Raw genomic sequence first — 52,699 nt, forward strand, 5'->3', positions numbered from 1 at the left:
GTGACGATGACCGTCAAGCTGCTGGCCCCGATCGCCATGGAAGAAGGCCTGCGTTTCGCCATCCGTGAAGGCGGTCGCACCGTCGGCGCCGGCGTCGTCGCCAAGATCCTGAAGTAATCCGGATCACATAAGCAGCACCCAACCAGCGGGGGCGCAACGCCGCCCTCGTCTTTCGTTCTTTAGGAAACGCCATGAAAAACCAAAAGATCCGTATCCGCTTGAAAGCCTTCGATTACAAGCTGATCGATCAATCGGCCGCTGAAATCGTCGATACCGCCAAGCGTACCGGCGCCGTTGTCCGTGGCCCGGTGCCGCTGCCCACGCGTATCCGCCGCTACGACGTCCTGCGTTCGCCGCACGTGAACAAGACGTCGCGCGACCAGTTCGAAATCCGTACCCATCAGCGCCTGATGGACATCGTGGATCCCACCGACAAGACCGTTGACGCCCTGATGCGTCTGGACCTGCCGGCCGGCGTCGACGTCGAAATCGCGCTGCAGTAAGGCGTATATCGAGCCTGCTACCTTCGCCGGCAGGTTCGTGAAAAGATGGCCGCAATCCTTCGGGACTGCGGCCATTTTGTTTTTTCCGAGATCCGCTGCACCGGCCCACGGACGCCGAGGCGGGACGGGCCGCACAGGCGGCCCGGGAACAGCGCCGCCGCGGCTGTCCTGACAGTGGCTCCTATCTGCTTCGTTTATTGGTTCTTGCCGACCGCGCTCCGAGCCGGGACACTGCCTATCCCATAAACAACGACAAAAGGGAGACAAGGCGGAAATGCTTACGGACTATCGACCCGAGGCGCGGCCAACGGCAGTCGCTCTGCGTTCCTCGCAGATCCGCGAGGTGGCCAATGCCGGAATGGGCAAGCCCGGCCTGCTTCCTTTCTGGTTCGGAGAGCCGGACGAGGCCACTCCCCCCTACATCCGCCAGGCAGCCGTGCAGGCCATCCAGGAGGGAGACACGTTCTATGTCCAGACGCTGGGCATGCCCGTCTTGCGCGAGAGCCTCTCGGCCTATCTGACGGCATTGCATGGCGCCATCGGCCAGGACCGCATTGCCATCAGCAGCTCGGGCACCTCGGCATTGGCGGTGGCCATGCAAGCCCTGGTCGGCCCCGGCGACCGCGTCGTGGCCGTCACGCCGTTGTGGCCCAACCTCGTCGAAATGCCCAAGGTGCTGGGCGCGCAGGTGCATACCGTCGCCCTGGATTTCACGGCGCGGGGATGGGCGCTGGATCTACAGAAATTGCTGGATGCATTGACGCCGGACACGCGCGCCTTGCTGGTGAACGCACCGAACAACCCCACGGGCTGGTGCATGACGGCGTCAGAGCAGAAAGCCCTGCTGGAGCATTGCCGGGCTCGCGGGATCTGGATTGTCAGCGATGACGTCTATGAGCGTCTCTATTACCAAGATAATTGCGCGCCGTCGTTTCTCGATCTGACCGACGAACAGGATCGGCACGTTAGCTGCAACTCGTTTTCCAAGGCATGGCTGATGACGGGCTGGCGGCTGGGATGGGTGGTGGCGCCGCCTGCGCTATTGCCCGAAATCGGGAAACTGATTGAATTCAGCACGACCTGCGCGCCGCCGTTCGTCCAGCGCGCCGGGGTCGCCGCGCTCGCGCAGGGCGAGACGACCATCGCGCATACCGTGGCCAGATTACGGCGGGGCCGAGACCATCTGCGCGCGTCGCTGGCTTCGGTGCCGGGCGTTGAACAGGCCGCCGCGGCCCCAGGCGCGATGTACAACTTCTTCAGAATCGAAGGGGTCCGCGACAGCCTCGATTTCTGCAAGCGGCTGGTCGCCGAGACGGGCCTGGGCCTGGCGCCGGGGATTGCGTTCGGCCCCGAAGGGGAAGGCTATCTCCGCTGGTGCTACGCCAGCAGCCCGGAACGCATCGACGACGCAATTGTCCGCCTGGCCGGCTTCCTGGCCAACGCCCGCCTCCCTCATTGAGATCAGTATGGATATCGAGAACATCGCCGACGAACTGTGGAGCGCCGCAAGGCAAGGGCGCCATATGCCCGCGGAGTGGTCCGGGAAGTTTTCCCTGCGCCAAGGCTACGAAGTGCAATTGGCCATGCTGCGGCGCCAGCGCCTGGCCGGCGAACGGCAGTCGGGTTGGAAAGTCGGCCTCACGGCCGAGGCCATGCGGGTCCAGCAACAGGTCCATGAACCCTGTTTCGGATACTTGCTTCACAGCGGCGAACACGCCAGCGGCCAGCAATACCGATGCGCGGATCTGCTGCAGCCGGGCTTTGAAAATGAACTGTGCCTGACCCTGGGCAAGACCTTGCGTGGGCCGGGCGTTACGCTGGATGACGTCATGGCGGCGGTGAGCCATGCCGCGCCCGCCTTGGAGATCGTCGAAGTCAGAGGCCCGTTCGCGGGAAATCTGCCCCTTGCAATGGCCGACAACGCCCAGCAGAAAGCCTACGTCTGCGGCCAGGCGGTTGCGCTGACGCCGGCGAACCTGCGCCTGGCCGAGGCGGCGGTTCAGGTGATCGTGAACGGCGAGGTCCAGGAGCAGGCGACGGGGGCGGCCGTAATGGGCGCAGGCGGCCTGCTGTCCGTGCAGTGGCTGGCCAACAAGCTCGCGGAATTCGATTTACCCCTGGAAGCCGGCATGCGCGTCATGTCCGGTTCGTTTACGCGGCAATACCGTGCGGAGGCGGGCATGAAAGTCGTTTCCCGCTATACCCCATTCGGCGATGTAAGCGCGGAATTCATCTGATCGGGAGCAGCCATGGATCTGGAAATCAAAGGCAGGCATGCGCTGGTTTGCGCAGCCAGCAAAGGGCTTGGGCGGGCGTGCGCGATAGCGCTCGCCGAAGATGGCGTGCACCTGACCTTGGTGGCGCGCGGGCGCGAGGCCTTGGAGGACACGGCCCGCATGATCAGGAATCTTGCGGGCGTCATGGTGGAGGTGGTTGCCGCCGACGTAACGACCGACGAAGGGCGCGCCCGGATTCTTGCGGCGTGCTCCCAGCCTGACATCCTGATTACCAATGCGGGCGGGCCGAAGCCAGGCAATTTCCGCGAATGGTCGCGCGATGACTGGCTCGCCGCGCTGGACGCCAACATGCTGGCGCCGATTGCGCTCATCAAGGCAACCGTGGACGGCATGATGGAACGCGGATTCGGGCGGATCGTCAACATCACCTCCGCCGCCGTCAAGGCGCCGATAGACATTCTGGGCTTGTCCAATGGCGCGCGCAGCGGATTGACGGGGTTCGTGGCGGGCTTGGCGCGATCCACCGTCAGCCGCAATGTCACGATCAACAATCTGCTTCCCGGCCCCTTTACCACCGACAGGCTTGAAGCGACCTTGCGCGCGGATGCCGCGTTGTCGGGGCGCAGCTACGAAGAGGTCGTCGCGCAATGGAAGGCGAGGAATCCCGCCGGCCGCTTCGGCGTGCCCGAGGAATTCGGCCGCACCTGCGCATTCCTTTGCAGCGCCCACGCGGGCTACATCAACGGACAGAACCTGCTGCTGGATGGCGGGGCCTATCCAGGCACTTTCTGAGATGGCGCCCAGGCGATCAGAAACGCTTCGATCCGGAGACATGCAGTGAGTTCATACCGACACAGTTCCGCCGCGGATATCCTGGTCGCCGAAGGCATCCGTAAGCGCTTCGGTTCGATAGAAGTGCTGTCCGGCATCGACCTTCGCGCCCGTGAGCACGATGTCATCACGCTGATCGGGTCCAGCGGTTCCGGCAAAAGCACGTTCCTGCGCTGCCTGAATTTTCTTGAAGTGCCCGACGCCGGCTCGATCACGATAGGCGGCGAGCAGGTCGCGACGCGGCAGAACCGGCAAGGGGCCCTTGTTCCCCGCAGCGCCCGCCAGGTCTGCCGGCTGCGGGCAGGCATCGGCATGGTGTTCCAGAACTTCAATCTGTGGTCGCACATGACGGTGCTGGAAAACGTGATGGCGCCACCCGTGCACGTGCTGGGCATGAGCCGCAAGGAAGCCGCCGAGCGGGCGCAAGCGCTGTTGCACAAGGTGGGGCTGCAAGATCGCGTGCACCACTACCCGGGCCAGATTTCAGGAGGGCAACAGCAGCGCTGCGCTATTGCCCGCGCGTTGGCGATGGACCCGAAGATCCTCTTGTTTGACGAGCCGACCTCGGCATTGGATCCGGAGCTGGTAAGTGAAGTCCTGAAGGTCATCCGGCTGCTGGCGGAAGAAGGCCGGACGATGGTGATGGTCACGCATGAAATGGGATTCGCGCGCGAAGTGTCCACGGAGGTGCTCTTCCTGCATCAGGGGCAGGTCGAAGAGCGCGCGTCGCCGGCGGAGTTGTTCGGCAATCCGCGATCAGAGCGCTGCCGCAAATTCATCGCAAGCGTGTTGTAGCCAGTCCGGGGCTCGCTGGCGCGCTCATCGACAACTAACGGAACAAGGGGTGGCAATGAAAACATGGATCTCATGCGGTGTCGCGGCTATCGCGTTGAGCGCCGCGGCGGTGGCGACGGGCAATACGCTTTCCGAGCCGAGCGGCAACCGTTCCATCAGGGCAGGGGTGCAATGCACCTACCCGCCGTTCAGCTATCGCGACATGTCCGGGCAACTCAAGGGTTTCGAGATAGATGTCGTATCCGAAGTGGCTGACCGGATCCAGGCCAAGCTGCAATTCGTGTGCCTTGATTTCAATGGCCTCATTCCCGCGCTGCTGGCTCAGAAGATAGATGTGATCGCCGCCAGCCTGTCCATTACCGAAGTACGCAAGAACAGTATCGACTTCTCCATTCCCTATCGGGCATCCACCGCAAGGTTTCTGGGCGAACGCCGAGAGGGCATTAAGCCTTTCGACGCCGATGGCAAGCCTGACCCCGCTGCCTTGAAAGGGAAAATCGTCGGCGTGCAGCGCGCCACCACGAACGACACCTACCTCGCGGCGGTCTTCCCCGGCGTGCAGATTTCGCGCTATGACTCCGCCGAAAACCTGCTTCTGGACCTGACGGCGCGGCGCATAGATCTGGCCCTGGTGGGGCCGTTGAAAGTAGAGCGCGATTTCCTGAACCAGGACGCGGGCAAGAACTATCAGTTTGTCGGCCCGGAAATCGAATCCGTCCAGTATTTCGGCTCTGGCGTCGCCTTCGGATTGCGCAAGGACGCGCAGGCATTGCGCGAAGCCATCAATGCCGCGCTTCAAGGCATGTATGACGACGGCACTTTCAAGGCCATCAACCAGCGGTACTGGAGCTTCAGCGTCCTGCCATCCGTCTGGCACTGAGGGCGCACCGCCATTCACAGAAGCCGCTCCGGCGATGGCACGTCGGGGCGGAAACCGAAACCCGATTCATGGATAGTGGCGCTATGGATATCTTCGATGGCTGGGGACCGGCCCTTGCGCGGGGCGCCTTGTCCACGCTGGAAGTGGCCTTTGCTTCCGCGCTGTGCGGCACCTTGCTGGGCGCGGCGGCGGCGGCCGCCGCGCTCTCCCGGCACGCAATGGTCCGGAAGTTGATTCAAGGCTATGTCACTGCCATCCGCGGCATTCCTCCGCTCCTGCTGATTCTGCTGATTTACTTTGGCGGCACGGTGGCGCTCAGCCGCCTCTGGTCGTGGGTGAGCGCCACGCCGGCAACGATCGAGGTCGCGCCCTTGCCCGCGGGCGTGTTCGCGCTGTCGCTGGTTTTCGGCGGCTATGCGGCGGAGGTCTTCCGAGGCGCTTTCCTCGCGATTCCCAACGGGCAGATCGAGGCCGCCAAGGCGGCGGGCATGTCGGCATGGCGCATTTTCAGAGTGGTTACGTGCCCTCAGTTGTTGCGGTTCGCCTGGCCGGGACTCGGCAATATCTGGATCTCCACGCTGAAAGACACTTCCTTGATTTCCGTGATCGGATTGAGCGAATTGATGAATGTGTCCGCGCTGGCGACCAGCGACACGCGACGCGCCCTGTTTTTCTACCTGGCGGCGGGCGCGATCTACTTGAGCCTTACCCTGGTCAGTTCCTGGGGGCTGCATTGTCTGGAGCGGCATAGCGCTCGCGGCCAAAGGATGGTTCAGCCATGAATCTGGAGCTGATGGTAAGCAGTTTCCCCCTGTTGCTGGAGGGCGCGGTCGTCACGTTGGAGCTTTTCGCGCTGACGATGGTGCTTGCCACCTTGCTGGCCATTCCGTTGGCGATTGCCCGTGTGCAGCCCGCCTGGTGGCTGCGCTGGCCGGTCGAAGCGTTTTGCCAGGTGTTTCGCGGCACCCCCATGCTGGTACAGCTTTTTGTCGTGTACTACGGACTGGCGCAATTGGATGCCGTCCGGGAAAGCTGGGCCTGGCAGTATCTGCGTACCCCCTACTGGTGCGCGGTGGTCGCATTCACGCTCAATACCGCGGCCTACACGACGCATGTGTTGCGAGGCGCGATAGAGGCGGTGCCGCGAGGGGAGGTGGAAGCCGGCCGCGCGTTCGGGTTCTCCATCCGCGCCCTGTACCAGAACATCATCCTGCCCAGGGCAGTGCTGCTCGCGCTTCCCTCATACGGCAACGAAGTGATCAAGACCATCAAGCGCACGTCCCTGGCGAGCGCCATCACGATCTCGGATCTGACTGGCGTGGCCAATACGCTGGTGTCGCGCACGTTTTCCCCCTATGAGGTCTTCCTGACCGCCGCAGGCATTTATCTGGTGTTCGCCTATGCCGCCAACTACGTCTTGCGCGCACTGGAGTTTCGTCTGTCGCGGCACATGCATGCCGTGCATTGAAACGCATGGCCCATTTTTCACCACGTATTGCAACTGGAGTAGCCGTGCCCACGTCCGTCTCGCCCGCATTGATGACCGAGTTTCTGGCATTCGCGCATGAGCTGGCCAATGCCAGCGGCGCAATTCTGCGCGAAAACCTGCATAGCAGGCGCGGTTTCGACACCAAGGAGGACGACAGTCCGGTTACCGACGTCGATAAGAACATCGAGGAAACGCTGCGTACCTTGATTCAGCACCGGTATCCTGACCATGGCATCCTGGGCGAGGAATTCGACGGGAAGAATCTGCAGGCCGAGTTTGTCTGGGTCATAGACCCGATCGACGGCACCAAGGCATTCATCACGGGTATTCCCATCTACGGCACGCTCATTGCCTTGGCATGGCATGGCGCGCCTATCGTCGGGATCATCGATCATCCGGTGACGCACGACCGCTGGGCCGGCGCGCGCGGCATGCGTTCCACGTTCAATGACATGCCGATACAAAGCCGGGCATGCCCGGCGCTTGGCGAAGCGTTGATGTCCTGCAGCAATCCGGAGCCGTTCGGCCCCAAAGAGCGCGAGGCGTTCGATACCTTGCGCGCCTCGGCCAAATGGTGCGTGTATGGCTCCAGTTGCTATGCATACGGCTGCGTGGCCAGCGGTTCGATCGACATCGCCATCGACTGCGGCCGCCACCGCGAGGTGGACTACTGCGCGCTGGTTCCCGTGATCGAAGGGGCGGGAGGGGTGATCACCGATTGGGAAGGGCGCGCGCTGACCATCTACTCCGGCAATCGCCTGGTGGCGTCCGGCAGCCCGGAACGGCACCGGGAGGCGCTGCGGATACTGGAGACCGCGCTGGTGTAGCGGGGCTGCCGCCGTGCGCGACATTACAATGTGCACGGCGCGTAGAGGCGCGCTGTCCGGCGTTGGGGGCCGGCCTGCAAGGGGTGATTGATTTGACGCAGAAATTCAACTACCCGGTCTGGTGCGCGGTATCGATTGACCGGCAAGGCGCCTTGCCGTTGCACGTGCAGATATTCGACCAGCTACGTCAGCGCATCGTGGACGGAGATTTGAAAAAGGGTGCGCGCTTGCCGCCCAGCCGCAAGCTGGCGGCCGAACTCCATGTGTCGCGCAACACGATCATCCTGGTATACGACCGACTGCTCTCGGAGGGCTACGTCGAAGGAAAAATCGGCATCGGCACATTCATTGCCGCGGATCTGCCCGAAGACAGCCGCCCTCGGCGCGATACCAGCCCTTCGCCCGACGGCCAGCAGCACGCGCCTCCCCATGTTTCGCGCCGCGCGGGGGCGCTGCTTCGATTGCCGCTACCTTCGGAACGCAACGGCTCCTATAGCCTCAGTCCCACCGTGCCGGCCCTGGATCAATTGCCGTTCGACCAGTTCGCCAAGGTGTCGGCGCAGTATTGGCGCTCCGCTCCCACGACCGATCTGGGCTATGGCAGCCCGTTGGGCCTGCCCGATCTGCGCCGGGAGATTGCCCTGTATCTGCGCGAGGCCCATGGCCTGACCTGTTCCATGGAGCAGATCCTGGTGATCAGCGGAACGACGCAAGGATTTCTGCTGGCCGGCCATGTATTGGCCGACCCGGAAGACGAAGTCATCGTCGAAGATCCCGCGTACCTGACCCGGGTCGCGGCGCTGACCTGCGGCGGCCTGCGCCTGGTCCACGTTCCCATCGATCAGGAAGGCCTGGACTGCCAGCGGTTCGACGCGTATTCGCCCCATGCCAAATTGATCGTTGCGTCGCCGACCAACCAGTTTCCGTTCGGCAGCACGATGCCGTTGCACAAGCGCCTGAACCTGCTGGAATGGGCACGGGACAGGGATGCGTGGATCATCGAGTACGACTTCAACAACGCCTTTCATTTCAGCGGCCGTGCCTTGCCGCCGCTGGCCGCCCTGGATCGCGGAGGGCGGGTGGTCTACATCGGGAACTTCAATCGCTCCGTATCGCCGGCGCTGAATCTGGCCTACATGGTGGTGCCCGAAGCGTTGATCGAGGCCTTTTCGCGCGGCCATCACATCTTTTCCTTCCAGGCGGCGGTTCCAATGCAGGGGGTCATTGCCGACTTCATGGGCAGCGGTCAGCTCGCCGCCCACATCAGGCGCATGGGCAGCCGCTACCGCGAGCGCGCCAACCTGGTGGTGCAGTGCCTCAAGAGCCTGCCGGGCATCGAACTGGACATTTCCGCGACGGGCGCCGGGTTGCACCTGTCGGCGATACCGAAGGTCGCCGTGGACGATATGGCCGTCTCGAATGCCTTGCTGGCGCATCGCATCGACGTTCCGGCGATGTCCGGCTACTGCATGAACCAACCGGCCAGGACCGGCTTCGTCATCGGGTTCGGCAATACGCCGATCGAGCGTATTGCGCCCGCCATCCGGCGCTTCAGCGAGGAACTTCAGCGGGTGCGGGGGCACGGTTAGACCCGGGCCGCCGCGGCTGGCGGCGCGCAAGTTGTTGTTTCTCGGCAATAATTCCGCCGGCAAAGCGCGCAGTTAGTAGGCGCTTACTGCCGCATTGGCCCGTGACGGCAGCCGTTGCGGCCAATCAGGGGCGCGGATGCCGGCGGCGGCGCCGCCGCGACGGCCAAAGCGGGCTAAGTGCTTGTGTTGGCTGGAAAAAACATGCTAATATGCCAAGCTTGCCATTTTGTGGCATGACCAGCTATGGGAAGGCTGGCCTCTTTCGAGCGGCCTGATTCATTCCCTGGTTGAACATAGTCGTAGGGCAAAGGCCGTTACCTTTTGCCTGATTAGCCCCGACCAATCGCAGTCGGGAATGGAGAAAACGATGTCGAATTCGACACCCACGCCCGCCGCTCACCGGCTGGGGCTGGTGGGTCGCAAGGTCGGCATGACCCGCATTTTTACCGAGGAAGGTGAATCCATCCCGGTGACCGTGCTGGACGTGTCGAACAACCGCGTGACCCAAGTTAAGTCGCTGGAAACCGACGGCTACGCCGCGATCCAGGTGGCTTATGGCACTCGTCGTGCCTCGCGTGTGGCTCAGCCGCAAACGGGCCACTATGCCAAGGCCGGCGCTGAAGCCGGCAGCATCCTCAAAGAATTCCGCCTTGATCCCGCCCGCGCCGCCGAATTCGCGGCTGGTGCCGTGATCGCCGTGGAATCGGTGTTCGAAGCCGGCCAACAGGTCGACGTCACGGGCACCAGCATCGGTAAAGGCTTCGCCGGTACCATCAAGCGCCACAACTTCGGTTCGCAACGCGCGTCGCACGGTAACTCCCGTTCGCACCGCGTCCCGGGCTCGATTGGTCAAGCTCAAGATCCGGGCCGTATTTTCCCGGGTAAGCGCATGGCCGGTCACCTGGGTGATGTCACCCGCACCGTTCAAAACCTCGACGTCGTTCGCGTTGACGCTGAGCGCGGCCTGCTGCTGGTCAAGGGCGCCGTCCCCGGCCATGCTGGCGCCGACATCGTCGTGCGCCCGGCCATCAAGGCCCCGGCCAAGAAGGGAGCGTAAGTAAATGGATCTCAAGCTCCTGAACGACCAAGGTCAGGCCGCCGCGACTTTCAGCGCGCCCGACACGATCTTCGGCCGCGACTTCAACGAAGCGCTGATTCATCAGATCGTGGTGGCTTTCCAAGCCAATGCCCGTGCCGGCAACCGCGCTCAGAAGGATCGTGCCGAAGTCAAGCACTCGACCAAGAAGCCCTGGCGCCAGAAGGGTACCGGCCGCGCTCGCGCCGGTATGACTTCGTCGCCGCTGTGGCGTGGCGGTGGTCGGACTTTCCCGAACTCGCCCGAAGAGAACTTCAGCCAGAAGGTCAACAAGAAGATGTACCGCGCCGGGATCCGCTCGATCCTGTCGCAACTGGCTCGTGAAGACCGCATCGCCGTCGTCGAATCGTTCGATCTGGAATCGCCCAAGACCAAGGCTGCCGCTGCAAAGCTGAAGAGCCTGGGCCTGGACTCGGTCCTGATCATCACCGACAGCGTCGATGAGAATGTTTACCTCGCCACCCGCAACCTGCCGCACGTTGCCGTTGTCGAGCCCCGTTATGCCGATCCGTTGTCGCTGGTCCACTACAAGAAAGTGCTGATCACCAAGCCGGCCATCGCTCAACTCGAGGAGATGCTGGGATGAACGCTGAACGCTTGATGCAAGTCATTCTGGCCCCGATCGTGACCGAAAAGGCCACCTTCGTCGCCGAGAAGAATCAGCAAATCGCTTTCCGTGTCGTGGCTGACGCTACCAAGCCGGAAATCAAGGCTGCCGTCGAACTGCTCTTCAAGGTGCAGGTCGAGTCCGTGCAGGTCCTCAACCGTAAGGGCAAAGTCAAGCGCTTTGGCCGATTCGTTGGCCGTCGTCGCGATGAGCGCAAGGCTTACGTCTCGCTCAAGGACGGCCAGGAAATCGACTTTGCGGAGGTGAAGTAAATGGCCCTCGTAAAAGTTAAGCCGACTTCGGCTGGCCGTCGTGGCATGGTGAAGGTTGTCAGTCCCAACCTGCACAAGGGCGAGCCCTACGCGCCGCTGCTGGAAAAGAAGACCCGTGGTTCCGGCCGTAACAACAACGGTCACATCACGGTCCGTCATCGTGGCGGTGGCCACAAGCAGCACTACCGTGTCGTCGACTTCCGTCGCGACAAGGACGGCATCCCGGCAAAGGTCGAGCGTCTGGAATATGACCCCAACCGTACGGCGCACATCGCTCTGCTGTGCTACGCCGACGGCGAACGTCGCTACATCATCGCTCCGCGCGGTCTGGAAGTGGGCGCCACGCTGGTGTCGGGCATCGAAGCCCCGATCCGCGCCGGCAACACGCTGCCGATCCGCAACATCCCGGTGGGTACGACGATTCACTGCGTCGAAATGATCCCTGGCAAGGGTGCCCAGATGGTCCGCTCGGCCGGCGCTTCCGCCGTCCTGCTGGCCCGCGAAGGCGTCTACGCTCAGGTGCGTCTGCGCTCGGGTGAAGTCCGCCGTGTGCACATCGAATGCCGCGCCACCATCGGTGAAGTCGGTAACGAAGAACACAGCCTGCGCCAAATCGGCAAGGCCGGTGCAATGCGTTGGCGCGGTGTCCGCCCGACCGTTCGTGGCGTTGCCATGAACCCGGTGGATCACCCGCACGGTGGCGGTGAAGGCCGTACCGGTGAAGCACGCGAACCGGTCAGCCCGTGGGGCACTCCGGCGAAGGGTTTCAAGACCCGTCGCAACAAGCGGACGAACAATATGATCGTCCAACGGCGCAAGCGCAAGTAAGAGGCGAACACTATGTCACGTTCGATCAAGAAAGGCCCGTTTGTCGATGCTCACCTGATCAAAAAGGTGGACACGGCCGTCGCGGGCAAAGACAAGAAGCCGATCAAGACCTGGTCGCGTCGCTCGACGATCCTGCCCGAGTTCATCGGTCTGACGATCGCTGTGCACAACGGCAAGCAACATGTTCCCGTGTACATCAACGAGAACATGGTCGGTCACAAGCTGGGCGAGTTCGCGCTGACCCGTACGTTCAAGGGTCACGCCGCGGACAAGAAGGCGAAGAGGTAAGCGATGGAAACTACTGCCATTATCCGTGGGGTTCACATCTCCGCTCAAAAGACGCGTCTGGTTGCGGATCTGATCCGCGGCAAGTCGGTCTCGCAGGCGCTGAACATCCTCACCTTCTCGCCGAAGAAGGCCGCCGTCATCCTGAAGAAGGCTGTCGAGTCCGCCATCGCCAACGCCGAGCACAACGACGGCGCCGACATCGACGAACTGAAGGTCACCACGATTTTCGTGGACAAGGCCCAGTCGATGAAGCGCTTCTCCGCTCGCGCCAAGGGCCGCGGCAACCGTATCGAGAAGCAGACCTGCCACATCACGGTCAAGGTCGGAGCTTAAGGAGTCACGATGGGTCAGAAAATTCACCCCACTGGGTTCCGTCTCGCGGTCACCCGTAATTGGTCCTCGCGTTGGTTCGCCGACGACAAGGCCTTCGGCACGATGCTGGCCGAAGACATCCGCGTCCGCGAGTACCTGAAGAAGAAGCTCAAGAGCGCCTCCGTCGGTCGCGTGATCATCGAGCGTCCCGCCAAGAATGCCCGCATCACCGTCTACTCGGCTCGTCCGGGCGTGGTGATCGGCAAGCGCGGCGAAGACATCGAAAGCCTGAAGGCTGATCTGCAGCGCCTGATGGGCGTGCCCGTGCACGTCAACATCGAAGAAATCCGCAAGCCGGAAACCGATGCTCAACTGATCGCCGACTCGATCTCGCAACAGCTCGAGAAGCGCATCATGTTCCGCCGCGCCATGAAGCGCGCGATGCAGAACGCCATGCGTCTGGGTGCCCAAGGCATCAAGATCATGAGCTCGGGCCGTCTGAACGGTATCGAAATTGCCCGCACCGAGTGGTATCGCGAAGGCCGTGTGCCGCTGCACACCCTCAAGGCCAACATCGACTACGGCACCTCCGAGGCCCACACCACGTATGGCGTGATCGGCATCAAGGTCTGGGTCTACAAGGGCGACATGCTGGCCAACGGCGAATTGCCGCCGGAAACCGCCGCCCCGCGTGAAGAAGAACGTCGTCCGCGCCGCGCTCCGCGTGGTGATCGTCCGGACGGTGCTCGCACCGGTCGTCCGGGTGGTCGTGGCCGTGGTCCCCGCAAGGCGGACGCTGCTCCGGCGCCTGAAGGAGAATAACCATGCTGCAACCCTCTCGCAGAAAGTATCGCAAAGAGCAGAAGGGCCGCAACACCGGTCTGGCGACTCGCGGCACCCACGTGTCGTTCGGCGAATTCGGTCTGAAGGCCACCGGCCGTGGCCGTCTGACCGCCCGTCAGATCGAAGCCGCTCGTCGTGCCATCAATCGTCACATCAAGCGTGGCGGCCGTATCTGGATTCGCATTTTCCCGGATAAGCCCATCTCGCAGAAGCCTGCCGAAGTCCGTATGGGTAACGGTAAGGGCAACCCGGAGTACTGGGTCGCCGAAATTCAGCCCGGCAAGGTGCTCTACGAAATGGAAGGGGTTAGCGAAGAGCTCGCGCGTGAAGCTTTCCGCCTGGCCGCTGCCAAGCTGCCGATTTCGACCACGTTCGTCGCGCGTCATATCGGTGCTTAAGGAGTACTAAGATGAAAGCCAGCGAACTCCGTTCGAAAGACGCCGCCGAGCTCGGCAAAGAGCTCGAGAGCCTGCTGAAGGCACAATTCGGTCTGCGTATGCAGAAGGCCACGCAGCAGCTTGCCAATACCAGCCAGCTGCGCAACGTGCGTCGCGACATCGCGCGCGTGCGTACCTTGCTGACCGAGAAGGCAGGGAAATAAAGATGAGCGAAACTCAAAACACTCAAGTGGCCAAGCGCCAGCGTACGCTGGTCGGCAAGGTCGTCAGCAACAAGATGGACAAGACTGTCGTGGTTCTGGTTGAACGCCGCGTCAAGCACCCCATCTTCGGCAAGATCATCATGCGTTCCGCGAAGTACAAGGCGCACGACGAATCGAACCAGTACAACGAAGGCGATACGGTTGAAATCGCTGAAGGCCGTCCCATCTCGCGCTCGAAGTCGTGGCGCGTGGTGCGTCTGGTTGAAGCCGCACGTATCATCTAAGTAAAAGCAGGTCATCGGAACGGTTCGCCGTTCTGATATAAAACGGCAAGGGCTCATACCCTTGCCGTTTTTTTTGTGCATGGCATTCGCGCGCTTTACCCACACAGCGGACTTGGAGGTCGGATGCGGGATTCAAGAAAGGCATGGGCGCGCTCGTTCGCGCTCTGCCTGCTGGCCATGGCCGCGGCTCCGATCTGGGCGCAGTCCGAACGGGGAGACGGGGCGCCTGGCGCGCTGGAAGCGCCAACAGGCAGGAACGCCCTGACGGCAGGGCCGGAACCCAGGGTGCTTCCGGCCAATGGGTCGCGCGATCATGCCGCGATCTTCGGCACCGGCGACGAGGACGAACTCGCCCTGGCCGAACAGGAGCGCGCGCTCGAGGCGCAGCGCGAGCAACTCAAGCTGCTGGAGCGCTTCCTGGACAGCAAGCCGGCCTATGCCGATCCGAATCCGCCGGCCATGATTCCTCTGAATGCAGGATCGCCCAGCATGCCGCGGCTGGCGCCGGCGCCGGCCGGTTCGCGGCTGGACGGCGGCGGAACCGGAACGCGGCGCAGCCTGGACGAGATGCAGCGCCGGGTGGACGGCCTGCGGCGCGAAGCCGACGACCTGCGCCAGCGCGTCCGCTGAACGGGGCGCAGGGAGGCTAGCGCTTTTGCGCCAGTTCGCGCAGCCGACCGGCGATGCCGGTGGGGAAGTAGTACACGGACACGACGAACAGGATGCCCAGCCACAGCAGCCAGCGGTCCGGCTCGAACAGCAGGGCCAGGGGCGCGACGCCCGAAACCAGTTCATGGACGTGGTGCAGGCCGTCCTGCAGATAGCTCTGGGCGAACACGAACAGGCTGGCGCCCACCACCGCGCCGTACATGGTGCCCATGCCGCCGATCACGAGCATCAGCAGGATGTTGAGCATGATCTCGAACGACAGCGAGGTGTCCGGCCCGTTGTAGCGCAGCCAGAGCGCGTACATCGCGCCGGCCAGCGTGGCGAAGGCGGCGGCCAGGAGGTTGGACAGGCTGCGGTACAGCACCGTGCGGTAGCCGATGGCTTCGGCGCGGAAGGGGTTCTCGCGGATGGCCTGCAGCACGCGGCCGAACGGCGAATTCACGATGCGCAGCAACAGCAGGAACAGCACCAGGCAGACCGCGGCGATCAGATAGTACGTAATGATGCGGCCGTCGACCGTGACCCCGAAGACGGGCTCGGAGAAAGGCCGGAAGGCCGGCCGCAGTATCTGCGGCACCTTGAAGTTCAGGCCGTCTTCGCCGCCCGTCAGGTCGGATAGCTGGGATACCAGCGTCTGGAACGCGGCCGCGACGGCGAGCGTGATCATGGCGTAGAAAATGGCGCGCACGCGCAGGCTGGCCAGGCCGATCAGCAGCGCGAAGGCCAGCGACACCGCCAGGCCGGCGGACGTTCCCGCGAGAATGGCCGTCCAGCCCGGCTCCAGGCGCACGCTGGCGATCGCCACGCCGTAGGCGCCGATGCCGAAGAACATCGTATGCGCGAAACTGACGATGCCGGTGTAGCCGAGCAGCAGGTCGTAGCTGGCCACGAGGACCACGAAGACCAGGATCTTCGCCGCGACGGCCAGCGACTTCGGACCGGGAAAGAGGAAGGGCGCGGCGGCCAGGGCGGCCACGACCGCGATGAGCAACAGCGCCAGCACCGCGCTGCGCGGGGGATCGCCGGAGAGCAAGCGTACGGACATGTCGGCGGGCCCTAGCGGTTCGTGACCGGATAAACGCCCTGCGGACGCCACAACAGGATGGCGACCATCAGCGCGATGTTCGAGAACAGGGCGGCCTTGGGCAGCAGGAAGCCGGTGTAATTGGCCATCAGGCCCACGAGCAGCGCGCCGATCAGGCATCCCACGGTCGAGCCCAGGCCGCCGATCATGATGACGATGAAGATCAGCACGTTCACCTGCGCGCCCAACTGCGGGACGACCGATTGCTGGTACATGCCCCAGAGCACGCCGCCCAGCCCCGCCAGCATCGAGCCCGCGACGAAGACCCCCACGAAGAGATGCCGGATCCGGTAGCCCAGGCTTTCCACCATCTCGCGGTCTTCCACGCCCGCCCGGATCAGGAGGCCCAGCTTGGTGCGGTTGAGCAGCCACAGCATGGCGCCCAGCACGAGCAGGCCCGCCGCCAGCGCGACGATCCGGAATTTCTCGATCGCGGCGTCGCCAAGCACGAACGCGCCGCGCATCGCCTCGGGCAGCGGCAGCGCGATCGTCTGCGGCCCCCACAGCATCTTGATGATTTCCTCGCCGATGATCATGCCGCCCATGGTGATGAGGATCTGCTTGAGGTGCTGCCCGTAGACCGGCCGGACGATGACGCGCTCGAACGCCAGGCCGACGGCTCCCGCCACCAGCATGCCGACGATCATGGCCGGCAGCACGGCGCCCAGGTTCACCCACAGGCTGCCGGATTGCGTCCAGTCGGCCATGGAGCCCAGCACGGTGGCCGCCATGTACGCGCCGATCGCGATGAACAGGCCATGCCCGAAGTTCAGCACGTCCATCAGGCCGAAGACGAGCGTCATGCCGGAGGCCACGATGAAAATGATCATGCCCATGGCCAGGCCGGCCAGGGTCAGGGTCACCCAGGTGGAGAAGGACCCCACCAGCGGCAGCGCGATGGCCGCCAGGGCCAGCACCAGCAGGGCGGGGCGCAGGTCCGCGCGCACGCGCGGCAGCGGGGTATCGAGTTCCAGGGTGCTCATTGGTGGCTTCCCAGCGACAGGCCCAGCAGGCGCGTCTGTAGTTCATCGTCCGCCGCGAGCTGCGCCATGCTGCCGGCATGGACGACGCGGCCGTTGTCCATCACGGCGACGCGATCGCCCACGAGGCGGGCGAAGTTGAAATTCTGCTCGACCAGCAAAATGGTGGTGGAGGCCTGTTTCAGTTCGATGAAGGCGTCGATCATGTTCTGCACGATGGCGGGGGCGAGGCCCTTGCTGGGCTCGTCCACCAGCAGCAGCCGGCGCGGCTCGATGATGGCGCGCGCCACCGCCAGCATCTGCTTCTGCCCGCCCGACAGTTTGCCGGCGGGATGCAGCCAGAACTTCTTCAGCGCGGGGAAGAAGCCGAAGATCCATTCCAGCCGGGCCGTGTCCAGTTGATCGGCGTTCCTGGCCTGGCGCGCCGCAAGCAGGATGTTCTCCTTGACCGAGAGGTCGGCGAAGATGCCCATGTTCTCCGGCACGTAGGCCATGCCCATGCGCGCCATGTCGGGCGGCGACGTGCGCGTGCCCGGGCCGCCCACCGGCGCGCCGTCGAAGCTCACCTGGCCATGCGACGCGCGCCACAATCCCATGATCGTGCGCAGCGTGGTGGTCTTGCCCGCGCCGTTGCGTCCGAGCAGCATGGTCACGGCCGCAGGCGGCACGGCGAGGTCCACGCCATGCAGGATGTGGTACGCGCCGATGTGCGTGTGCACGTCCTTCAGTTCCAGCAAGGGGCGCGTCATGCCGCTTTCTCCGCCGGGCTGACGCCCAGGTAGGCCTGTTGCACGATGGGCGAGGCGATGACCGACGCGGGATCGCCATCGGCCATGAGCTGGCCGTTGTGCAGCACCACGATGCGGTCGGCCAGCTCGCGCACCACGTCCATCTTGTGCTCCACGAGCAGGATCGTCTTCGACGGGTCCGCCTTTATTTCGCGGATCAGCTCCAGCACGACGGGCACGTCGTCCACGCTCATGCCGGCCGTCGGCTCGTCGAACATGAACACCCGGGGTTCCAGCGCGACCAGCATCGCGATCTCCAGCTTGCGCTGGTCGCCATGGGGCAGGTCGGCGGCGGACTGGTCGCGGCGCGCGGACAGGCGGGTGCGCTCGAGCAGCATGTCGGCGCGCTCGATCAGGGCGCGGTCATCGTTCCACGTGCGCCAGAACCGGATCTGCCGCCAGCCGGCGCCCTGTTGGCGGGATTGCAGCGCCAGCCGCACGTTCTCGTGCACGCTCAGGCGCGGGAACAGTTGCGTGAGCTGGAATGCGCGCCCCAGGCCCGCGTGCATGCGCGCCGAGGCGCCAAGCGCGGTGAGATCGCGCCCGTTCAGGCGCACCGTTCCCGAGCTGGCGCGCAACTGGCCGGAAATGAGATTGAAGTACGTGGTCTTGCCCGCGCCGTTGGGGCCGACGATGGCGGTCAGGGAGCCAGGCGCATAGCTGCAGCTAACGTCGTTGACGGCCACGTGTCCGCCGAAACGGATGGTGAGCGATTGGGTTTCCAGCATGGACGAGGCGCGGGCTCAGCGTTTGTTCTGGATAGGCACCGACATCTGGTCCGGCGCGATTTCCTTGACCAGGTCCTGCACGGCCCACGGCACCGACGGATCGTTCTTGATGCGGAAGTGGTACATGGACTGCATGGCCTGGTGGTCTTCGGGCCGGAAGGTCATCTTGCCCTTGGGCGTATCGAAGCTCATCCCTTCCATGGCCTTGATCAGCGTGTCGGTGTCGGAATTGCCCGCGGTCTTGGCCAGCGCAGCCGCGATCGCGATGCCGGCGGACATGCCGCCCGCGGTGAAGAAGTCGGGCGGCTGTCCGTAGCGCTTCTGATGTTCCGCCACCAGCCAGTTGTTGACCGGGTTCTTCGGGATGCCGTAGTAGTAATAGGTGGCGCCTTCCATGCCGGCCAGCGATTTCAGCGGCGTCATGGCCGCCAGCGTGTTGCCACCCGTGGCGATCTCGATGCCGAAACGCTTCGGGTCCAGATCGGCGATCTTGAAGGGATTGCCGGCTCCGGCCCAGAGGATGAAGATGATCTTGCGGCCGGGCTTGTCCTTCAGCGCGTCGAACAAGCGCTGCGCGCCGGCGGTGAAGTCGGTGGCATTGGCGGGCAGGTATTCCTCGTGCACGATCCTGGCGTTCTTCAGCGCGCCCTTGAACGCCTTGACGCCGTCGCGGCCGAACGCGTAGTCCTGCGCCAGCATGGCGATCGAGGTGCCGGCCTGGTCGAACGCGACCGCGTTGGCGATGGCGTCCTGAGAGGAGTTGCGGCCGGTTCGGAAGATGTAGCGGTTCCATTTGTCGCCGGTGATCGAATCGGCCACCGCCGGCTCGACCAGCAGGATCTTTTCGTATTCCTCGGCTATCGGCAGCATGGCCAGCGCGACGCCGGAGGAGGTCGGGCCCACGGCGATGTCGGCGTTGTCGTCGGCATAGGCCGAAGCCAGTTGCGCGCGGGCCACGTCGGGCTTGCCCTGGTTGTCCTTCTCGATGACGCGGATCTTGCGGCCGGCAACCGTCATGGTGCCCTGCGTCGCGTATTCCAGGCCCAGCATCAGGCCGTTCTGGGTTTGCTTGGCATAGGCTTCCAGGGGGCCCGTCTTGTCATAGACGTGGGCGACGACGAAATCCTTGGCCGTCGCGGCGGAACTCATGCACAGGCCGGCCAGCGCGGCAAGCAGAATGCGTTTCATTGGGAGTCTCCTGTTGTCAGTGGCGGACGGCCGCCGTGTGGTCCGGCGTGGCCAGGAATTGGCGGATGGCGTCGATCTGGGGGGCGACGTTCAGGGCGGGGGCGTGGCCGCAATCGGGGAAATCGATGCGCTGCGCGCGCGGGCCGCGCCGGGTCATGGCCTCCGCGACGTCGGGAAGCAGCAGGTCCGAATCGGCGCCGCGCAGCAGCAGGACCGGCATGCGCAGCGAGTCGTACCCGCTCCAGCGGTCGTAGTCGCCGGGGTGATGGCTGAACTGGCCGACGATGGCCGGATCGTAGTGGGCGGTGACGCGCCCGTCCGGCAGGCGGCGCATGGAGGTCTCGGCCATCCGGCGCCATTGCTCGTCGCTCTGCCAGCCATAGGGCTTGTAGGCGGCGCGCAGCCAGGCCTCCAGTTCCGTGACCGTGTCGAAGGCGGGCGGGGCGCCGACGTAGTCCAGGATGCGCTGGATGGCGGGTTGGGGCAGTTCGGGCCCGATGTCGTTGACCACCAGATGCGAGATCCGGTCGCGCAAGGTGGTCGCGGCGGCATGCATGCCGGTCGCGCCGCCCATGGACGTGCCGACCCAGCGCACGCGCGCCAGGGACAGGCCGTCGACCAGGGCGCGGGCCAGCGCCGCATAGAAGTCCAGCCGGTACTCGGCGACCGGGTCCGGGCTCCATTGCGACAGGCCGCGGCCGATGGTGTCCGGGCAGATGATGCGGTAATCGCCCGCGAGCGCCTGCGCCAGTTCGTCGAAATCGCGTCCGGTGCGGGCCAGGCCGTGCCACATGATGACGGCGGGCGCATCGCCGGCGCCCCATTCCGTGTAGTGCAGTTCGCGGCCCTCGCAGCGCAGATAGCGCGAAGCCGGCGCGGACGCGTTCGCCATGGGTCTCCTCCCGGGTTGTCCAGGTTGTGTGCTTATCGGGCTGACTATAGACTTGCGCCAAGCGCGCCAACAAGGCGCCGGACGCCCCGGATCAGGGTGAGTCAAGAATATGTAGACGCAGGATCACGAGCGCCCGGCGCCGATGCCCGCGTACAAGGAGACCGCGCCATGCCCGATACGGAATTCGCCATTTCGGCCGGCGCCGGCGCTGACCGGCGCGATGCGTGGCGCGCGGCCCTGTCGGACGCGTTCGGTCCGTTCGAGGTGCATCATGGCAGGCCCGGCAATTTCTCGGGGCACGTGCGCTATGCGCGCCGCGCCAGCCTGCAGTTCAACGACCTGCACTATCAGGGACAGAAGCTGGAGCGCACCGCCGGCAACGTGTCGCGGCTGGACCAGGAGTTCTATACCTTCGGCTTGCCGCTGGCGGGGCCTTTGGCGGTGCAGCAGCAGGGACGGGAGTTCCAGGTCGAACCGGGCTGTGTGTACCTGATGAACCAGAGCCTTCCCTACCAGGCGACGGCGCAGGGCGCTTCGGGCTACCGCAGCCTGAGCGTCTCGTTCCCGCGCAGCGCGCTGTCCCAGCGGGACTCCCGCATCGGCGCGTTCTATAAGCTGCGCGTGGACGACGGTTCGCCGCGGGGGGCGCTCCTGGCCGGCTACATGGACCACCTGTTCAAGGGCATGAACGCCTGGTCGGACGGCGAGGTGGCGGAACTGGGCGAACGGCTGATCGACCTGATCGTGCTGTTCCTCGTGCAGCCCGGGCAGGGGCACGCCTCGGAATCCGACAGCAGCGTGACGGTGGCGCACCGGCAGCGGGTGCTGGCCTACATCCGCCAGCACCTGGCGGATCCGGCGCTCTCGCCCCAGCACGTGGCGCAGGGCTGCGGCGTGTCCGTGGCCTATCTGCACCGCATCCTGCGCGCGGGCGGGCTGTCGGCGGAATCCTTCATTTTCGAGCAGCGGCTCGATAAATGCCGCGAACTGCTGCTCAGTCCGCGGCATCGCCATCGCAGCATCGCGGAACTGGCCTACCAGGTGGGTTTTTCGCACCCTTCGCATTTCAGCCGCCTGTTCAAGCGCCGCTTCGGCATGACGCCGCGCGACCTGCGGGCCGGTTCCCGAGCCGCGGCATCGGGCGCGGAATCACTGGATTGATTTCCGGGCGGCGGGCGCCGTATTGCGTCCCGCCGCCGGGCAATGTTTGGCGCTGGAGTGGATGTGGCATTCATCATTGCTTCTGCAAACCTAATTCCTTAACCAGATCTCCCAGCTCCGCGTATTCCTTGCTGATGTGATCGGAAAAAGCCTTGCGGCGCAAGATCTTCTTCTCCACACCGGCCGTCTCGAAAAACTTGGCCATTTCCGGCGAGTTGGCGGCTTTTTCAAAGGCGTCGGCGATGTGCTCGACTGTCGCATCGGGAGTGCCGGCGGGTACGACGATGCCGTGCCACAGAAGCGTTTCCTTTTCGGGAATGCCCAGGGTCGTCAATGTTGTGGCCTGCGGCAGCGCCGCCACTGGGCCGGCGCTCGTGGCAAGCAGGCATTTGACGTCGCCCGCCTTCACCATGGCGACCGCGGGCGGCACCGAACCTACATAGATGTCGACTACCTTGCCCATTAGGGCGGTCATGCTTTCGCCTGCCCCGCGATAGGGAATGTCGCGCGCCTTCGCTCCGAAGGCCTGGAAGACGCGCTCCGCCGCCAACTGGCCGGGGCCCGCCACGCCATCGGTGCCGAAGGTGTAGTGGCCTGGCTTGGATTTGAGCTGCTCGAGGAGCTCTTTGCCATTGTTCGCCGGAAAATCCTTGCGTACGCAAAGCACGTAGGGGGCAGCATCCAGTTGGATCACTGGAATGTAGTCGTTCAACCCGTAGGTAGTCGGTATGGAGTGCGGCGCGACGGTGATCGGGCCCATCCAGACACCTGCCATCGTCAATCCATCCGGCTTCGCGCGTGCCAATTGGCCGACACCTATGGCGCCGCCCGCGCCACCTGCGTTTTGCACGACGACCGTGGCATCCAGATACGGTTCTGCGTAGCGCGCCGCGGCCCGAAAAAGAGAATCCGTCCCGCCGCCGGGAGCCGTCGGAATAATCATCTTTACAACATCGCTGGCCAGCGCAGCATTGCCCACGCCCATGGCCGCCGTAAACAGTGCTGCGGCTAGAAGCTTATGCTTTCTCATTGTGTTGTCTCCTTCAAGGGGCCTGCAGTGAAGAATCGGCGAAGCCCGGACAGGGCGCGCCTTGCTACGCCCGGATTCCAAATGCTTCGTAGGCGTTCTCTGTCAGGATCCGGTTTCGTATCGTCTCGTCTGGCACGCATTCAAAAAGCGATTCGATGCATTGCCGGTAAGTCATCGTGTCTTCATGGCCCACCCAGGGCCAATCCGTGGCCCATACCGCCCGCTCGCCATTCGATTGCTGGATGATCCTGGCGGCCAGAGCACGCGGATCACTGCCGCGCAGGCGAAACGGCGCCGACAGCTTGACCCAGGTATTACCCGCTGCCAGTGCGTCCAGCAAGGCCGTAAAGCCCTCGCTGCGTTCGCCGTCGCTGCCGGGCGGATGCCCAAAATGATCGATCACCGCCCGCGCACCGCTGGCGCGAATTGCCGCCAGCACGGGCGGCAGGTGCTCGCCTTCCAGGTACACCTCGATATGCAGGCCCAGGTTCCTGGCCTTGGCCAGCAGGCCTTGGTATTCCCGCGATCGGATATCCGGAATCGCTTGCCGCTTCACCCAGTTCAGCCGGATGCCGCACACGCCGTCCCGCTGCATGGCCGCCAGCGCATCTTCACCGATATCGGGTTCCACGATCGCCGTCCCGCGCAAGCGTCCCTCCGACGCCCGCAATGCTTCCAGCAGCACCTGGTTATTGGCGCCGTAGAAACTGGGCGCCGTCAGCAGCCCATAAGCCACCCCATGCGCCGTCAGCGTATCCAGATAGTCCCGCACGCTGGCATCGCGAGCCGGCTGAGAATGTCGCTCGGTTGCCAGCGGCAGATTCTTCTTGATCACATGCGCATGGCAGTCGACCGAACCCTGCGGTAGGTCGCCAGGCGCGATGCCCGTATTACGCATGGACGGCTCCCTTGGCAGCGACGCGGACCGCCCCGACTGGTTCGTGGCCGTACTTGGCGGTCTTTTGTGCCTGCGTCAGGAATTTTTCTTCCAGGCTTTTGACTTCCGCCATGCCCATAATGTCATTAAGTTCCTCGAAACTCAGCGCGGCATCGGGGCGATCTTCGGGTTTGCCGCTGGTCAGCGACAGGCCCAATATTTCCAGGCCCCGCTTCATGCCCGCCAAGGCGCATGCCGTCAGCAGGCGCGGATAAATCACTACCGCCACGCCCAAGTCCTGCAGTTGCGCGGCCGACAACAGCGGAGTGGTCGAGCGCTGGCGAATACCGAACCCCATATTCACGCACAACGGCTTCGGCACATTGGCCGCCACCGTGCGGATCTGCTCGGCATCGAGCAGCGCATCGGCGAATAGCAAATCGGCCCCGGCTTCCGCGTAGGCGTTCAGCCGCCGGATGACTTCGTCCAGGCCATGCGTCGCCAAGGTATCCGTGCGCGACTTGATCACAAAGTCCGGGTCGGTGCGCGCTTCACACGCGGCGCGCAGCTTCTGTGCCATCTCGTCCTGGGGAATGACTTCTTTGCCGCGCATATGCCCGCAGCGCTTGGGCCACACTTGGTCTTCCAGCATGATGCCCGCGGCGCCGGCGCGTTCGAAGGCGCGCACCGTGTGATACGCGTTGATGGCATTGCCATAGCCAGTGTCGCCATCGGCCAGCAGCGCAAGATTCGAGCAGGCGGCAATACTGCGCACCGCGGCCACATTCTCTTCCATCCCCATGATGCCTACATCGACCTGGCCCAGGCGCGTTTCACTGACGCCGCTGCCGGTAATAAACGCGGTGGGGTAGCCCATGTGCTCCACCAGGCGCGTACTGAAGCCGTCGAAGACACCGGGTTGCACGAGTATTTCCGGGGCGTAGATCGCATCCCGAAGTTGTCTGGTCTTGGTCACTGCGCTGTCTCCTTGGGGGCTGGATCGCAAGCACATTGCGGTTCGCGAATCCGTGTTTCCGGCTTAATGTGGCTATCCTAGCAATGCGCTTCCTATTAAACTAATTAAACTTTTACGTCCTATTGCATAGGAAAATCTGATGCGTCGATATTCGCTGGCCCAGATCGAAGCGTTGGCGGCTATTGCCAAACTGGGCTCGTTCCAGGCCGCCGCGCGGCACATGAACGTCACGCAGCCCACGGTGTCATTACGGGTGCGCGAACTGGAGGAAGCGCTGGGCACCAAGCTGTTCGAGCGAGACGGACGCGCGGCCAAGCTGAATGCCGAAGGGACCGTCGCCCTGCACTACACCGACGAAGTGCTGAAGCTGCTGGACGAACTGGAAACCCGGCTGCGCACAGGCGACCCGCTACAGGGCACCCTGCGGGTGGGTTCTTCGGAAACCATCGCGATCGCCGTGCTGCCCAAGATCATCACGCTGCTGGGCGAGCGCTACCCGCGCTTGAAAGTCGAACTGACGGTCAGCAATAGCTTCGTGCTGTTGGACGGGCTGGCGCACAACCGGCTGGACCTGGCCATCCTGGCTGATCCAGGCCACTTGGCCAACATACACGTAGAGCCGCTGGCGCTGGCGCCGCTGGCCTGGATGGGCTGCCGGTCCGTGGCGCTGCCGGACCAGTTTGCCGATCCGACGTCCTTGTCCCAATCCACCATTCTTTGCATGCCCGAGCCGTCGCCGCTATACGAGATGATGGCCAACTGGTGGGAAAGGGAAGGCGGTCCCGCATTGCGGGTCAGCACCTGCAACAGCCTTGCGATGCTGGCGCGGCTGGTGGCGTCGGGCGTGGGGGTCGGCGTGCTGCCCACGTGCATTCTGCGCAATGAAATCCAGCGAGGCTCCGTCGTAAGTTACCGGCAAGAGACTCCATTCAGATCGCTGCAGATTTGCGCGGCGTACCGCAATGCACACACGTCCGAAGGACTCGAGGTGCTGGTCAGCATTGCGAGGCGCGTCATGCTTGATTCGCGCTACTTTGAGCGCCTGGAGTAGCGTCCAGGCTGCGGCGCGCCGCGCCAATTCGCGCAGCTTTCCAATTCCGATGACGAGTTGAGATGTTGCGCTGGAACCCCGGCAGCAATCGTCAGTGCGTTGCAGATCAACCGCGCCACCATCGCTGGTCGGCGCGGTTGATCGGGGCGCCCGGGGCTCCTATCCGATGCGCGGCGGGATCAGACGTGCGTGATGAACTTCGTGACCAGGTAGCCGTCGAACGTTTCCAGGCCGCCTTCGCTGCCGATGCCGCTATCCTTGATGCCGCCGAAGGGCGTCTCGGCCAGGGCGCTGCCGAAGTGGTTGATGTTGACCATGCCGGCTTCCAGGCCGTTGGAGACCTTGGTGGCGGTCTGCAGCGAGTTCGTGAACACGTACGACGACAGGCCGAAGGGCAGGCTGTTGGCGCGGCGCAGCACTTCATCGGTATCGGTGAAGCGGACCACGGGCGCGACCGGACCGAAGGGCTCTTCGGTCATCAGCATGGAGTTGTCGGGCAGGTCGGTCACGACCGTGGGGGCGAAGAAGAAGCCCTTGCGGTCCAGCGGGCCGCCGCCGACCACCACCTTGCCGCCGTGCTTCTTGGCGTCGTCGATGAAGGCGCTCATGGCGGGAACGCGGCGTTCATGCGCCAGCGGGCCCATGTCGGTGCCGTCTTCCAGGCCGTCGCCGACCTTGATGCTCTTCAGCACTTCGGAGAAGCGCGCGAGGAACTGCTCGTAGGCGCCGTTCTGCACGTAGAAGCGGGTGGGCGACACGCACACCTGGCCGGCGTTGCGGATCTTGAACTTGGCCAGCATGGTGGCGGCGCGGTCGATGTCGGCGTCGTCGAACACCAGCACGGGCGAATGGCCGCCCAGTTCCATGGTGACGCGCTTCATGTGGGCGCCGGCCAGGGCGGCCAGTTGCTTGCCCACCGGCACGGATCCCGTGAAGGACACCTTGCGCACGATCGGTGAACGGATCAGGTAGTCGGAGATCTTGGCGGGTTCGCCCCAGACGATGTTCAGGCAGCCCTTGGGCAGGCCGGCATCGTGGAACATGCGGGCGATCGCCATGACGGCGCTGGGCGAATCCTCGGGGCCCTTCAGCACCACCGTGCAGCCGGCGCCGATGGCGGCGGCGATCTTGCGGATGGCCTGGTTGTACGGGAAGTTCCAGGGCGTGAACGCGGCGCAGACGCCGATGGGTTCGCGCACGACGATCTGGCGCACGTCGGGGTTGCGCGGCGGGACCACGCGGCCGTAGATGCGGCGGCATTCCTCGGCGTGCCAGTCGGCATGCTCGGCGCAGGAGGTGACTTCGCCAACGGCTTCGGCCAGCGGCTTGCCCTGGTCCAGGGTCATGTTGCGTCCGATCTCCTTGGCGCGCTCGCGCGACAGCGTCGCGACCTTGCGCAGGATGGTGGAGCGCTCCATGGGAGAGGATTTCTTCCAGGATTCGAAGGCGCGCTGGGCGGCGGCCAGCGCGCGGTCCAGGTCGGCTTCGGTGGCGTGGGGCAACTGGCCGAGCACTTCCAGCGTGGCCGGGTTGATGACGTCCTGGGTGCGCCTACCCTCTCCGGCGACGAATTCGCCGTCGATATACAGCGCCAACTGTTCATACATGCCTGTCTTTCCTTGCGAAGTAGGAGTGGATAGCGATCGCATCGCCCATGCCAGTCTAAACCAGCTTGCGGGACGCGGGGAGGTCCAATAGCGGGCGGATCCTTGGAGCCAATCGGCGCCAAATCTTGCACGCGCGCCCCGGCATGGACAAAATGGTGCATCTTTGGCCGCCCACCCGATTCCCCATTGTGCAACCAGTCGATGCGCGTCCGTCCGGCAAGCCCAGCTTCTATTCGCGAGCCTTTTTCCGCTTCATAGACTGGCTGCGCCATCGCATCGCGCGGGCCTCGCTGGTGGGGGACAGACCCATTTTCCGGAACAGCCAGTTCCCCTGGGTGGCCGGACTCGAGGCGCAGGCGCCCGCCATCCGCGCCGAACTGGTGGAGCTGCTGTCCGAGCGGCAGCACCTGCCCGCCTTCCACGAGATTTCCCCCGACGTGGGCCAGATCACGTCGGACGACCAATGGAAGACCTTCGTGTTCATGGGCTACGGCCTGCGTTCCGACCGCAATCTGGCGCGCTGTCCCGCCACCGCCCGGGCGCTGGCGGGGATCCCGGGCATCCGCACGGCGTTCTTTTCCATCCTGGAAGCGGGCAAGCGGATCCCGCTGCACACCGGCCCCTACAATGGCGTCCTGCGCCTGCATCTGGGCCTGGTCGTGCCCGAGCCGGCCGAACGCTGCTGGATCGAGGTCGGAGGGGAACGCTACAACTGGCGGGAAGGGCAGGCCGTGGTGTTCGACGACCTCTACCCCCACCAGGTGCACAATGACACCGCGGGCGCGCGCGCCGTGCTGTTCGTGGATTTCGAGCGTCCCTGCCGGGCGCCGGTGCGCTGGCTGAACCGCCTGGTGCTGATGGCGGCGCCGTTCACGGACGAGATCCGGCGCGGCAAGGCCAACCATGACGCCTGGGAGCGCAACTACTACCGCGACAAAACGGGGGCGGATTAAAACGCCGGGAAACGGCCCTCGCGGGGAGTTTTCCACAGGCGCTGTCGCGTATTTGCTCACTATCTCAACAAAGGGCTTGCGCTCAAAATATAACCACGCTAGAATTGTCAGCTTTCCCAGATTGTCGATTGGCCAGGGATAAGCCCAGGCCAACGTGTTGGGGGAATACCCGCAGGATTTCAACCCAGGGTCGTTGCGTTGCCACCAGTTGCTGGTCTTTGGAGCGAAAGCTCGAGGCGCCAGCCACAAAAAGCAGGGCGGCTGACCTGACGGGACCAAAACTGGCAGGAATTGCAGAGTTCCCAAGGGGAAACCCCGGGAAAACCGTATTTCCAGTTAAGTTGGAACAGGAAAAATCATGATCCAAATGCAGACCACGCTGGACGTGGCCGATAACACTGGTGCGCGTCATGTCATGTGCATTAAGGTGCTCGGTGGCTCCAAGCGCCGTTATGCCGGTATCGGCGACATCATCAAGGTGAGCGTCAAAGATGCGGCTCCGCGCGGACGCGTCAAGAAAGGCGAAATTTACAATGCCGTGGTGGTTCGTACCGCCAAGGGCGTGCGCCGTAAAGACGGTTCGCTGATTCGTTTCGGTGGCAATGCCGCCGTGTTGCTCAACGCCAAGCTGGAGCCCATCGGCACCCGCATCTTCGGACCCGTGACGCGTGAACTGCGTACCGAGAAGTTCATGAAGATCGTGTCGCTGGCCCCGGAAGTGCTGTAAGGAGCCCTACGATGAACAACATTCGTAAAGGCGACGAAGTCATCGTCCTGACCGGCCGCGACAAGAAGCGTCGCGGTACCGTGCTGGCCCGCGTCGATGCCGACCACGTCCTGGTCGAAGGCGTCAACGTCGTCAAGAAACACGTGAAAGCCAACCCGATGGCCAACAACCCGGGCGGAATCGTCGAAAAGACCATGCCGATCCACATCTCGAATGTGGCGCTCTTCAACCCCGCTACCGGTCGTGGCGACCGCGTGGGCGTGCAGGAAGTCGAAGGTCGCAAGGTCCGCGTGTTCCGTTCCAATGGTGCCGTCGTCGGCGCCAAGGCGTAAGGGGCGATAGACATGTCTCGTTTGCAAGATCTCTACAAGAGCAAGGTCGCTGCCGACCTGCAGGCCAAGTTTGGCTACAAGAGCACGATGGAAGTGCCGCGCATCACCAAGATCACCCTGAACATGGGTGTCTCGGAAGCCGTCGCTGACAAGAAGGTCATCGAGCACGCCGTCTCGGACCTGACCAAGATCGCCGGCCAGAAGCCCGTCGTGACGAAGACCAAGAAGGCTATCGCCGGGTTCAAGATCCGCGAAAACTACCCGATTGGTTGCATGGTCACGCTGCGCGGCCAGCGCATGTACGAATTCCTGGATCGCCTGGTGGCGGTTGCGCTGCCTCGCGTGCGCGACTTCCGCGGCATCTCGGGTCGTGCTTTCGACGGCCGTGGCAACTACAACATCGGGGTGAAAGAGCAGATCATTTTCCCCGAAATCGAGTACGACAAGATCGACGCGCTGCGTGGGCTGAACATCAGCATCACCACCTCCGCCAAGACCGACGAAGAAGCCAAGGCGCTGTTGACGGCCTTCAGCTTCCCGTTCCGTAACTAAGGGGCTGATGACGTGGCTAAACTTTCCCTCATCAATCGCGACATCAAGCGCGCCAAGCTGGCTGACAAGTTCGCTGCCAAGCGCGCTGAGTTGAAGGCGATCATCGACGACCAGTCGAAGACCGACGAAGAACGTTACCAAGCTCGGCTCAAGCTGCAACAGCTGCCGCGCAATGCCAACCCGACGCGTCAACGTAACCGTTGCGTGGTCACCGGTCGTCCGCGCGGTGTGTTCCGCAAGTTCGGCCTGACGCGCCACAAACTGCGTGAAATGGCGATGAAGGGTGAAATCCCCGGCATCACCAAGGCTAGCTGGTAGGAGAAACAATATGAGCATGAGCGATCCCATCGCCGATATGCTGACCCGCATTCGCAATGCGCAGCAAGTGGACAAAGTTACGGTGAACATGCCCTCCTCGAAGCTGAAGGCGGCCATTGCCGCCGTGCTGAAGGACGAAGGCTACATCGACAGCTTTGAAATCAAGGGCACCCAGGCCAAGCCTGAGCTCGAGATCACCCTGAAGTACTACGCTGGCCGTCCGGTCATCGAGCGCATCGAACGCGTCTCGCGCCCCGGTCTGCGTATCTACAAGGGCCGTACCAGCATTCCTCAGGTCATGAACGGCCTGGGCGTGGCTATCGTTTCGACCTCGCGCGGCGTCATGACCGACCGTAAGGCTCGCGCCAACGGCGTCGGCGGCGAAGTGCTGTGCTACGTGGCCTAAGGAGAAATTCGAATGTCACGTATCGCTAAGTATCCGGTCGAACTGCCCAAGGGTGTCGAAGCTGACATCAAGCAGGATCAGATCATCGTCAAGGGCCCGCTGGGTTCCTTGACCCAAGCCCTGACTGGCGACGTCACGGTTGCGCTGGACGACGGCAAACTCACGTTTGTCGCCGCCAACGAAACCCGCCACGCCAACGCCATGTCGGGTACCGTGCGCGCGCTGGTGGCCAACATGGTCAACGGCGTGAGCAAGGGATTCGAGCGCAAGCTGAACCTGGTCGGCGTGGGTTACCGCGCCTCGGTTCAAGGCGACGCCGTTAAGCTGCAGCTCGGTTTCTCGCACGACGTTTTGCATCAGTTGCCGGCCGGCATCAAGGCCGAATGCCCCACCCAGACGGAAATCGTCATCAAGGGGTCCAACAAGCAAGTCGTCGGCCAGGTGGCCGCTGAAATCCGCGCGTACCGCGAACCCGAACCCTACAAGGGCAAGGGCGTGCGTTACTCGGACGAACGCGTCGTCATCAAAGAAACCAAGAAGAAATAACGGCGCACGCAAGGACGAATCATGGACAAAAAAGTTTCCCGTTTGCGTCGTGCGGTTCCGACCCGCCGGAAGATCAACGAGCTGCGCGTTCACCGCCTCTCGATTTTCCGCTCGAACCAGCACATCTACGCCAACATCATTTCGCCGGAAGGCGATCGCGTTCTGGTCAGCGCCTCGACGGTGGAAGCCGAAGTGCGTGCGCAACTGGCCGGCCAAACCGGACAGGGCGGCAACAAGGCCGCTGCTACGCTGGTCGGCAAGCGCGTGGCCGAAAAGGCCAAGGCTGCCGGTATTGAACTGGTCGCTTTCGATCGCTCGGGCTTTCGTTACCATGGCCGCGTGAAAGCGCTGGCCGATGCCGCGCGTGAAGCCGGCCTGAAGTTCTAAGCGAGGATCTGTCAAATGGCTAAAGTACAAGGCAAGAACGCCGCGGAAAAAGAGAACGATGACGGCCTCCGCGAAAAGATGATCGCGGTCAACCGCGTGAGCAAAGTGGTCAAGGGTGGTCGCACCATGAGCTTTGCCGCGCTGACCGTGGTTGGCGATGGCGATGGCCGCATCGGTATGGGTAAGGGCAAGGCGCGTGAAGTGCCGGTGTCCGTTCAGAAGGCTATGGAACAAGCCCGCCGCGGCATGTTCAAGGTCGCGCTGAAGAACGGCACGCTGCACCACACCGTGGTCGGCAAGCATGGCGCCGCTACCGTGCTGATCTCGCCGGCGGCTGAAGGTACCGGCGTTATCGCCGGCGGCCCGATGCGCGCTATTTTTGATGTGATGGGTGTGCGTAACGTGGTTGCCAAGAGCCTGGGCTCGAGCAACCCCTACAACATGGTTCGCGCCACGTTGAACGGCCTGCGCGCCTCCATGACCCCGGCTGATGTTGCTGCCAAGCGCGGCAAGTCGGTCGAAGAAATCCTGGGGTAAATCATGGCTCAGAAGCAGATCAAAGTGACCCTCGTGCGCTCGGTGATCGGTACCAAGCAATCGCACCGTGATACGGTTCGCGGTTTGGGCTTGGGCCGCATCAACAGCAGCCGCGTGCTGGTCGATACGCCCGAGGTGCGTGGGATGATCCGTAAGGTGGATTATCTCGTTTCCGTCTCGGAAGCCTAAGGAATCACCATGTCGGATATGCAACTTAATTCGCTGAAGCCCGCCGAGGGCAGCAAGCACGCCAAGCGCCGCGTCGGCCGTGGCATCGGTTCGGGTCTGGGCAAGACCGCCGGCCGTGGCCACAAGGGTCAGAAGTCGCGTTCGGGCGGTTTCCATAAGGTTGGCTTCGAAGGCGGCCAAATGCCGCTGCAGCGTCGCCTGCCCAAGCGTGGTTTCACCCCGCTCGGCCAGCACCTGTACGCCGAAGTCCGTCTGTCGGACCTGCAAGCCCTGCCCATCGACGAAGTCGACGTGCAAGTGCTGAAGGCCGCTGGCGTGATCGGCCAGGCGGTTCGTTACGCCAAGGTCATCAAGTCGGGTGAACTCTCGCGCAAGGTCGTGCTGAAGGGCATTACCGCGACGGCCGGCGCTCGCGCCGCCATCGAAGCCGCGGGCGGCTCGCTTGCCTGATCACGAGGTGACGAGTGGCTAACGCGCAGGCATTGGGCAAAACCGGAGGACGGTACGGCGATCTGAAGCGCCGTCTCGTTTTCCTGGTGCTCGCCTTGGTGGTTTACCGGTTGGGTACTCACATCCCGGTACCGGGCATCAACCCGGATGCGCTGGCGGACTTGTTCCGCCAGAACCAGGGCGGGATCCTCGGCCTGTTCAACATGTTCTCGGGCGGGGCGCTCTCGCGCTTCTCGATTTTTGCCCTGGGGATCATGCCGTACATTTCGGCATCCATCATCATGCAGCTAATGTCTGTGGTGGTGCCGTCGCTGGAAGCCCTCAAGAAAGAGGGCGAATCCGGCCGTCGGAAGATCACCCAATACACCCGCTACGGCACGGTCGTGCTGGCGCTGGTGCAGGCTGTGGGCATTTCGGTAGCGTTGGAGTCCCAGCAGGGACTGGTGATCGATCCGGGCATGCTGTTCCGCTTTACGACCGTCGTGACCCTGGTCACCGGCACCATGTTCGTCATGTGGCTGGGTGAGCAGATCACGGAGCGCGGTCTGGGCAACGGGATTTCCATCCTGATCTTCGCAGGTATCGTCGCAGGCTTGCCTGCCGCGCTGGCTGCACTGTTGGACCTGGTCCGCACCAACGCGATGTCCGTGCTGTCGGCACTGTTCATCGTGGCTCTGGTGGTGCTGGTTACCGCTTTTGTGGTGTTCGTGGAACGCGGACAGCGCAAGATCACGGTGAACTACGCCAAGCGTCAGGTCGGCAACAAGATCTACGGTGGCCAAAGCTCGCATTTGCCGCTGAAGCTGAACATGGCTGGGGTAATTCCGCCGATCTTCGCGTCGTCGATCATCCTGTTCCCGGCCACGATCACGAGCTGGTTCTCCAGCAGCGAGAACATGCGCTGGCTTAGTGACCTGGCTGCGGCCCTGTCGCCTCGTCAACCGCTCTACATCACGCTGTACTCGGTCGCGATCATTTTCTTCTGCTTTTTCTACACGGCTCTGGTGTTCAACAGCCGCGAAACGGCGGACAACCTGAAGAAGAGTGGTGCGTTTGTTCCGGGCATCCGTCCGGGCGAACAGACGGCGCGCTACATCGACAAGATCCTGATGCGTTTGACGCTCGCAGGTGCCATCTACATCACGTTGGTGTGCCTGTTGCCGGAATTCTTGGTGATGCGCTGGAACGTTCCCTTCTACTTCGGTGGTACGTCCCTGTTGATTATTGTGGTGGTGACGATGGATTTCATGGCGCAGGTCCAGGCCTACATGATGTCTCACCAGTACGACTCGCTGCTCAAGAAGGCTAACTTCAAGGGCTCGGGTTTGCCGATGCGGTAAGCAAAAGAATGTCCAAGGACGACGTCATTCAGATGCAAGGTGAGGTTCTTGAGAACCTCCCGAACGCGACATTTCGCGTCAAGCTCGAAAACGGCCACGTGGTGTTGGGCCATATTTCCGGCAAGATGCGTATGCATTACATCCGGATCCTGCCGGGTGACAAGGTCACAGTGGAGCTCACGCCCTATGATCTGACGCGAGCCAGGATTGTCTTCCGCTCCAAATAAGCGGAACCGGATTACGGAAAATTAGGAGTCAACCATGAAAGTAATGGCATCGGTTAAGCGGATCTGCCGCAACTGCAAAGTTATCAAACGTCACGGCGTGGTGCGCGTTATCTGCACCGACCCGCGTCACAAGCAGCGTCAAGGCTAACTCGGGTTAGCGACTACGCAACAGATTTATTCAAGGAATAGTCATGGCCCGTATTGCTGGCATTAACATCCCGCCGCAACAGCACGCCGAGATCGGCCTGACCGCCATTTTTGGCATCGGTCGTACGCGCGCTCGCAAAATCTGCGAAGCGGCAAACGTACCCTTTGACAAAAAGGTCAAGGATCTGAACGACGCTGAACTGGAACGCGTCCGCGAACATGTTGGTCTGTTCACGGTTGAAGGCGACCTGCGTCGTGAAGTACAGCTCTCGATCAAGCGTTTGATCGACCTGGGAACCTACCGCGGTATGCGTCACAAGCGCGGTTTGCCCGTGCGCGGCCAGCGCACTCGCACCAACGCCCGGACCCGCAAGGGCCCGCGTCGTGCTGCTGCGTCCCTGAAGAAATAATCGAGGAACTGGATTATGGCGAAAGCTTCCACCAGCGGCGCTTCGCGCGTGCGCAAAAAGGTCAAGAAGAACGTCTCGGACGGCATCGCGCACGTTCACGCTTCGTTCAACAACACCATCATCACCATCACCGACCGTCAGGGCAACGCGCTGTCGTGGGCCACGTCGGGCGGTGCTGGCTTCAAGGGCTCGCGTAAGTCGACCCCGTTCGCCGCGCAGGTCGCCGCTGAAACGGCTGGCCGCGTCGCGCTGGAGTACGGCATCAAGACGCTGGAAGTGCGTATCAAGGGCCCCGGCCCCGGCCGCGAATCGTCGGTCCGCGCTCTGAACGCGCTGGGCATCAAGATTTCGAGCATCGCCGACATCACGCCCGTTCCGCACAACGGCTGCCGTCCGCCGAAGCGTCGTCGTATCTAAAGGGAATCCACATGGCACGTTATATTGGACCCAAATGCAAGCTCTCGCGCCGCGAGGGTACTGACCTGTTCCTGAAGAGCGCCCGCCGCTCGCTGGATTCCAAGTGCAAGCTGGATTCCAAGCCTGGCCAACACGGCCGCACTTCGGGTGCCCGCACTTCCGACTACGGCCTGCAACTGCGCGAAAAGCAAAAGCTGAAGCGCATGTACGGCGTGCTGGAAAAGCAATTCCGCAAGTACTTCGCTGAAGCCGAGCGCCGCCGTGGCAACACGGGCGAAACGCTGATCCAGTTGCTGGAATCGCGCCTGGACAACGTCGTCTACCGCATGGGCTTCGGCTCGACGCGCGCCGAAGCTCGCCAACTGGTGAGCCACCGCGCCATCGAACTGAACGGCCACACCGCCGACATCGCTTCGATGCTGGTCAAGGCTGGCGACGTCGTGTCGATCCGCGAAAAGGCCAAGAAGCAAGGCCGCATCAAGGAATCGCTCGACCTGGCCACCAGCATCGGCATCCCCCAGTGGGTGGAAGTCGATACGACCAAGTTGACCGGTACGTTCAAGTCGGCCCCCGATCGCGCTGACGTCGCTCGCGACATCAACGAATCGATGGTCGTGGAACTGTACTCGCGTTAATCAGGCCTGCCGGCGCGTCCTTCGCGGATGCGCTGGCGAGCTGGTCTTCGCGATCCGTTTGCACGTCCCGCAGCAGCCCGCTTTCCGCCTTTTGGCGGGGCGGGCTTTGCGGTAAGTATCGGCCGGCGCTTTTCGCGCCGTCCATGTTTCAAGTTTCACCCTGTCCATCAGCCTTATCGGTGTAACGAGCCGAGGGTATTGAAAAGGAACACAGTAAATGTCCACTCAAGGTTTCCTGAAGCCGCGCTCCATTGAAGTCGAACCGGTCGGCACGCACCATGCCAAGATCGTGATGGAGCCGTTCGAGCGTGGCTACGGTCACACGCTGGGCAACGCCCTGCGCCGCATCCTGTTGTCTTCGATGACCGGCTACGCGCCGACCGAAGTCCAGATGACGGGCGTGGTGCACGAATACTCGACCATCCCGGGCGTCCGCGAAGATGTCGTCGACATCCTGCTGAACCTGAAGGGCGTGGTCTTCAAGCTGCACAACCGCGACGAAGTGACCCTGGTCCTGCGCAAGACCGGCGCGGGCACCGTGCTGGCCAGCGACATCGAACTGCCGCATGACGTCGAGATCATCAACCCCGGCCATGCCATCTGCAACCTGACGGACGCCGGCAAGCTGGAAATGCAGATCAAGGTTGAAAAGGGCCGCGGCTACGTGCCGGGCAACGTGCGCGCGCTGTCGGAAGACCGCACCCACACCATCGGCCGCATCGTTCTGGACGCGTCGTTCAGCCCGGTCCGCCGCGTGAGCTACGCCGTCGAAAGCGCCCGCGTGGAACAACGCACCGACCTGGACAAGCTGGTCCTGGACATCGAAACCAACGGCGTGATCTCGCCCGAGGAAGCGGTGCGCCAGTCGGCCCGCATCCTGATGGACCAGATCTCGGTCTTCGCCGCCCTGGAAGGCGCTGGCGATTCGTACGAAGCCCCGGTCCGCGGCACGCCGCAGATCGATCCGGTGCTGCTGCGCCCGGTCGACGACCTGGAACTGACCGTGCGTTCGGCCAACTGCCTGAAGGCCGAAAACATCTACTACATCGGCGACCTGATCCAGCGCACCGAAAACGAGCTGCTGAAGACCCCGAACCTGGGCCGCAAGTCGCTCAACGAGATCAAGGAAGTCTTGGCCGCACGCGGCCTGACGCTGGGCATGAAGCTCGAAAACTGGCCCCCCCTGGGTCTGGAGCGTCCCTAAGTCTTGAAAGGGGGCCATTCCTGGAAAGGGACGGCTCCCGCAAGCAGCCGGCCATGCGCCGGCCCGTTTGCGAAATCGTCGTAAAATGCACCGTTTTCTACCGGACCGCAGCCTGATCGCAGGCTGATAGAAGAGCCGGACAACCCGATGGCGGAAACGCCGTCTCTAGATTCAAAGGAAACTTATCATGCGTCACGGTAATGGCTTGCGTAAGCTCAACCGCACCAGCAGTCACCGTCTTGCCATGTTCCGCAACATGGCCGTTTCGTTGATCACCCACGAAGCCATCAAGACCACGCTGCCGAAGGCGAAAGAATTGCGCCGCGTCATCGAACCCCTGATCACGCTGGGTAAAGAACCCACCCTCGCGAACAAGCGTCTGGCTTTTGCCCGTCTGCGCGATCGCGACGCCGTGGTGAAGCTGTTCGCCGAAATCGGCCCGCGCTACGCGGCCCGCAACGGCGGCTACACCCGCGTGCTGAAGATGGGCTTCCGTCAAGGCGACAACGCTCCCATGGCTTTCATGGAGCTGGTCGACCGTCCGGAAGTCGATGAAGCCGCTGAGGACAGCGCTGCCGAATAAGTTTCGGCGGAGCGATAAGCGACAAGGGCGGGTCTTCGGACCCGCCCTTGTTTTTTTTCGCCCCCGGTTTGCCGCGGCGGCAGGCGCTTGGGGGCCCGCGCCTCAGGAGGTGTGCAGTTCCCCGCGCAGTTGCGCCGCGGTCGCCGCCAGCGCGTCGGGCGCGGCCTGGGGCGGCATCTTGAACGTCAGGTCCTGCTGCTCGATGTACTGGGTGGAGGTGACGTCCTGCGGATGATGCATGGGAATGACGTGTGCGTGCGCATGCGCCACGTGGATGCCGGTGAAGGCGAAGCCCACGCGGTCCACGCCGTACAGGCGCTTCATGTGGCGCCCCAGCTTCTGGCCGAGATTGAGGATGGTGCCCGCCAGGTCGGCCGGCATGTCCTCGTAATAGGGGTAATGCTGCTTCGGGATGATCAGCGTGTGCCCGGGCCGCACCGGCTGGATGTCGAGAAACGCCAGCAGGCGGTCGTCTTCGTGAACGATGTGCGCGGGGATCTCGTGGCGGGCGATGCGGCAGAACAGACAGTTATCGGACATGCGTGCCTCGGGGAAAACGGGTTGCATGGCGGCGCTTGCGGGCCCGGGGATCCGGGCGACGGCCGCAATACCGATAAAATACCCCGAGTTACGTCCTGTACGGGTATTCCAAGGAGGCATCATGTTGCGCGATGACGACGTTGTGCTGGTCATCAGCAATGCGCCCGACCTGCTCCTGGCCAAGCGGATCGCGCACGTCCTGGTCGAAGACGGGCTGGCCGCCTGCGTGAACCTTGGCGCGCCCGGCCTGTCCATCTACATGTGGAAAGGAGAGGTCGAAGGGGCCGAGGAAGTCCCCATCCACATCAAGACCACCTACGCGCGCCACCAGGCCGTTGTGCAGGCCCTGGCGCAGATGCATCCCTACGATGTGCCCGAGATCATCGTGCTGCCGGTCATCGGCGGCGCGGCGCCCTACCTGGACTGGGTGCGCGAACAGACGGCCGCCACGCAGAACAAGAGAGACTGATGTTGCAATTTGCCGGTATCGTCGGCGCGCCGGGGCACGAGCCCCGCGCGGTGCGCGCTTTCTTCGGGCGGAGCATCGCCCTGTTGGCCATGACGCTGCTGTTGCTGGGCTGGCAGACGGCCGCGCGCGCCGAGGCGGAATTCCTGGAGCCCGAGAAGGCCTTCGTGTTCAGCGCGGAGATGGTGGCGCCGGACATGCTGGAGATGCGCTACCGCGTCGCGCCCGGGTATTACATGTACCGCGAGCGCTTCGGTATCACGATCAGTCCCATCGGCGCCGCGACGCTGGGCGAAGCCGTCTATCCCAAGGGCGAGGTGAAGTACGACCCGACCTTCGAGAAGGACATGGAGGTCTTCCACCAGGACGTACGCATACGCGTGCCGATCGCCGCGGGCGGACAGCCGTTCACGCTGACCCTGACCGGCCAGGGCTGCGCGGATGCGGGCCTGTGCTATCCGCCCATGGACAGCAACGTCAAGCTCACCCCGGTCGAGGGCGGCTATGCGCTGGCCGGGCCGGCGGGCGCCGCGCCCGTCGAGGCGGGCAAGTCCGGCGGCCTGAGCGCGTTGGTCAATGCCGGCGATACCGGGCTGGCGGATGCGCTGGGCGGACTGGGCTGGGCCAAGACCGCCGGCGTGTTCCTGGTGCTGGGCCTGCTGCTGGCCTTCACGCCCTGCGTGCTGCCGATGATTCCCATCCTGTCGTCCATCGTGGTGGGCGGTTCGGCGCAAGCCCGGCCGAGCCGCAAGCGCGGCCTGGCGCTGGCTGCGACCTACGTGCTGGGCATGTCGGTCGTGTACACCGCGCTGGGCGTGGCGGCCGGCCTGAGCGGCGCCGGCCTGGCGGCCTGGCTGCAAACCCCCTGGATCCTGAGTCTCTTCGCCGTGCTGCTGGCGGTGCTGGCGCTGGCCATGTTCGACGCGTTCACCTTCCAGATGCCGTCGGGCATCCAGGCCCGGCTGTCGGAACGCGCGTCGCGCATTCCCGGGGGCCGCTACACCGGCGCGCTGGTGATGGGCGCCTTGTCCGCGCTTATCGTCGGGCCTTGCGTGGCCGCGCCGCTGGCCGGCGCGCTGCTCTACATCTCGCAGACCGGCGACGTGGTGCTGGGCGGGTCGGCGCTGTTCGCGATGGCGTGGGGGATGGGCGTTCCGCTGCTGATCGTGGGCGCGTCCTCGGGCGCCTTGCTGCCCAAGGCGGGCCCCTGGATGGACGGCGTGAAGCGCCTGTTCGGCATGCTGCTGCTGGCGACGGCATGGTGGATGCTGATCCCCGTGGTGCCGACCTGGGTGCAGATGACGGGCTGGGCTTTCCTGGCCGCGGTGTCCGCCGTGATGCTGCGCGCGTTCGACGCCTTGCCCGAGGGCGCGGGCGCCGCGCGCATGTTCGGCAAGGGAGTGGGCCTGCTGCTGGCCCTGGCGGCCGCCGCCTGGCTGGTGGGCGCGGCCAGCGGAGGCCGGGACGTCCTGCAGCCCTTGTCGCACCTGGCGGCGCGTTCCGACGCGTCCGCCGCCGCGGCGGGCGCTGGCGGCGAAGTGCGCTTTGCCCGCGTGCGCAACAATGCCGAGCTGGATGCCGTGCTGGCGCAAAGCCGCCAGCCGGTCATGCTGGATTTCTACGCGGACTGGTGCGTGTCGTGCCGCGAAATGGAGCGGTTCACCTTCACCGATCCCGGCGTCGCGCAACGCATGGCCGGCATGGTGCTGGTGCAGGCGGACGTGACCGCGAACAACGCCGACGACCGGGCATTGCTCAAGCGGTTCCGCCTGTTCGGCCCCCCGGGCATCATGTTCTTCGAGCCGGGAGGCAAGGAACTGCCCGATGCGCGCGTGGTGGGCTTCCAGGACGCGAAGCGCTTCACCGAGTCGCTGGACAAGGTGCTGATGCGCTGAGCGGAACCGGAGCGGAACTGTTGCGCGATCCCGGCGTGCGTGCGGCGTGCCTCGGCGCGCATTGAGTCCGCGCGCCAGGCACGCTACCATGTCCGCTGCGCCGCGTGGGCGGCGCGTCCAACCCCCTCAGGCCGGCGCCCGTGACGTCCCCTACCGTTGATGCGAGCCAGGACCGCGCAGGTCTTATCTATCTTCAATTGATGTTCGTCATGGCCACGTGGGGCCTGAACATCGTCTCGATCAAGTACCTGACGCTGCACATGGACATCCAGGCGCTGGCCGCCGTGAGGATCGTCATCGCCTTCTTCACCGTCACCCTCATCATCAAGGCCCGCGGCGGCCGCGTCCCCAAGCTGGGCCGCGCGGAGCTGGGCTGGGTCGCGCTGGCGGGGTTCCTGGTGGTGTACGCGCACCAGGTGGCGCTGGTGTCGGGCCTGAGGTTTTCGTCGGCCGCCAACGGCACGCTCATCATGGCCACGAGCCCGTTGCTGTCCGCGCTGCTCGCCGCCCTGTTCTATCGCGAAAGACTGACGCTGGTGCGCATTTCGGGAGCGCTGCTGGGGCTGTTCGGGGTCGGGATGGTGGTGGCCGGCAGCGGCGCGCGGTTCGGCCTGACGGGCTGGGGCGACGCCATCGTGTTCCTGGCCGTGCTGGTGTTCGTGTGCGGCGGATTGGTCATCCAGCGCATGTCGCGGGTGATGGATCCGCTGGGGATGCTCTGGTACATGTACCTGGCGGGCGGCCTGATGCTGGTCGCGCATGCGGCGCTGACGCCGGCGTCCTACCAGGCCGGCACGTGGCAGATGGCGTGGTGGCCGTGGCTGGTCCTGCTGTTCTCGGCCGTGATCGCCTCGGGGGTCAGCAACATCGTGTGGAACGCCGGCATCGCCAGGCTGGGCATCAGCCGCGCGGCCCTGTTCGTGAACTGGCTGCCCATCTTCGGCCTGCTGTTCGCGGCCCTGTTCCTGGAAGAGCACGTTACGCCCACGCATGTCGCGGGGCTGGCCTGCGTGCTGGGGGGAACGTGGCTGGGCTTACGCCGGACCGCGCCGCCGGCGCGCGGCGAGGCGGCCGCGAAGTGCTGATGCCCGCACGCGCCGCGGGTGCAGCCTTGAAGGCGGCCCGCAGCGTGCGGCGGGATCAGCGCTGGCTTTTCAGCAGCTTCGCGGCTTCGATCGCGAAGTACGTCAGGATGCCGTCGGCGCCCGCGCGCTTGAACGCCAGCAACGCTTCCATCATGACCTTGTCGTGGTCCAGCCAGCCATTGGCGGCGGCCGCCTTGATCATCGCGTATTCGCCGCTGACCTGGTAGGCGAACGTCGGCACGCGGAAGGTGTCCTTGACGCGGCGCAGCACGTCCAGGTACGGCATGCCGGGCTTGACCATCACCATGTCGGCGCCTTCCTGGAGGTCGGCGGCGACTTCGCGCAGTGCTTCGTCCAGGTTGCCCGGATCCATCTGGTAGGCCATTTTGTTGGACTTGCCCAGGTTGGTCGCGGAGCCCACGGCATCGCGGAACGGGCCGTAGAACGCGCTGGCGTACTTGGCCGAGTAAGCCATGATCTGCGTGTGGATGTGGCCGTTGGCTTCCAGCGCGCGGCGCACGGCGCCGATGCGGCCGTCCATCATGTCGCTGGGGGCGACCATGTCGACGCCGGCCTCGGCCTGCGTGAGCGCTTGCTTGACCAGGATCTCGACCGTGGGTTCGTTCACCACGTAGCCGTTCTCGTCGATGACGCCGTCCTGGCCGTGGCTGGTGTACGGGTCCAGCGCCACGTCGCACAGGATGCCGAGCTCGGGGACCTGCTTCTTCAGTTCGCGCACCACGCGCGGGATCAGGCCGTCGGGGTTGGTGGCTTCGATGCCGTCGGGTGTCTTGAGCGAGGGATCGATGGCGGGGAACAGCGCCAGCACTGGGATGCCCAGTTCCACGCATTCCTTGGCCACCGGCAGCAGCGTATCCAGCGAATAGCGGACCACGCCGGGCAGGGACGGCACCGCCTGCCGCAGGCCCGAGCCTTCCGCCACGAACACGGGGTAGATCAGATCGTTGACCGTCAGGGCGTTCTCGCGGACCAGGCGGCGGGTGAAGTCGTCGCGGCGCAGGCGGCGCGGGCGGGATACCGGGAATTCAGGGGAAATGATCTGCGGGTTCATGGTACGACCTTGGGAGAAATCCAGTTTTCAATGTGCGCGCCGGCCTCTTCCAGCCCGATGCGTTCGGGCGCCGAGAAGGGCACGGTGTGCAGGGCGCCGATATCGGCCAGGTCCTTGCGCACGGAGAAGACGGTGCGCATGCGCTGGCCGTAGGGCAGCTTGTCGGCCTTGGTCAGGAGCGCCAGCACCGGGCGTCCGGTGGGGGCGATGAAATTGGCGAGGCGGCGGTCCAGTTCGGTGACGCCGCGGCGGATGTCGATGAGCAGCACGACGCCGACCAATGATTCGCGGTCGCGCAGATAGCCGCCGAGGATGTCGGCCCATTTTTCCTTTTCGTCGCGCGCCACGGACGCGTAGCCGTAGCCAGGCAGGTCGACGAGAAAGCCGATGTGGCCTTCCGGATCCAGGGGGTCGGGCAAGCCGAACATATTGATCAAGCGCGTGCGGCCCGGCGTCTTGCTGGAGAACGCAAGACGGCGCTGGTTGCACAGCACGTTGATGGCCGTGGATTTGCCGGCGTTGGAGCGGCCGACAAAGCAGACCTCGGGAGCGCCGGCGGCCGGCAACTGGTCGAGGCGAGCCGCGGAAGTGAAGAAGGAGGCGCGATGTAGGAGGGACACGGATGGCTTCGGATACGGTTGGTTTCGAGCCCTATTGTATAATCCGGCGTTTGCAACAGTGGTCCCCGTGCGCGGAGCCGTCTTTTTTGCTTACTGGCCAGCTTGCTGAAGTCTGATCCGGCAAGTTCGCAGCAACATCGCAGGCAGGGTAGGCAAAACAGGTTCGTTACGGTATTCCAGGGTGTGCGGGCAGGCGTGGGCGCCTTTTTGCGCCTTGATCGATGCGATCGTCGAGGTCTTCATGAAGCGTGTGCTGTCCCGGATGTTGGTTGCGAGCGGGCTGTTGCTCGGCGCCTCCGCCCTATCTACTACGAGTTTCGCCGCCGAAGGCGCCGCGGGCCCGGTAAAACCAGATGCCGCCAAGGGTGGGCAACTGTTTGACCAGGGCGATGTGGCCAGAGGCATCATCGCCTGTGCGTCCTGTCATGGCGCGGCGGGTAATAGCACCATACCGCTGAACCCCAACCTGGCCGCGCAGCCGCACGAATACTTGGCCAAGCAGTTGGCCGACTTCCAGGTGAAGGCTGGCGCGAAGGTGCCGGTGCGCAACGGCCCCGAAGGCAACCCGACCGCGATGACGGCCATGGCGCAGAACCTGACGCCCGCCGACATGCAGAACATCGCGCTGTACCTGGCGCAGCAGCCCCTCAAGGAGCCGGCCACGGCGGGCCATGAGAAGCTGGTTGATCTAGGTCAAAAAATCTGGCGCGGCGGTTTGCCCGAACGCAATGTCCCCGCGTGCGCGGCATGCCATTCTGCCAATGGCGCGGGCATGCCCGCGCAGTACCCCCGTCTGTCGGGCCAGTTCCCGACGTACATCGAAGAGCAGCTAAAGCTTTTCCGCAGCGGCGACCGCAAGAACGACATCATGTTCGCCATTGCCGACCGCATGTCGGATGCCGATATCAAGGCGGTGTCGGATTACGCTGCCGGTTTGCGCTAGGCGGCTTGCCCGCAACGTGCGCGGCCGGTCCGCGTTCTGCAACCGAGCGTAGCGGAACCTCGTTCCGCCGCGCGCTGTCTATGAGGGGGGTAGCCGATAGCGCGGCCCCCCTTTTTTCATGAATTCGACCCGAACACACTCCCGACCCTCCCTGCGCGCCCTGCCCGGCGATTTCTTCGAATTGCTGGGCTCGATGCGCTTCGCCGTCAGCCTGCTGATGTTCATCTGCGTGGCGAGCCTGGTGGGGACGGTGTTGCAGCAGAACCGTTCATCCAGCAACTACATCGACCAGTTCGGCCCGTTCTGGTACGAGGTGTTCGACAAGTTCTCGATCTGGCACGTCTACAACAGTTGGTGGTTCCTGCTGATCATGGGGTTCTTGGTCGTGTCGACCTCGGTCTGCCTGATCCGCAACGCGCCCAAGATGCTGCGCGACGCGCGCTCGTTCCGCGAGCATGTGCGCGTCAGCAGTCTGCGCGCCTTCCCGCACCGCGTGGAAACGGAGGCGCCCGCCGGCGTGCCGCAGACCGTGGCCGGCCTGAAGGCCCTGCTGGGCAAGCTGGGGTACGCCGTGCGCGAACGCCAGGACCAGGACGGCGTGCTGCTGGCGGCCAAGAAGGGCAGCGCGAACCGCCTCGGCTACGTGTTCGCCCACGCGGCCATGGTCATCATCTGCATCGGCGGCCTGCTGGACAGCGAACTGCCCGTGCGCCTGCAGGTCATGTTCGGCGGCAAGAAGCCCATCGTCGAGAACATGCTGATATCCGAAGTGCCGGAAAGCGGGCGCCTGTCGGTCAACAACCCGAGCTTCCGCGCCAGCGTGCTGGTGCCCGAGGGCGGGCAGGCCAGCACGGCGGTCGTGATGGTGGGCGACGGCGCCCTGGTGCAGCCGATGCCTTTCACGCTGAAGCTCAAGAAGTTCGTGGTCGATTACTACTCCACCGGCATGCCCAGCCGCTTCCTCAGCGAAGTGGAGGTCACCGATCCCGACACCGGCAAGACCTTCGATTCCACCATCGAGGTCAACGAGCCGCTGCGCTTCAAGGGCATGACCGTCTACCAATCCAGTTTCGACGACGGCGGCAGCACGGTTGTGCTGAAAGGCTATCCGCTGGTAGGTTCCGATCCCGCGCCTTTCGCGGTTGACGGCACGGTGGGCAAGAAAACCGAAGTAACCGCTCACACGGCGTCTGGCCCGCGCGGCATGGGGATCGAGATCACGGCCTTGCGGCCGATCAACGTCGAGGACCTGACCCGCGGCGAGCCCAAGGGGGCCAACCAGAGCTTCGCCGACCACGTGGCGTCGGTGTCCGGCAGCGCCGCGGGCAAGAAGAACGAAAACCTGCGCAACGTCGGGCCCAGCATCGAATACAAGCTGATCGACGATGCCGGCCAGGCCCACGAGTTCCAGAACTACATGCTGCCCGTCGAACTGGACGGGGCCAGCGTGTTCCTGGCGGGCGTGCGCAACAACGCGTCCGAGCCGTTCCGCTACCTGCGCATTCCCGCGGACGAGGACAGCTCGATCGCCGAGTTCATGCGCCTGCGCGCCACCCTGGCCGATCCGGCGGCGCGCCAGGAGGCGGCCCGCCGCTTCGCGGAACGCAACAGCCCATCGGGGACGGATCGCCAGCCCTTGCAGACGGCCGCGGAGCGCGCGCTGGACACCTTCGCATCCGGCGGCCTGCAAGCGGTGGCGGCATTTCTCCAGGCCAATACGCCTTCCCAGGACCTGGAACGGGCGGCCGACGTGGTGATCCGCCTGATCGGCGCCAGCATGAACGAACTGCGCGCCATCGAGCGCGAACGGGCGGGTCTGCCCCCCGCGGCCGCCGAAGGGCCGGACGGCGAGCGCGCCGCGGTGTGGTCGCGCCTGGCCGTGGCGGCGCTGTCGGACCTGACGGTGTATCCGGCGCCGGTATTCCTGTCGCTGGCGGACTTCAATCATGTGCAGGCCAGCGTATTCCAGGTCAGCCGCACGCCCGGCAAGAACACCGTGTACCTGGGCAGCCTCCTGCTGGTCCTGGGCGTTTTCGCGATGTTCTATATTCGAGACCGCCGCATCTGGATCTGGGTCAAGCCGCAAGACGGCGGCAGCAGTGTCCTGGCGGCCATGACGTCCCAGAAGCGTACACTGGACTTCAACCAGGAGTTCGAACGCTTCAAGCAGGCGCTGCTGCGCCAGAAGAGGTCTTAAGGTTCCCCTATGTCCACGACGACCACCACGCATCCCTCGCCGCCGGAAACGCTGACCGCGACGCCGGACCTGCTCTGGCAGGACAGCCTGTCCGAAACCGGCGACAACCGCGCGCAGCGCGGCAAGCCCGACTGGACCGACATCGTCTTCTTCCTGTTGCTGGCGGTGGGCGCCGCCTTCGCGCTGACCCGCTACAGCGGCGCGATGGACTACTACGAAAAGATCATCCTGTGCGGCACCGTGCCGGCGCTGGCCTGGATGGGCTGGCTGTGGCGCCCGCTGCGCCGCCTGATGGTGGCCTGTGCCATCGCGGCCGGGCTGGCCCTGGTGCTGTATGGCAACGACCTGGCCCGCGCCGAACAGGTGTTCTTCCTGAAGTACCTGTTCTCGTCGCAATCCGCCATTCTGTGGATGTGCGCGCTGTTCGCGCTGGCCACGGTCTGCTACTGGATCGGGGTCTTCAGCCCCACCGCCGCCTGGCTGGGCACGGCGCTGACCTGGGGCGCGGTGTTCGCCGGCGTCACGGGCCTGCTGGTGCGCTGGCGCGAGGGGCACCTGATGGGGCCGGACCTGGGCCACATCCCGGTCAGCAACCTGTACGAAGTATTCGTGCTTTTTTCGCTGATCACGGCGCTGTTCTACCTGTATTACGAACGCAAGTACGCCACGCGCGCCCTGGGCGGCTTCGTGCTGCTGGTGGTGACGTCCGCCGTCGTGTTCCTGCTCTGGTATTCGTTCACGCGCGATGCGGGGCAGATCCAGCCGCTGGTGCCGGCGCTCAAGAGCTGGTGGATGAAGCTGCACGTGCCGGCCAATTTCATCGGCTACGGCACGTTCTCGCTGGCGGCCATGGTGGGCTTCGCCTACCTGATCAAGCAGCACGGGCAGACCACGTCCTGGGCCAAGCTGGCGCCGCTGTTCGTGCTGGGCGTGCTGCTGTGCGCCGAGCCCATGGTGTTCCGCACCGACGGCCTGTCGGCCACCTGGATGCTGTATTTCGGCGTGGGAGCCGTGATCGTGGGCGCCATCCTGCTGGGGCGCCGCCGCATCGCCGCGGCGCTGCCGTCGCTGGAGGTGCTGGACGACATCATGTACCGCGCCATCGCGATCGGCTTCGCGTTCTTCACGGTCGCCACCATCCTGGGCGCGCTGTGGGCGGCCGACGCCTGGGGCGCCTACTGGCAATGGGACCCGAAAGAGACCTGGGCGCTGATCGTCTGGCTCAATTATGCGGCCTGGCTGCACATGCGCCTGCTCAAGGGGCTACGCGGCACCATGGCGGCCTATTGGGCGCTGATGGGGCTGCTGATCACGGGCTTCGCCTTCCTGGGAGTGAACATGTTCCTGTCGGGGCTGCATTCCTACGGCGAACTGTGACCGCATTGCCGCGGGCATGACGAAAAAGGCCCCAAGGGGCCTTTTTTCGTTTCGGGGCCGCCGGGCGGTTCAGGGCAGGGTGGATTCGCCCTTGAGCAGATCGTCCAGGGTTTCGCGCCGGCGCACCACGTAGTATTTGTCCCCGTCGACCATGACTTCGGCCGCGCGCGGGCGGGCGTTGTAATTGCTGGCCATGGCCATGCTGTAGGCCCCCGCGGATTCCACCGCCAGCAGGTCGCCCTGCTCGATGGCCAGCTTGCGCTGCCTGGCCAGCCAGTCGGCGCTTTCGCAGACCGGGCCCACGATGTCGTAGAGGGTTTCTTCGCCGGCGCGGGGATGCACGGCGCGCACGCCGTGGTAGGCCTCGTACAGGGCGGGGCGCAGCAGGTCGTTCATGGCCGCGTCCACGATCGCGAAATTGCGCGCTTCGGCGTGCTTGAGGTACTGGACCGTCGTGAGCAGCACGCCGGCGTTGCCGACGAGCGAGCGCCCGGGTTCCAGCACGAGGTGCAGATGCCCCAGGCCGCGCGCTTCCAGGCGTTCGAAGACCCGGTCGATCAGGGCTTTGGGCGAAGGCGGGGTCTCGTCCGTGTAGCGGATGCCCAGGCCGCCTCCCAGGTCCAGATGGCGGATCCCGATGCCGTCCCGGGCCAGCCTTTCGATCAGGTCCAGCAGTTTCTCGAGCGCGTCGAAATAGGGGCTGATGTCGGTGAGCTGCGAACCGATATGGCAGTCCACGCCCACGATTTCCAGGGCCGGCAGCGATTGGGCGAGGCGGTAGACGTCCGGCGCCGATTCGATGGCGATGCCGAACTTGTTTTCTTTCAGGCCGGTGGAAATGTACGGATGGGTCTGCGCGTCCACGTCCGGGTTCACCCGAAGCGAGACGGGCGCGCGCGCGCCCATGTCCTGGGCGACTTCCGACAGCCGGCGCAATTCGGCTTCGGACTCCACGTTGAAGCACTTGACCTTGGCCGCGAGCGCATCGCGCATTTCCCAGGCCTGCTTGCCCACGCCCGAGAACACGATTCTCGACGGATCGGCGCCCGCCGCCAGGGCGCGCTTGAGTTCGCCGCCGGAAACGATGTCGAACCCCGCGCCCAGGCGGGCGAATTCCTTCAGGACGGCCAGGTTGGAGTTGGCCTTCATGCCGTAGCAGACCAGCACGGGGCGTTGCCTGACGGCGCTGCGGTAGGATTCCCAGGCGGCCTTGAGCGCGGCGCGCGAATAGACGTACAGCGGCGTGCCCAGCCGGTCGGCCAGGTGGTCGAGCGGCACGTCCTCGGCGTACAGGACATTGTTGCGGAACTGGAAGTACGGGTGTCCGGCCAGTTCAGGCTGCGCGGGGAATCGAGAGGTCATAGAATCGGAGGTGTCGGCGGTATCGGCACCGTTTGCTGCTGCGAGTCGGGAGGCGGCTTGCCGTCCGGCGTCGGCATGTACAACGGCCCCTTGTACCCGCAGGCCGCAACCATGCCGGTCGTCACTAGCGTGGCTACAATGCGAAGAGCCATGCGGCTGAATGCCAATTGGAACACTGGGAACTCCGTAATTCTTGCAGGCTCGATTATGACCGAAACCGAATTTCTTGCGTTGATCGACCAGGTGCTGGACAGCATCGAAAGCCAGGCCGATGACTGGGCGGCTTCGCTTGACGTCGATGTTGAAACCAGCCGCAGCGGCAATGTGCTGACTATGGTCTTCGAAGACAATACCCACGTCGTGGTGAACAGCCAGGCCGTCATGCAGGAGCTGTGGGTCGCGGCGCGCAGCGGGGGTTTCCACTACCGCTACGACGGCCTGCACTGGAACGACACCCGGGGCGGTCCGCAATTGCCGGACGCCCTGTCGCAAATCTGCTCCGCCGCGGCGGGCGTTCCCGTGACGATACGCCTGTAGGCGCCGCGGAGCACGCCTCAGGGCTTTGTGGCTCAAAAAAAAGGCCGGCCCGAATTTTTCGGGCCGGCCTTTTTTTCGCTTTGGCGTCAGAAGGGGATCTTCTGCGACCAGGGGGGGCTGCTTTGCGTGCCCACGCCCGGCGCGACCTTGATGCGGGTTTCCTCGCTGGTGCTGCCGTTCAGGCCGTTGAGGAACTCGCCCAGCGTGTCGGCCTCGGGCAGGCCCAGGCGCGCGACGGCTTGTCCGGGCGGGAATTCCGAGAAGTAGAACTCGCCGTTTTCGACGATGAGGCCGTCGGGACGGGGGCGGGGTTTCTCTTCGGGCACGCCCTTGAGCACGTCCTGCATGTAGTCGACCCAGATCGGCATGGCGACGCCGCCGCCGGTTTCGCGCGAGCCCAGCGACTTGGGCTGGTCGAAGCCCAGCCAAGCGGTGGCGACCAGCGACGGGGTGTAGCCGGAGAACCACGCGTCCACGGATTCGTTGGTGGTGCCCGTCTTGCCGGCGATGTCGTTGCGCTTGAGCAGGACGCGCGCGCGGGCGGCGGTGCCGTAGGTGGCCACGCCGCGCAGGATGTCGTCCATGACCCAGGCGGTGCGCGGATCGATGGCGCGCGCCGCGGCGTCGCCCGCCACCACCGGCTTGGACTGCATGATGACCTTGCCGCCGCTGTCGGTGACGCGGTCGATCAGGTAGGGCGTGACGCGGTAGCCGCCGTTGGCGAACACCGAGAAGGCGCCGGCCAACTGCAGCGGGGTCACCGAGCCCGCGCCCAGCGCCAGCGGCAGCACGGCCGGCTGGCGGGCCTTGTCGAAGCCGAAGCGGGTCAGGTAGTCCTGCGCGTATTGCGGGCCGATGGCCTGCAGGATACGGATCGACACCATGTTCTTGGATTTGTACAGGCCCTGGCGCAGCGTCAGCATGGGTTCGTACTGGTTGCCGTAGTTCTTTGGGTTCCAGGCCTTGGAGCCGGTCTGCGCGGCCGTCAGTTCGAACGGCTGGTCCGAGATCTGCGTGCCCGGCGTCAGGCCGCGTTCCAGCGAGGCCGCGTAGATGAACGGCTTGATGTTCGAGCCCGGCTGGCGCCACGCCTGCGTCACGCGGTTGAAGTTGCCGCGGTAGAAGTCGAAACCGCCCACCATGGCGCGGATGGCGCCGTCCTGCGGCGACAGCGCCACGAAGGCGGCCTGCACCGACGGCAGGTTGATGATTTCCCAGTTATCGCCGAACTTGCGGATGTAGACCACGGAGCCGCGCTTGATGCGCTGCTCGGGCTTGGCCTTGTCGTTCAGCGCGCGCGCCACCACGCCCAGCACCTTCTTGTCGGTGACGGTGATGATCTCGCGCGAGCTGCGGGCCAGCTTCACTTCCGTGGGGCTGGCCGACAGCACCAGCGCGGTCAGCAGGTCGCCGCTGTCGCTGAACTTGTCGAACACCCCGTCCAGGAAGTCGTCGAGCGCCTGCGGGTTGTTTTCGGTGCCCGCGGGCAGGTCCAGTTGTTCCTCGGGGCCGGGGTAGGGCGCGCGGCGCGTGTATTCCAGCACCCCTTCGCGCACGGCGCGATAGGCCGCTTCCTGGTCCTTGGACTGCACCGTGGTGTAGATGTTGATCCCGCGCGAATAGACGTTGTCCTGGTACACGTTGAACAGCAACTGGCGCGCCAGTTCGGCCACGTATTCGCCATGGATGGAGTAGCCGCCGGCCGGCGTGCCTTCGGCCGACTTCATGACGATAGGTTGCGCCATCGCCTGCTTGTACTCGGGTTCGGTCAGGTAGCCCAGGGAGTGCATGCGGCCCAGCACGTAGCGCTGGCGGAGTTCGGCGCGGGGGCGGTTCGAGATCGGGTTGAAGCGCGAGGGGGCCTTGGGGATGCCCGCCAGCATGGCGGCTTCGGCGGGGGTCACTTCGGACAGGGGCTTGCCGAAGTAGGTGCGCGAGGCGGCCGCGAAGCCGTAGGCGCGGTGGCCCAGGTAGATCTGGTTCATGTAGAGCTCGAGGATCTGGTCCTTGGTGAGCTCGGATTCGATTTTGAAGGTCAGCAGCAGTTCGTAGAACTTGCGCGAATAGGTTTTTTCCGACGACAGGTAGAAGTTGCGCGCCACCTGCATCGTGATCGTGCTGGCGCCCTGCGTCTTCGACATGTTGATCAGGTTGGTCAGGCCCGCCCGCACCACGCCGGTCCAGTCGATCCCGCCGTGCTGGTAGAAGCGGTCGTCCTCGGCCGCCAGCACCGCGGACTTCATTACGTCCGGGATTTCGTTGAAGCGCAGCACGTTGCGGCGCTCTTCGCCGAATTCGCCGATCAGGACGCGATCCGCCGTGTAGACGCGCAGCGGCACCCGCGGACGGTAGTCCGTCATCGCGTTCAAGTCCGGCAGATTGGGCCAGGCCAGCGCCAGCGCCATTCCCGCGAGCAGGACGCCGCACAGGAAGAGGCCGGCACAGAAGATGCCGGTCTTGACGAAGAATCGCAGTATCGGGGAGCCGCTCTTTGCGGGCTTGTCTTTCTTGGAGGAATTCTGGGGCTTGCTCATCGCGGCGATTTTACGGGTATCTCCGGTTCGGGCTTGCTGCGGGGAACCGGTATCTGTAACAAAATTGCTCAGTGTGGTGCGCGGGCAACTGGCGGCAAATGTGATAATGCCGGCATGAACGTTTCCGCTATTTCATGTCCGGAGGCTGCCCCGGACCCGGCGTCTCCCGGCGAGACGCCCGAAAACCCGCCCTGCGCCACGGAGTGCGCGGGCGGGACCGCGTCGCTGCCGCATGACCTGCCCGTCTTCCTGGTGGGGATGATGGGCGCTGGCAAAACGACCATAGGCCGTGGCCTGGCGCGTGCGCTGGGGCGCGAGTTTGTGGATCTGGATCATGAGCTCGAGGCGCGTTGCGGCGTGCGGGTGCCGGTAATCTTCGAAATCGAGGGAGAGGCCGG

Annotated in this window: 67 protein-coding genes (1 of these 67 cut by a window edge); 51 read left to right on the plus strand and 16 right to left on the minus strand. The window is 64.3% G+C overall.

What is annotated here, in order from left to right; all coding sequences use genetic code 11:
• The 22 genes from AVE30378_RS17995 to AVE30378_RS18100 form a co-directional block, all read left to right on the plus strand.
• Window positions 1-117, plus strand: a 117-nt coding sequence (locus tag AVE30378_RS17995; protein ID WP_482757187.1) for an EF-Tu C-terminal domain-related protein, incomplete at its 5' end; no start/stop codon positions are given.
• 74 nt (window positions 118-191) lie between these two features.
• Window positions 192-503: a 30S ribosomal protein S10 gene (rpsJ, locus tag AVE30378_RS18000; RefSeq protein ID WP_003806903.1), complete on the plus strand. Its 312-nt coding sequence runs from the start codon at window positions 192-194 to the stop codon at window positions 501-503.
• Window positions 504-777: 274 nt separating this feature from the next.
• Window positions 778-1,962 (plus strand): pyridoxal phosphate-dependent aminotransferase, encoded by a 1,185-nt coding sequence (locus AVE30378_RS18005; protein ID WP_129242241.1) that lies wholly within the window; start codon window positions 778-780, stop codon window positions 1,960-1,962.
• Window positions 1,916-2,740 (plus strand): 2-keto-4-pentenoate hydratase, encoded by an 825-nt coding sequence (locus tag AVE30378_RS18010; protein ID WP_165360224.1) that lies wholly within the window; start codon window positions 1,916-1,918, stop codon window positions 2,738-2,740. The genes AVE30378_RS18005 and AVE30378_RS18010 overlap by 47 nt, the downstream gene beginning before the upstream one ends.
• A gap of 12 nt (window positions 2,741-2,752) precedes the next feature.
• Window positions 2,753-3,532 carry an SDR family oxidoreductase gene (locus AVE30378_RS18015; protein ID WP_129242243.1) on the plus strand — a complete coding sequence of 260 codons (780 nt, stop codon included), beginning with the start codon at window positions 2,753-2,755 and terminating at the stop codon, window positions 3,530-3,532.
• Between the two features lie 45 nt (window positions 3,533-3,577).
• Window positions 3,578-4,366 carry an ABC transporter ATP-binding protein gene (locus AVE30378_RS18020; protein ID WP_279636200.1) on the plus strand — a complete coding sequence of 263 codons (789 nt, stop codon included), beginning with the start codon at window positions 3,578-3,580 and terminating at the stop codon, window positions 4,364-4,366.
• 55 nt (window positions 4,367-4,421) lie between these two features.
• Window positions 4,422-5,246, plus strand: coding sequence for a transporter substrate-binding domain-containing protein (locus AVE30378_RS18025; protein WP_129242244.1), 825 nt, complete (start codon window positions 4,422-4,424; stop codon window positions 5,244-5,246).
• 83 nt (window positions 5,247-5,329) lie between these two features.
• The gene (locus AVE30378_RS18030) at window positions 5,330-6,028 is read left to right on the plus strand and encodes an ABC transporter permease (protein ID WP_165360225.1); all 699 of its coding nucleotides are present in this window, start codon (window positions 5,330-5,332) and stop codon (window positions 6,026-6,028) included.
• The gene (locus AVE30378_RS18035; RefSeq protein WP_129242246.1) at window positions 6,025-6,714 is read left to right on the plus strand and encodes an ABC transporter permease; all 690 of its coding nucleotides are present in this window, start codon (window positions 6,025-6,027) and stop codon (window positions 6,712-6,714) included. The genes AVE30378_RS18030 and AVE30378_RS18035 overlap by 4 nt, the downstream gene beginning before the upstream one ends.
• A gap of 44 nt (window positions 6,715-6,758) precedes the next feature.
• The gene (locus tag AVE30378_RS18040; protein WP_208742408.1) at window positions 6,759-7,562 is read left to right on the plus strand and encodes an inositol monophosphatase family protein; all 804 of its coding nucleotides are present in this window, start codon (window positions 6,759-6,761) and stop codon (window positions 7,560-7,562) included.
• Between the two features lie 62 nt (window positions 7,563-7,624).
• Window positions 7,625-9,151 carry a MocR-like pyridoxine biosynthesis transcription factor PdxR gene (gene pdxR, locus AVE30378_RS18045; RefSeq protein ID WP_165360226.1) on the plus strand — a complete coding sequence of 509 codons (1,527 nt, stop codon included), beginning with the start codon at window positions 7,625-7,627 and terminating at the stop codon, window positions 9,149-9,151.
• 367 nt (window positions 9,152-9,518) lie between these two features.
• A complete protein-coding gene (rplC, locus tag AVE30378_RS18050; RefSeq protein WP_043541546.1) occupies window positions 9,519-10,208 on the plus strand; it encodes a 50S ribosomal protein L3 in 690 nt (229 codons plus the stop codon).
• 4 nt (window positions 10,209-10,212) lie between these two features.
• On the plus strand, window positions 10,213-10,833 hold the full coding sequence (gene rplD / locus AVE30378_RS18055) for a 50S ribosomal protein L4 (protein WP_129242249.1): 621 nt from the start codon (window positions 10,213-10,215) through the stop codon (window positions 10,831-10,833).
• The gene (gene rplW / locus AVE30378_RS18060; RefSeq protein ID WP_129242250.1) at window positions 10,830-11,126 is read left to right on the plus strand and encodes a 50S ribosomal protein L23; all 297 of its coding nucleotides are present in this window, start codon (window positions 10,830-10,832) and stop codon (window positions 11,124-11,126) included. The genes rplD and rplW overlap by 4 nt, the downstream gene beginning before the upstream one ends.
• Window positions 11,127-11,954: a 50S ribosomal protein L2 gene (gene rplB, locus AVE30378_RS18065; protein WP_129242251.1), complete on the plus strand. Its 828-nt coding sequence runs from the start codon at window positions 11,127-11,129 to the stop codon at window positions 11,952-11,954.
• Between the two features lie 12 nt (window positions 11,955-11,966).
• Window positions 11,967-12,242, plus strand: coding sequence for a 30S ribosomal protein S19 (rpsS, locus tag AVE30378_RS18070; RefSeq protein WP_006216555.1), 276 nt, complete (start codon window positions 11,967-11,969; stop codon window positions 12,240-12,242).
• Window positions 12,243-12,245: 3 nt separating this feature from the next.
• A complete protein-coding gene (gene rplV, locus AVE30378_RS18075) occupies window positions 12,246-12,575 on the plus strand; it encodes a 50S ribosomal protein L22 (protein ID WP_013397017.1) in 330 nt (109 codons plus the stop codon).
• A 9-nt stretch (window positions 12,576-12,584) separates the two neighbouring features.
• The gene (gene rpsC / locus AVE30378_RS18080) at window positions 12,585-13,376 is read left to right on the plus strand and encodes a 30S ribosomal protein S3 (RefSeq protein ID WP_129242252.1); all 792 of its coding nucleotides are present in this window, start codon (window positions 12,585-12,587) and stop codon (window positions 13,374-13,376) included.
• Window positions 13,377-13,378: 2 nt separating this feature from the next.
• Window positions 13,379-13,795, plus strand: a complete 417-nt coding sequence (rplP, locus tag AVE30378_RS18085; RefSeq protein ID WP_006389610.1) for a 50S ribosomal protein L16 — start codon at window positions 13,379-13,381, stop codon at window positions 13,793-13,795.
• Window positions 13,796-13,806: 11 nt separating this feature from the next.
• Window positions 13,807-13,998 carry a 50S ribosomal protein L29 gene (rpmC, locus tag AVE30378_RS18090; RefSeq protein ID WP_003806912.1) on the plus strand — a complete coding sequence of 64 codons (192 nt, stop codon included), beginning with the start codon at window positions 13,807-13,809 and terminating at the stop codon, window positions 13,996-13,998.
• A 2-nt stretch (window positions 13,999-14,000) separates the two neighbouring features.
• Complete coding sequence (rpsQ, locus tag AVE30378_RS18095) at window positions 14,001-14,282, plus strand: 30S ribosomal protein S17 (protein WP_006216549.1); 282 nt, start codon at window positions 14,001-14,003, stop codon at window positions 14,280-14,282.
• Between the two features lie 123 nt (window positions 14,283-14,405).
• The gene (locus AVE30378_RS18100; protein WP_244235091.1) at window positions 14,406-14,912 is read left to right on the plus strand and encodes a hypothetical protein; all 507 of its coding nucleotides are present in this window, start codon (window positions 14,406-14,408) and stop codon (window positions 14,910-14,912) included.
• A 16-nt stretch (window positions 14,913-14,928) separates the two neighbouring features.
• Here AVE30378_RS18100 and AVE30378_RS18105 read toward each other — a convergent pair whose 3' ends face one another.
• Genes AVE30378_RS18105 through AVE30378_RS18130 form a run of 6 tightly spaced genes read right to left on the minus strand, consistent with a single transcriptional unit; the run spans window position 14,929 to window position 20,611 of the window.
• Window positions 14,929-15,996, minus strand: coding sequence for a branched-chain amino acid ABC transporter permease (locus AVE30378_RS18105; RefSeq protein ID WP_129242253.1), 1,068 nt, complete (start codon window positions 15,994-15,996; stop codon window positions 14,929-14,931).
• 11 nt (window positions 15,997-16,007) lie between these two features.
• Window positions 16,008-17,018: a branched-chain amino acid ABC transporter permease gene (locus AVE30378_RS18110; RefSeq protein WP_129242254.1), complete on the minus strand. Its 1,011-nt coding sequence runs from the start codon at window positions 17,016-17,018 to the stop codon at window positions 16,008-16,010.
• Window positions 17,015-17,764, minus strand: a complete 750-nt coding sequence (locus AVE30378_RS18115; protein ID WP_129242255.1) for an ABC transporter ATP-binding protein — start codon at window positions 17,762-17,764, stop codon at window positions 17,015-17,017. Before AVE30378_RS18115 ends, AVE30378_RS18110 begins: the two co-directional genes overlap by 4 nt.
• A complete protein-coding gene (locus AVE30378_RS18120; RefSeq protein ID WP_129242256.1) occupies window positions 17,761-18,531 on the minus strand; it encodes an ABC transporter ATP-binding protein in 771 nt (256 codons plus the stop codon). The genes AVE30378_RS18115 and AVE30378_RS18120 overlap by 4 nt, the downstream gene beginning before the upstream one ends.
• A gap of 15 nt (window positions 18,532-18,546) precedes the next feature.
• Window positions 18,547-19,719, minus strand: coding sequence for a substrate-binding domain-containing protein (locus AVE30378_RS18125; RefSeq protein ID WP_129242257.1), 1,173 nt, complete (start codon window positions 19,717-19,719; stop codon window positions 18,547-18,549).
• A 16-nt stretch (window positions 19,720-19,735) separates the two neighbouring features.
• The gene (locus AVE30378_RS18130) at window positions 19,736-20,611 is read right to left on the minus strand and encodes an alpha/beta fold hydrolase (RefSeq protein ID WP_129242258.1); all 876 of its coding nucleotides are present in this window, start codon (window positions 20,609-20,611) and stop codon (window positions 19,736-19,738) included.
• Window positions 20,612-20,779: 168 nt separating this feature from the next.
• On the opposite strand from AVE30378_RS18130, the gene AVE30378_RS18135 reads away from it, so the two are divergent.
• The gene (locus AVE30378_RS18135; protein WP_129242259.1) at window positions 20,780-21,772 is read left to right on the plus strand and encodes an AraC-like ligand-binding domain-containing protein; all 993 of its coding nucleotides are present in this window, start codon (window positions 20,780-20,782) and stop codon (window positions 21,770-21,772) included.
• A 73-nt stretch (window positions 21,773-21,845) separates the two neighbouring features.
• Here the strand turns inward: AVE30378_RS18135 and AVE30378_RS18140 are convergent, their stop codons facing one another.
• From AVE30378_RS18140 to AVE30378_RS18150, 3 genes are all read right to left on the minus strand, one after another.
• A complete protein-coding gene (locus tag AVE30378_RS18140; protein ID WP_129242260.1) occupies window positions 21,846-22,802 on the minus strand; it encodes a tripartite tricarboxylate transporter substrate binding protein in 957 nt (318 codons plus the stop codon).
• A gap of 64 nt (window positions 22,803-22,866) precedes the next feature.
• Entirely contained in the window at window positions 22,867-23,700 is an 834-nt protein-coding gene (locus AVE30378_RS18145; protein ID WP_129242261.1) for an amidohydrolase family protein, read from the minus strand.
• Window positions 23,693-24,655, minus strand: a complete 963-nt coding sequence (locus tag AVE30378_RS18150; protein WP_165360227.1) for an isocitrate lyase/PEP mutase family protein — start codon at window positions 24,653-24,655, stop codon at window positions 23,693-23,695. The genes AVE30378_RS18145 and AVE30378_RS18150 overlap by 8 nt, the downstream gene beginning before the upstream one ends.
• A 139-nt stretch (window positions 24,656-24,794) precedes the next feature.
• Here AVE30378_RS18150 and AVE30378_RS18155 point away from each other — a divergent pair, with 139 nt between their 5' ends.
• On the plus strand, window positions 24,795-25,706 hold the full coding sequence (locus AVE30378_RS18155) for a LysR family transcriptional regulator (protein WP_129242263.1): 912 nt from the start codon (window positions 24,795-24,797) through the stop codon (window positions 25,704-25,706).
• A 179-nt stretch (window positions 25,707-25,885) separates the two neighbouring features.
• On the opposite strand, the gene AVE30378_RS18160 is transcribed toward AVE30378_RS18155, so the two are convergent.
• Window positions 25,886-27,313, minus strand: coding sequence for an NAD-dependent succinate-semialdehyde dehydrogenase (locus tag AVE30378_RS18160; RefSeq protein ID WP_129242264.1), 1,428 nt, complete (start codon window positions 27,311-27,313; stop codon window positions 25,886-25,888).
• A gap of 188 nt (window positions 27,314-27,501) precedes the next feature.
• Here AVE30378_RS18160 and AVE30378_RS18165 point away from each other — a divergent pair, with 188 nt between their 5' ends.
• The 19 genes from AVE30378_RS18165 (at window position 27,502) to rplQ (ending at window position 37,673) form a co-directional block, all read left to right on the plus strand.
• On the plus strand, window positions 27,502-28,266 hold the full coding sequence (locus AVE30378_RS18165) for an aspartyl/asparaginyl beta-hydroxylase domain-containing protein (RefSeq protein WP_129242265.1): 765 nt from the start codon (window positions 27,502-27,504) through the stop codon (window positions 28,264-28,266).
• A 358-nt stretch (window positions 28,267-28,624) separates the two neighbouring features.
• The gene (gene rplN / locus AVE30378_RS18170; protein WP_006216531.1) at window positions 28,625-28,993 is read left to right on the plus strand and encodes a 50S ribosomal protein L14; all 369 of its coding nucleotides are present in this window, start codon (window positions 28,625-28,627) and stop codon (window positions 28,991-28,993) included.
• Between the two features lie 11 nt (window positions 28,994-29,004).
• Entirely contained in the window at window positions 29,005-29,325 is a 321-nt protein-coding gene (gene rplX / locus AVE30378_RS18175; RefSeq protein ID WP_006389623.1) for a 50S ribosomal protein L24, read from the plus strand.
• Window positions 29,326-29,337: 12 nt separating this feature from the next.
• Complete coding sequence (gene rplE / locus AVE30378_RS18180; protein ID WP_043541565.1) at window positions 29,338-29,877, plus strand: 50S ribosomal protein L5; 540 nt, start codon at window positions 29,338-29,340, stop codon at window positions 29,875-29,877.
• A 12-nt stretch (window positions 29,878-29,889) separates the two neighbouring features.
• Window positions 29,890-30,195 carry a 30S ribosomal protein S14 gene (rpsN, locus tag AVE30378_RS18185; RefSeq protein ID WP_006216527.1) on the plus strand — a complete coding sequence of 102 codons (306 nt, stop codon included), beginning with the start codon at window positions 29,890-29,892 and terminating at the stop codon, window positions 30,193-30,195.
• A gap of 10 nt (window positions 30,196-30,205) precedes the next feature.
• Window positions 30,206-30,601: a 30S ribosomal protein S8 gene (rpsH, locus tag AVE30378_RS18190; protein WP_006392029.1), complete on the plus strand. Its 396-nt coding sequence runs from the start codon at window positions 30,206-30,208 to the stop codon at window positions 30,599-30,601.
• Between the two features lie 12 nt (window positions 30,602-30,613).
• A complete protein-coding gene (rplF, locus tag AVE30378_RS18195) occupies window positions 30,614-31,147 on the plus strand; it encodes a 50S ribosomal protein L6 (protein WP_129242266.1) in 534 nt (177 codons plus the stop codon).
• Between the two features lie 21 nt (window positions 31,148-31,168).
• The gene (gene rplR / locus AVE30378_RS18200; RefSeq protein ID WP_008168985.1) at window positions 31,169-31,534 is read left to right on the plus strand and encodes a 50S ribosomal protein L18; all 366 of its coding nucleotides are present in this window, start codon (window positions 31,169-31,171) and stop codon (window positions 31,532-31,534) included.
• A 15-nt stretch (window positions 31,535-31,549) separates the two neighbouring features.
• Window positions 31,550-32,071 (plus strand): 30S ribosomal protein S5, encoded by a 522-nt coding sequence (gene rpsE, locus AVE30378_RS18205; protein WP_013397003.1) that lies wholly within the window; start codon window positions 31,550-31,552, stop codon window positions 32,069-32,071.
• Between the two features lie 3 nt (window positions 32,072-32,074).
• Window positions 32,075-32,260, plus strand: a complete 186-nt coding sequence (gene rpmD, locus AVE30378_RS18210; RefSeq protein WP_006216520.1) for a 50S ribosomal protein L30 — start codon at window positions 32,075-32,077, stop codon at window positions 32,258-32,260.
• A gap of 9 nt (window positions 32,261-32,269) precedes the next feature.
• Window positions 32,270-32,710: a 50S ribosomal protein L15 gene (rplO, locus tag AVE30378_RS18215; protein ID WP_043541568.1), complete on the plus strand. Its 441-nt coding sequence runs from the start codon at window positions 32,270-32,272 to the stop codon at window positions 32,708-32,710.
• A 14-nt stretch (window positions 32,711-32,724) separates the two neighbouring features.
• Complete coding sequence (secY, locus tag AVE30378_RS18220; protein WP_129242267.1) at window positions 32,725-34,050, plus strand: preprotein translocase subunit SecY; 1,326 nt, start codon at window positions 32,725-32,727, stop codon at window positions 34,048-34,050.
• An 8-nt stretch (window positions 34,051-34,058) separates the two neighbouring features.
• Complete coding sequence (gene infA / locus AVE30378_RS18225; RefSeq protein WP_003806927.1) at window positions 34,059-34,277, plus strand: translation initiation factor IF-1; 219 nt, start codon at window positions 34,059-34,061, stop codon at window positions 34,275-34,277.
• A gap of 34 nt (window positions 34,278-34,311) precedes the next feature.
• Window positions 34,312-34,425 carry a 50S ribosomal protein L36 gene (gene rpmJ / locus AVE30378_RS18230; protein ID WP_003806928.1) on the plus strand — a complete coding sequence of 38 codons (114 nt, stop codon included), beginning with the start codon at window positions 34,312-34,314 and terminating at the stop codon, window positions 34,423-34,425.
• A gap of 43 nt (window positions 34,426-34,468) precedes the next feature.
• Complete coding sequence (gene rpsM, locus AVE30378_RS18235; protein ID WP_006216517.1) at window positions 34,469-34,834, plus strand: 30S ribosomal protein S13; 366 nt, start codon at window positions 34,469-34,471, stop codon at window positions 34,832-34,834.
• 15 nt (window positions 34,835-34,849) lie between these two features.
• The gene (rpsK, locus tag AVE30378_RS18240; protein WP_006216516.1) at window positions 34,850-35,251 is read left to right on the plus strand and encodes a 30S ribosomal protein S11; all 402 of its coding nucleotides are present in this window, start codon (window positions 34,850-34,852) and stop codon (window positions 35,249-35,251) included.
• Window positions 35,252-35,262: 11 nt separating this feature from the next.
• A complete protein-coding gene (gene rpsD / locus AVE30378_RS18245; RefSeq protein WP_013397000.1) occupies window positions 35,263-35,886 on the plus strand; it encodes a 30S ribosomal protein S4 in 624 nt (207 codons plus the stop codon).
• A 217-nt stretch (window positions 35,887-36,103) separates the two neighbouring features.
• A complete protein-coding gene (locus tag AVE30378_RS18250; protein ID WP_006216514.1) occupies window positions 36,104-37,090 on the plus strand; it encodes a DNA-directed RNA polymerase subunit alpha in 987 nt (328 codons plus the stop codon).
• 187 nt (window positions 37,091-37,277) lie between these two features.
• A complete protein-coding gene (gene rplQ, locus AVE30378_RS18255; protein WP_025136324.1) occupies window positions 37,278-37,673 on the plus strand; it encodes a 50S ribosomal protein L17 in 396 nt (131 codons plus the stop codon).
• Window positions 37,674-37,775: 102 nt separating this feature from the next.
• On the opposite strand, the gene AVE30378_RS18260 is transcribed toward rplQ, so the two are convergent.
• On the minus strand, window positions 37,776-38,213 hold the full coding sequence (locus tag AVE30378_RS18260; RefSeq protein ID WP_129242268.1) for an HIT family protein: 438 nt from the start codon (window positions 38,211-38,213) through the stop codon (window positions 37,776-37,778).
• A 121-nt stretch (window positions 38,214-38,334) separates the two neighbouring features.
• Between AVE30378_RS18260 and cutA the strand changes: the two genes are divergently transcribed.
• The 3 genes from cutA (at window position 38,335) to AVE30378_RS18275 (ending at window position 41,659) form a co-directional block, all read left to right on the plus strand.
• Complete coding sequence (gene cutA / locus AVE30378_RS18265; RefSeq protein ID WP_129242269.1) at window positions 38,335-38,682, plus strand: divalent-cation tolerance protein CutA; 348 nt, start codon at window positions 38,335-38,337, stop codon at window positions 38,680-38,682.
• On the plus strand, window positions 38,682-40,574 hold the full coding sequence (gene dsbD / locus AVE30378_RS18270) for a protein-disulfide reductase DsbD (protein WP_129242270.1): 1,893 nt from the start codon (window positions 38,682-38,684) through the stop codon (window positions 40,572-40,574). The genes cutA and dsbD overlap by 1 nt, the downstream gene beginning before the upstream one ends.
• A gap of 200 nt (window positions 40,575-40,774) precedes the next feature.
• The gene (locus AVE30378_RS18275) at window positions 40,775-41,659 is read left to right on the plus strand and encodes a DMT family transporter (RefSeq protein WP_129242338.1); all 885 of its coding nucleotides are present in this window, start codon (window positions 40,775-40,777) and stop codon (window positions 41,657-41,659) included.
• A gap of 55 nt (window positions 41,660-41,714) precedes the next feature.
• On the opposite strand, the gene hemB is transcribed toward AVE30378_RS18275, so the two are convergent.
• The gene (gene hemB / locus AVE30378_RS18280) at window positions 41,715-42,731 is read right to left on the minus strand and encodes a porphobilinogen synthase (protein ID WP_129242271.1); all 1,017 of its coding nucleotides are present in this window, start codon (window positions 42,729-42,731) and stop codon (window positions 41,715-41,717) included.
• Entirely contained in the window at window positions 42,728-43,351 is a 624-nt protein-coding gene (gene yihA, locus AVE30378_RS18285) for a ribosome biogenesis GTP-binding protein YihA/YsxC (RefSeq protein ID WP_129242272.1), read from the minus strand. The genes hemB and yihA overlap by 4 nt, the downstream gene beginning before the upstream one ends.
• Before the next feature lie 241 nt (window positions 43,352-43,592).
• Between yihA and AVE30378_RS18290 the strand changes: the two genes are divergently transcribed.
• From AVE30378_RS18290 to ccsB, 3 genes are all read left to right on the plus strand, one after another.
• Window positions 43,593-44,294, plus strand: a complete 702-nt coding sequence (locus tag AVE30378_RS18290; protein WP_129242339.1) for a c-type cytochrome — start codon at window positions 43,593-43,595, stop codon at window positions 44,292-44,294.
• Between the two features lie 118 nt (window positions 44,295-44,412).
• On the plus strand, window positions 44,413-46,491 hold the full coding sequence (locus AVE30378_RS18295; protein WP_208742409.1) for a cytochrome c biogenesis protein ResB: 2,079 nt from the start codon (window positions 44,413-44,415) through the stop codon (window positions 46,489-46,491).
• 9 nt (window positions 46,492-46,500) lie between these two features.
• Window positions 46,501-47,868, plus strand: coding sequence for a c-type cytochrome biogenesis protein CcsB (ccsB, locus tag AVE30378_RS18300; protein ID WP_244235092.1), 1,368 nt, complete (start codon window positions 46,501-46,503; stop codon window positions 47,866-47,868).
• 69 nt (window positions 47,869-47,937) lie between these two features.
• Here ccsB and lysA read toward each other — a convergent pair whose 3' ends face one another.
• A complete protein-coding gene (lysA, locus tag AVE30378_RS18305; protein WP_129242273.1) occupies window positions 47,938-49,230 on the minus strand; it encodes a diaminopimelate decarboxylase in 1,293 nt (430 codons plus the stop codon).
• Window positions 49,227-49,487, minus strand: coding sequence for an LPS translocon maturation chaperone LptM (gene lptM / locus AVE30378_RS33115; RefSeq protein ID WP_353851386.1), 261 nt, complete (start codon window positions 49,485-49,487; stop codon window positions 49,227-49,229). The genes lysA and lptM overlap by 4 nt, the downstream gene beginning before the upstream one ends.
• Between lptM and cyaY the strand changes: the two genes are divergently transcribed.
• A complete protein-coding gene (gene cyaY / locus AVE30378_RS18315; protein ID WP_129242275.1) occupies window positions 49,438-49,767 on the plus strand; it encodes an iron donor protein CyaY in 330 nt (109 codons plus the stop codon). The two genes, lptM and cyaY, sit on opposite strands and share 50 nt — an antisense overlap.
• Before the next feature lie 86 nt (window positions 49,768-49,853).
• Here cyaY and AVE30378_RS18320 read toward each other — a convergent pair whose 3' ends face one another.
• On the minus strand, window positions 49,854-52,301 hold the full coding sequence (locus AVE30378_RS18320; protein ID WP_129242276.1) for a penicillin-binding protein 1A: 2,448 nt from the start codon (window positions 52,299-52,301) through the stop codon (window positions 49,854-49,856).
• Between the two features lie 114 nt (window positions 52,302-52,415).
• On the opposite strand from AVE30378_RS18320, the gene AVE30378_RS18325 reads away from it, so the two are divergent.
• Window positions 52,416-52,699: the beginning of a shikimate kinase gene (locus AVE30378_RS18325; RefSeq protein ID WP_129242277.1), read on the plus strand. 358 nt of this gene lie beyond the right edge of the window; the window shows 284 of its 642 coding nt (coding positions 1-284); the start codon lies at window positions 52,416-52,418; its stop codon lies off the right edge, out of view.

The sequence above is a fragment of the Achromobacter veterisilvae genome, assembly GCF_900496975.1.
In the GTDB taxonomy this organism is placed as follows: domain Bacteria; phylum Pseudomonadota; class Gammaproteobacteria; order Burkholderiales; family Burkholderiaceae_B; genus Achromobacter; species Achromobacter veterisilvae.

What these genes read in the sequence shown, in the direction of transcription:
- rpsJ (WP_003806903.1), top strand. Translation starts at nt 192, where the DNA reads ATGAAAAACCAAAAGATCCGTATCCGCTTGAAAGCCTTCGATTACAAG.
- AVE30378_RS18005 (WP_129242241.1), top strand. Translation starts at nt 778, where the DNA reads ATGCTTACGGACTATCGACCCGAGGCGCGGCCAACGGCAGTCGCTCTG.
- AVE30378_RS18015 (WP_129242243.1), top strand. Translation starts at nt 2,753, where the DNA reads ATGGATCTGGAAATCAAAGGCAGGCATGCGCTGGTTTGCGCAGCCAGC.
- AVE30378_RS18025 (WP_129242244.1), top strand. Translation starts at nt 4,422, where the DNA reads ATGAAAACATGGATCTCATGCGGTGTCGCGGCTATCGCGTTGAGCGCC.
- AVE30378_RS18030 (WP_165360225.1), top strand. Translation starts at nt 5,330, where the DNA reads ATGGATATCTTCGATGGCTGGGGACCGGCCCTTGCGCGGGGCGCCTTG.
- AVE30378_RS18035 (WP_129242246.1), top strand. Translation starts at nt 6,025, where the DNA reads ATGAATCTGGAGCTGATGGTAAGCAGTTTCCCCCTGTTGCTGGAGGGC.
- rplC (WP_043541546.1), top strand. Translation starts at nt 9,519, where the DNA reads ATGTCGAATTCGACACCCACGCCCGCCGCTCACCGGCTGGGGCTGGTG.
- rplD (WP_129242249.1), top strand. Translation starts at nt 10,213, where the DNA reads ATGGATCTCAAGCTCCTGAACGACCAAGGTCAGGCCGCCGCGACTTTC.
- rplW (WP_129242250.1), top strand. Translation starts at nt 10,830, where the DNA reads ATGAACGCTGAACGCTTGATGCAAGTCATTCTGGCCCCGATCGTGACC.
- rplB (WP_129242251.1), top strand. Translation starts at nt 11,127, where the DNA reads ATGGCCCTCGTAAAAGTTAAGCCGACTTCGGCTGGCCGTCGTGGCATG.
- rpsS (WP_006216555.1), top strand. Translation starts at nt 11,967, where the DNA reads ATGTCACGTTCGATCAAGAAAGGCCCGTTTGTCGATGCTCACCTGATC.
- rplV (WP_013397017.1), top strand. Translation starts at nt 12,246, where the DNA reads ATGGAAACTACTGCCATTATCCGTGGGGTTCACATCTCCGCTCAAAAG.
- rpsC (WP_129242252.1), top strand. Translation starts at nt 12,585, where the DNA reads ATGGGTCAGAAAATTCACCCCACTGGGTTCCGTCTCGCGGTCACCCGT.
- rplP (WP_006389610.1), top strand. Translation starts at nt 13,379, where the DNA reads ATGCTGCAACCCTCTCGCAGAAAGTATCGCAAAGAGCAGAAGGGCCGC.
- rpmC (WP_003806912.1), top strand. Translation starts at nt 13,807, where the DNA reads ATGAAAGCCAGCGAACTCCGTTCGAAAGACGCCGCCGAGCTCGGCAAA.
- rpsQ (WP_006216549.1), top strand. Translation starts at nt 14,001, where the DNA reads ATGAGCGAAACTCAAAACACTCAAGTGGCCAAGCGCCAGCGTACGCTG.
- AVE30378_RS18100 (WP_244235091.1), top strand. Translation starts at nt 14,406, where the DNA reads ATGCGGGATTCAAGAAAGGCATGGGCGCGCTCGTTCGCGCTCTGCCTG.
- AVE30378_RS18105 (WP_129242253.1), bottom strand. Translation starts at nt 15,996, where the DNA reads ATGTCCGTACGCTTGCTCTCCGGCGATCCCCCGCGCAGCGCGGTGCTG.
- AVE30378_RS18110 (WP_129242254.1), bottom strand. Translation starts at nt 17,018, where the DNA reads ATGAGCACCCTGGAACTCGATACCCCGCTGCCGCGCGTGCGCGCGGAC.
- AVE30378_RS18115 (WP_129242255.1), bottom strand. Translation starts at nt 17,764, where the DNA reads ATGACGCGCCCCTTGCTGGAACTGAAGGACGTGCACACGCACATCGGC.
- AVE30378_RS18120 (WP_129242256.1), bottom strand. Translation starts at nt 18,531, where the DNA reads ATGCTGGAAACCCAATCGCTCACCATCCGTTTCGGCGGACACGTGGCC.
- AVE30378_RS18125 (WP_129242257.1), bottom strand. Translation starts at nt 19,719, where the DNA reads ATGAAACGCATTCTGCTTGCCGCGCTGGCCGGCCTGTGCATGAGTTCC.
- AVE30378_RS18130 (WP_129242258.1), bottom strand. Translation starts at nt 20,611, where the DNA reads ATGGCGAACGCGTCCGCGCCGGCTTCGCGCTATCTGCGCTGCGAGGGC.
- AVE30378_RS18135 (WP_129242259.1), top strand. Translation starts at nt 20,780, where the DNA reads ATGCCCGATACGGAATTCGCCATTTCGGCCGGCGCCGGCGCTGACCGG.
- AVE30378_RS18140 (WP_129242260.1), bottom strand. Translation starts at nt 22,802, where the DNA reads ATGAGAAAGCATAAGCTTCTAGCCGCAGCACTGTTTACGGCGGCCATG.
- AVE30378_RS18145 (WP_129242261.1), bottom strand. Translation starts at nt 23,700, where the DNA reads ATGCGTAATACGGGCATCGCGCCTGGCGACCTACCGCAGGGTTCGGTC.
- AVE30378_RS18155 (WP_129242263.1), top strand. Translation starts at nt 24,795, where the DNA reads ATGCGTCGATATTCGCTGGCCCAGATCGAAGCGTTGGCGGCTATTGCC.
- AVE30378_RS18160 (WP_129242264.1), bottom strand. Translation starts at nt 27,313, where the DNA reads ATGTATGAACAGTTGGCGCTGTATATCGACGGCGAATTCGTCGCCGGA.
- rplN (WP_006216531.1), top strand. Translation starts at nt 28,625, where the DNA reads ATGATCCAAATGCAGACCACGCTGGACGTGGCCGATAACACTGGTGCG.
- rplX (WP_006389623.1), top strand. Translation starts at nt 29,005, where the DNA reads ATGAACAACATTCGTAAAGGCGACGAAGTCATCGTCCTGACCGGCCGC.
- rplE (WP_043541565.1), top strand. Translation starts at nt 29,338, where the DNA reads ATGTCTCGTTTGCAAGATCTCTACAAGAGCAAGGTCGCTGCCGACCTG.
- rpsH (WP_006392029.1), top strand. Translation starts at nt 30,206, where the DNA reads ATGAGCATGAGCGATCCCATCGCCGATATGCTGACCCGCATTCGCAAT.
- rplF (WP_129242266.1), top strand. Translation starts at nt 30,614, where the DNA reads ATGTCACGTATCGCTAAGTATCCGGTCGAACTGCCCAAGGGTGTCGAA.
- rplR (WP_008168985.1), top strand. Translation starts at nt 31,169, where the DNA reads ATGGACAAAAAAGTTTCCCGTTTGCGTCGTGCGGTTCCGACCCGCCGG.
- rpsE (WP_013397003.1), top strand. Translation starts at nt 31,550, where the DNA reads ATGGCTAAAGTACAAGGCAAGAACGCCGCGGAAAAAGAGAACGATGAC.
- rpmD (WP_006216520.1), top strand. Translation starts at nt 32,075, where the DNA reads ATGGCTCAGAAGCAGATCAAAGTGACCCTCGTGCGCTCGGTGATCGGT.
- rplO (WP_043541568.1), top strand. Translation starts at nt 32,270, where the DNA reads ATGTCGGATATGCAACTTAATTCGCTGAAGCCCGCCGAGGGCAGCAAG.
- infA (WP_003806927.1), top strand. Translation starts at nt 34,059, where the DNA reads ATGTCCAAGGACGACGTCATTCAGATGCAAGGTGAGGTTCTTGAGAAC.
- rpmJ (WP_003806928.1), top strand. Translation starts at nt 34,312, where the DNA reads ATGAAAGTAATGGCATCGGTTAAGCGGATCTGCCGCAACTGCAAAGTT.
- rpsM (WP_006216517.1), top strand. Translation starts at nt 34,469, where the DNA reads ATGGCCCGTATTGCTGGCATTAACATCCCGCCGCAACAGCACGCCGAG.
- rpsK (WP_006216516.1), top strand. Translation starts at nt 34,850, where the DNA reads ATGGCGAAAGCTTCCACCAGCGGCGCTTCGCGCGTGCGCAAAAAGGTC.
- rpsD (WP_013397000.1), top strand. Translation starts at nt 35,263, where the DNA reads ATGGCACGTTATATTGGACCCAAATGCAAGCTCTCGCGCCGCGAGGGT.
- AVE30378_RS18250 (WP_006216514.1), top strand. Translation starts at nt 36,104, where the DNA reads ATGTCCACTCAAGGTTTCCTGAAGCCGCGCTCCATTGAAGTCGAACCG.
- rplQ (WP_025136324.1), top strand. Translation starts at nt 37,278, where the DNA reads ATGCGTCACGGTAATGGCTTGCGTAAGCTCAACCGCACCAGCAGTCAC.
- AVE30378_RS18260 (WP_129242268.1), bottom strand. Translation starts at nt 38,213, where the DNA reads ATGTCCGATAACTGTCTGTTCTGCCGCATCGCCCGCCACGAGATCCCC.
- cutA (WP_129242269.1), top strand. Translation starts at nt 38,335, where the DNA reads ATGTTGCGCGATGACGACGTTGTGCTGGTCATCAGCAATGCGCCCGAC.
- dsbD (WP_129242270.1), top strand. Translation starts at nt 38,682, where the DNA reads ATGTTGCAATTTGCCGGTATCGTCGGCGCGCCGGGGCACGAGCCCCGC.
- AVE30378_RS18275 (WP_129242338.1), top strand. Translation starts at nt 40,775, where the DNA reads ATGTTCGTCATGGCCACGTGGGGCCTGAACATCGTCTCGATCAAGTAC.
- hemB (WP_129242271.1), bottom strand. Translation starts at nt 42,731, where the DNA reads ATGAACCCGCAGATCATTTCCCCTGAATTCCCGGTATCCCGCCCGCGC.
- AVE30378_RS18290 (WP_129242339.1), top strand. Translation starts at nt 43,593, where the DNA reads ATGAAGCGTGTGCTGTCCCGGATGTTGGTTGCGAGCGGGCTGTTGCTC.
- AVE30378_RS18295 (WP_208742409.1), top strand. Translation starts at nt 44,413, where the DNA reads ATGAATTCGACCCGAACACACTCCCGACCCTCCCTGCGCGCCCTGCCC.
- ccsB (WP_244235092.1), top strand. Translation starts at nt 46,501, where the DNA reads ATGTCCACGACGACCACCACGCATCCCTCGCCGCCGGAAACGCTGACC.
- lysA (WP_129242273.1), bottom strand. Translation starts at nt 49,230, where the DNA reads ATGACCTCTCGATTCCCCGCGCAGCCTGAACTGGCCGGACACCCGTAC.
- cyaY (WP_129242275.1), top strand. Translation starts at nt 49,438, where the DNA reads ATGACCGAAACCGAATTTCTTGCGTTGATCGACCAGGTGCTGGACAGC.
- lptM (WP_353851386.1), bottom strand. Translation starts at nt 49,487, where the DNA reads ATGCTGTCCAGCACCTGGTCGATCAACGCAAGAAATTCGGTTTCGGTC.
- AVE30378_RS18320 (WP_129242276.1), bottom strand. Translation starts at nt 52,301, where the DNA reads ATGAGCAAGCCCCAGAATTCCTCCAAGAAAGACAAGCCCGCAAAGAGC.